The sequence below is a fragment of the Paenibacillus sp. GYB004 genome (assembly GCF_036577605.1).
Lineage (GTDB): Bacteria > Bacillota > Bacilli > Paenibacillales > NBRC-103111 > Paenibacillus_AB > Paenibacillus_AB oceani.
In genome coordinates, this window is record NZ_JARBDB010000047.1 from 115,343 (window position 1) to 173,013 (window position 57,671).

Sequence of the window (57,671 nt, forward strand, 5' to 3'; positions counted from 1 at the left end):
CTGGGCGTTATGTACTTTTTGCGCAGACCTTATGTGAAGGTAGGCAGAAACAAACTGTCTACACGCCGGCTCGGCATCGAGAAGTTTTTCGGAGCGGACGAGATCGAGGAGATCTCCGTTCAGCGCGGCAGCATCGCGATCCAGATGAAAGGAAAGAAAACGAGATGGGTGCTGTCCAAGTTCCAAAGTTTGTACGACATACCGGCGCTGTCGGCCCGGCTTAAAAAGTTTGCGGAGACTAACGGCATATCTTATAAAGAAGAAGCGGCTTAAGCGATATACAGGGGAGAGAGCACATGTGGGGATCAAAGCGGTATTGTTTGATTTGGACGACACATTATTGTGGGACGACCGGAGCGTCAAGGAAGCGTTCCAGGCGACGTGCGAAGCGGCGGCCAACGTACACCCGGTAGATCCGGCCCGTCTGGAGGAAGAGGTCCGGAAGTGCGCTCGCGCTTTATACGAATCGTACGAAACGTTTCCGTTCACGAAACGAATCGGGATCAACCCGTTTGAAGGGTTATGGGCCAACTTCACCGAAGGCGAACAAGAACAATTCCGCAAGCTGGAGCAGCTCGCTCCTTCATACCGGGCGGCCGCCTGGACAGGCGGTCTGAAGTCGCTCGGAATTGACGACCCGGAATTCGGCTGCAAGCTCGGGGACAAGTTCGCCGAGGAGAGAAGAGCGCGACCGATCGTATACGAAGAGACGTTCGCCTATCTCGATGAGCTGAAAGGCAAGTACAAGCTGCTGCTGCTCACGAACGGTTCTCCCGACCTGCAGAAGGAGAAGCTCGCCGGGGTGCCGGAGCTCGCAGGCTATTTCGATCATATCGTCATTTCCGGGGCGTTCGGCGAAGGCAAGCCGGCCGCTTCGATCTTCCATCATGCGATGGAACGGCTGGGGATTCGTCCGGAAGAAGGCATCATGGTCGGCGACAAGCTGACTACGGACATTTTGGGAGCGAACGGGGTCGGCATGAAGTCGGTCTGGATCAACCGCCATCATGTGGAGCGTAACGACGACATCATTCCTGCTTACGAGATCGACAGCCTGTACGGCATCCGCAACGTACTGGAGGAACTGCGCGGCTGATCCGTCGCCGGCATATGCATAAGCGCAATAGACAGGCCCGTTGCTTTCTCGCAAGAGAGCGGCGGGTTCCTTTGTGATAGGATGGGCCATAAAGAACGGCGGATTTCGTACATTTCGGATAAGCACTTTAATTCCGATAAGAAACCTATGGATATATCTCTTCCGAAAACGTGCGGCATCTGGTAGACTATCAGGTATGTACGGTACAGATAAGGAGTGGGCGTATGCACAAACAAGCTTTGGCGGAACGGCTCAAGCATAAAATATTAATACTGGACGGCGCGATGGGGACGATGCTGCAGCAGGAAAACTTGACCGCGGACGATTTCGGCGGGGAAGAGTTGGAAGGCTGCAACGAGATATTGTCGGTTACACGTCCGGATGTTATCTCCAAAATTCACGAAGCGTATCTGGAAGCGGGCGCGGACATTTTGGAAACGAACACGTTCGGCACGACGAGCGTCGTCCTGGCCGAGTACGACATTCCCGAGCGTTCGCGCGAGCTCAATCTCGCGGCTGCGAAGCTGGCGGTGGAAGCGGCCAATAAATATTCGACGCCGGAGTGGCCGCGGTATGTGGCAGGTGCGATGGGTCCGACGACGAAGACGTTGTCCGTTACCGGCGGCGTTACGTTCGAAGGTTTGATAGAAAGCTATTACGAGCAGGCGGTTGCGCTTATTGAAGCGGGTGTGGACGCCCTGCTGCTGGAGACGTCACAGGATACGCTGAACGTAAAGGCGGGCAGCATCGGGATTCGCCAAGCGTTCGAAACGACGGGCATTGAGCTGCCGATTATGATCTCCGGTACGATCGAGCCGATGGGAACGACGCTGGCCGGTCAAAATATCGAGTCGTTTTACATCTCGCTCGAGCACCTGAATCCGGTATCGGTTGGTCTGAACTGCGCCACGGGACCGGAATTTATGAAGGACCATATCCGGACGCTGTCGGGGATTGCGGGCACGGCGGTAAGCTGTTACCCGAACGCCGGCTTGCCGGACGAGAACGGGCATTACCATGAGTCGCCGGCTTCGCTGGCGAAGAAGCTTGGCGATTTTGCGGAGCAGGGCTGGATCAATATCGCCGGCGGCTGCTGCGGAACGACGCCGGACCATATCCGGGCGATCGCCGAGACGATGAGCGCCATCCAACCGCGCACCACGTACGGCAATCATCCGGCGGCTGTCTCCGGCATCGAGACGGTATACCTGGAAGACGAAAATCGGCCGATCATGGTCGGGGAGCGCACGAACATTTCCGGATCGCGGAAGTTCAAACGTTTAATAAAAGAAGGCAAGTTCGAGGAAGGCTCCGAAATCGCTCGCGCCCAGGTGAAAAACGGGGCGCACGTCATCGACATCAACTTGCAGGATACGGATATCGACGAAGCGTATGCGATGGAGAACTTCCTGCAGTTCGTCGTGAAGAAAGTTAAAGCTCCGCTTATGATCGATTCGACTTACGATCATATCATCGAGCTGGGTCTCAAGTATTCGCAAGGTAAGGCAATCATCAATTCGATTAACCTGGAGGATGGGGAGTCGAAGTTCCAAAGCATCGTTCCTCTCATTCATAAGTACGGGGCAGCCGTCGTTATGATCCTGATCGACGAGCGCGGTCAGGCCGTAACCCGGCAGGCCAAGCTGGAAGTGGCGGATCGCGCTTTCGATCTGTTGACGAACCGTTACGGGCTGAAGCCTCACGATATTATTTTCGACCCGAACATGTTTCCGGTCGGTTCCGGGGACCCGCAGTATATCGGTTCTGCCGTGGAGACGATTGAAGGCATCAAGCTGATTAAGGAGAAGTACCCCGAATGTAAGACGATTCTCGGATTGAGCAATATTTCGTTCGGTCTTCCGGATGCAGGACGCGAAGTGCTTAATGCCGTTTATTTGTACCATTGTACGAAAGCCGGTCTCGACTATGCGATCGTCAACACCGAGAAGCTCGAGAGATACGCTTCGATTCCCGAGGAAGAGCGGCGCCTGGCGGAAAATCTGATCTACAATACGACTGATGAGACGCTGGCGGAGTTTGTCGCGCATTTCCGGGAGAAAAAGGTGGAGAAAAGCGAAAAAATCTCCAACCTGTCGCTGGAAGAACGTCTCGGCTCTTACGTGGTGGAAGGAACGAAGGAAGGTCTGATCCCCGATCTGGAGGAAGCGCTGAAGAAGTATGCGCCGCTTGAGATCATTAACGGACCGCTGATGAAAGGGATGGAAGAGGTCGGCCGTTTGTTTAACAACAACGAGCTGATCGTCGCGGAAGTGCTGCAGAGCGCCGAGGTGATGAAAGCGTCCGTCGCTTACCTGGAACAATTCATGGAGCGTTCCGAGAGCGCGGTGAAAGGAAAGATTTTGCTCGCCACGGTCAAGGGCGACGTGCACGACATCGGCAAAAACCTCGTGGAGATTATCCTCTCGAACAACGGCTACCAGATCATTAACCTCGGGATCAAGGTACCGCCCGAGCAGTTGATCGAAGCGTACCGGAGAGAGAAGCCGGACGCGATCGGACTTTCGGGGCTGCTCGTCAAATCGGCGCAGCAGATGGTCATTACGGCTCAGGACCTTCGCGCGGCGGGCATCGAGGTGCCGATTCTGGTCGGAGGAGCGGCGCTGACCCGCAAGTTCACGAAGACGCGGATCGCACCGGAGTACGACGGCGTGGTGCTGTACGCGAAGGACGCGATGGACGGTCTCGATATCGCCAACAAGCTGAGCGATACCGAGCAGCGCCAGAAGCTGATTCAGGAGCTGCGGGACAGCATGGATTCGGTCGTGATGGAGTCGGGGAAAGCGGCGGAAGACGTCAAGCTGACTCGCGCTGCGAAATCGTCTGTGTCGCAGGATGTGCCGGTATACATTCCGCCGGATCTCGACCGGCACGTACTGCGGGATTATCCGATCGACTATATTTACCCGTATGTGAATATGCAGACACTGCTCGGCCACCATCTGGGACTCCGCGGCAAGGTGGAGAAGCTGCTGGAGGAGAAAAATCCGAAAGCGGTGCAGCTGAAGGCGACGGTTGACGAGCTGTTCGCGGAAGCGAAGGCGGACGGTCTCATTACGGCGAACGGAATGTACCGGTTTTTCCCGGCCCAATCCGAGGGCAACGATATTCTGATCTACGATCCGGCGGATACGAGCGTCGTACTGCACCGGTTCTCGTTCCCGCGCCAGGAGGTGGAGCCGTACTTGTGTCTGGCGGACTTCCTGAAGCCGGTCTCGAGCGGCACGATGGACTACGTCGGCTTCCTCGTCGTTACAGCGGGCCAAGGCATCCGGGCGAGAGCGGAAGAGATGAAGGAGAAAGGCGACTATTTGCGCTCGCATGCGCTGCAGTCGTTTGCGATCGAGCTGGCGGAAGGCTTCGCCGAGCGTCTTCATCATATGATGCGTGATATGTGGGGCTATCCGGATTCGCCGGAGCTGACGATGCAGCAGCGTTGGGGAGCGAGATACCAGGGAATCCGCGTCTCGTTCGGTTATCCGGCATGTCCGAATCTGGAAGATCAGGAGCCTCTGTTCCGTCTGATGAATCCGGCGGATATCGGCGTGGAATTAACCGAAGGCTGCATGATGGAGCCGGAAGCGTCCGTTTCCGCAATGGTGTTCGCCCATCCGGAGGCGCGTTACTTTAACGTAGATAAGGCTTAAGCCGCATCCGTCGGGAAGCGCTGCTTTCAGAAACAAATCCAAATAAAAAGCCCGGCGCTTTCTGGTAAGAAAGCGCCGGGCTTTTTTGGCGTGCCGGTACAAAAGCGGTTCGCCGGTTCGAAATGAACGGTGCAAGGCCGGAAGTTGTACGGCGTTAATTGTTAAGCGGATTAAGCTTTTTGGAAGGCAGGGTCTTCGAACGGATGCGCGATCCAGCCTTCGGTTTCGATAAAGAGGCGGACGGCGACGATTTTGCGGTTATCCATAAGCGTGAAGAAGTGGGGCTTGTTCTCCGGAACGGAGATGACGTCGCCGGCTTCCAACTCAACGTCGAAGTAACCGACATCGTCCGTGCCTTTAATGATAAAGATCCCTTTACCCGCCGTAATCGCGCGAACTTCGTCCTCTGTATGCGTATGCACCTGCTCGAACTTTTTCAGCAGCTCTTCGAGGTTCGGCGTAGCGTCGGACAGGGCGACGATATCCCAGGTCCGGTAACCGCGGCGCCCAGCCAGATCGCGAATTTCAGAGTCGAACGTGCTTAGGATTTGCTGCTTTTCTTCGTCGGAGAGGACGAATTTCTCCTGCAGCTCGGCAGGGAGCTTGCCTGGATTCCAGTGCTCGTAAAGCACCTCTTGCTTCTCCAGAAACGATTTCACATTTTGTTCGCCCTGGATGCGTTCATTCGTATTGCGGATGCGAATCTCTGCCATCGGTCTCCCTCTTTCCATCAGATGATTGCTTATTATTACAGTATTATATTCGAAATTGGGCGCCGTGTCGATGGACGGGGACAATTTAATTCTTAAATTCCGATAAGAAAACATGAGAATTAGTTCCCTTTCGAAAACAGGCCGTTTCTGGTAGACTAACAGATACGGATACACGACAACGCTTCGAATCCGGCGGAATGCTGCCCGCCGTGAAGTTACATAAAGATGCAGATAAAGCCGGAAACGCCCATCTCCAAGGGGGGAATTTTTGTCCACCCGGAGGAGTCGTCTTCGATGCAGACCAAGTGCAACCGGCGGAAGGAGAAGTATGGAGCTATATTTTTTAGGTACTGGGGCGGGCATGCCCTCCAAAGAACGCAACGTCACCTCCATCGCGTTAACGCTCTACGACGAGCGGGGGACGATGTGGCTGTTCGACTGCGGCGAAGGGACGCAGCACCAGATGCTGCGCTCTCCGCTCAAGGCGAGCCGGCTGGAGTTCATATTCATTACCCATCTTCACGGGGACCATATTTACGGTTTGCCGGGGCTGCTGACCAGCCGGTCGAATCAGGGCGGCACGACGCCGCTCGTCCTGTTCGGTCCGCCGGGACTGGAGTCGCTTCTTGAGCCGGTACTCCGGCTTAGTCAGGCCCGGTTGTCCTACGAACTTACCTATCGCGAGATTCACGAGGGAACGGTCTATGAAGACGACCGGTTCGAGATCGGCTGCGAGCTGCTGGATCACCGGATCGACAGCTACGGTTACCGGATTGTCGAGAAGGACAAGCAGGGCAAACTAGACGCTTCCAGACTGAAGGAGCTGGGCGTGCCGGCGGGACCGTTGTACGGTCGGATCAAGCGGGGAGAGACGGTGGAGCTGCCGGACGGGACGATAGTGGACGGAGCTGCGTGCATCGGGGCGCCGATTCCGGGCAAGAAAATCGCAATTCTCGGAGATACCCGGCGCTGCGAAGCTGCGGTTCGGCTCGCGGCCGGGGCCGACGTGCTGGTCCATGAAGCGACATTTGATGCGACGCTTGACGAATTGGCCCAGACGTATTATCATTCTACCGCCAAGGATGCGGCCTTAACGGCGGCGAGCGCCGGGGTGAAATCGCTGATTTTGACCCACATCAGCTCGCGCTACCAGGAAGACGAGGCGGTCCGGCTGCTGGAGGATGCCCGGGAGCATTTCGGCGAGACGTACATCGCCCGCGACCATTGGAGTTATACGATTGGGTAGAGCGCGGTCTACGGGGCAGCTCAAGGAGAAAAAAGCCCGATTCAGCCTGGCGCTGAAAAGGGCTTAACTCACTATTCATTCGTGCTTCGCCGAATATCAGGAGTTCATCTCGTCTTCCATTTCGGATTGGAATCCCGAGATGCTTGCGCGGCGGTTTTCGTTTTTTTGCTCGATGTCCTGTTTTTCAGTAGCGGATATTTCGTCAGCGTGCTCCGCCAAATAATTTTCGGCTTCTTCCAAGTTGCCGATCGTATTTTGCTTCATATTTTGCAGCTTTTCCACATTGTCGGAACGATCGTCCGGTTTGGCCATTCTCAGTCCCTCCTTTCCGGGTGGAATCCATACCCGGATAAGATGCCACTTTTATCAAAAAATATACGTGCGTTCAGCCGGACTGCTATAAGACGGAGAAGTTCCGGGAATGCTTACCAATACGGAGCTGTTATCCCCGTCCCGTCCATAGGCGGGAGCACAGTTTCCATTTCGTCTCATATAATGGGAAGTACGTCAGGTCGAGTTAGGCTCCAGCATAATGTGGGGAGGTATCCTTCATGGAAAAAGTTCATTTCATAGGAATAAAGGGTGCCGGGATGAGCGCGCTCGCGCAAGTTCTGCATGATACCGGATATCCGGTTCAGGGATCCGACGTGGATACCGAATTGTTTACCCAGAAGCCGCTTGAAACCAGGGGCATTCCGATGTACCGGTTTGGTGAAAGCGAATTCGGACAGGGACAGATTCGCGTCATCGCTTCGAATGCGTTTAAGGACGATCATCCGGAAATCGCCAAATGCGGCGAAGCCGGCATACCGGTAGAGCGGTATCATCATTTTCTCGGCGGATGGATTCGCCAGTTTACGAGTGTTGCCGTTACGGGGGCACATGGCAAAACGACTACGACCGGGATGCTCGCCCATACGTTCGGGGGGTTGCAACCGACCTCTTACCTGATCGGAGACGGAACGGGCGCCGGCGTTGCGGACAGCACCTATTTCGTATTCGAGAGCTGCGAATACCGCAGACATTTTCTCGCCTACGAGCCCGACTATGCGATTATTACGAACATCGACTTTGATCATCCGGATTATTTTAGCGGCATGGACGATGTCATTTCGGCCTTTCAGGAGATGGCGGATCGTGTCAAGAAACATTTGGTCGCCTGCGGGGACGACCCGCAAGTGCGCAGAATGGCTAAGCCGAAAGTGCCGGTGCTTTACTACGGATTCGGCGAACATAACGAGCTGCGTGCGGAGCAAGTGCGTGCAGGGGCGGACGGGATGACGTTCGAGGTGTTTATGCACAACAATCCTTTAGGCACCTTTACCGTTTCGGCTTACGGACGGCACAGCGTTCTTAATGCGCTTGCGGTCATCGGCGTCGCTCTCCTCGAGGATTTGAACATCGACCAGGTCAAGACCCGGCTTGCCACATTCGGCGGGGTTAAACGGCGGTTCACCGAGAAGCAGGTCAGGGGCAATGTCGTGATCGACGATTACGCGCATCATCCGACCGAGATTACCGCTACGCTGGATGCGGTAAGAGCCAAGTATCCCGGCAAAAAAGTGGTGTCCGTCTTCCAACCCCATACGTATTCGCGACTGGAAACGTTTATCGACGATTTTGCGAACTCGTTGTCCGGGTCCGACGAAGTATACTTATGCAACATTTTCGGTTCTGCGCGTGAAAACGACGGCGGAGTATCGATCGAGCATCTGATGGAAAAAATCCCGACCTCCCGTCACATTACCGAAACCAATATCGGACAACTGGACGGATACAGCGATTGTGTCCTGCTGTTCATGGGTGCGGGGGATATTCAGAAGTATCAGTCGTGGTATGAAGCCAGATAAGGCAGAAGTATGAATTATTGCACCAAATGCCGCCCTCTATCCCGGATAGAGGGTTTTTGTTATGCCCAAAACCCGGGACTTTCGTGCTATAATGGGTTTTGTTGGGAATGTATTTTGTCGAAAGGGGTTTGGCTTTGAACGACAAAGTTGATTTGCTGGATCAGATGCTGCATATAACGACAGATTTATTTTTTGAGACGGAGTGCAGCCTTCTGCTCGACGATTTGCCGGAGGCGCCTGCAACTATCCTGGATATCGGATGCGGCAACGGTGCTTATTTAGCGAAAATGAAGGAACGTTATCCATCCGCGGATTGTACCGGAGTTGAGCTGGACCGGCCGATGTACATGAAAGCCGCGCTTCGAAACGATCGGGGGATGAATCTGATCCACGGCAGCTATGAGCGGCTGGACGAGCAGAACGCATGGGATCTGATCATGGCCAGACTTGTCATCTTGCATATTGAGGACGTCGGAGGATTTGTGAAATGGGTTTGCAACCGTCTTCATCCTCTTTCGAGAGTTATAATCATCGATTTCGACGACGCCCGGTTTCAAGGAAACGATGGTTTGCCGCTATTCCTCTCGCTGTATAGACAGGCACGGCAGTCTTTACGGGGCCGCAGAACGTTTCTTGAATTGCCGGACGCTCTAAAATTGGAGTTTCAATACGGGGGGCTCGCTGTTACCGGGACGAAACGATATGCGGTCCGGGCGGATTCGTCATCCAAGAAAGCGGCGTTGTACAGCTATATGAAGGTATCGACGGAATATTTGCTTGGCGAGCCCCTATCGGCAGAACGTGCGGACGAGCTGGACGAATGGTTACACGATCCGGATGCGGACATAGAGATTCCGATGTTCGGGATGAGCTTTGCCCGGTCTCCTGTCGAAGGTTCGGGAGCGAAGGAGGTGATTTCATCATGAACTGGTTCACGGATTATGAAGCTGAGTTAAGAGACGTATTCAGGGACGCGGAACAGATGATCGGGGGATTCCCGGCGCCGCTTCATGATCGCGGACTTGCCTATTTATACAAATTTCATCCGTACAAAGAGGGCAGCACCAAAAACTACATCTGTTATTTACTGCCGTTTTGGCTGAAGGAACTGGATCGGGTAAACGAGCGGACGTGCCGCGATATGGCTCTGGCCGGTGTGTTTGTGATGCTGCACTTTTTCGTAGAGGACGATCTGATGGATACGGCTCCTGCCGAATGGAAGGAGCAGCTTGCGTTAGCCCACATGTTCCAGCTTGAGTTTGTGACGATCTACAATCGATCCTTCGCAGCGGATTCTCCGTTCTGGCCGTACTATCGACAATATATGACGGAATGGGCGTCCGGCGTAGCCGTTGAGAGCGGGGCGGACGATTATTTTCTGAATCCCGTCCGGATCGCCCATAAAGCGAGTCCTGTGAAGCTTGCTTCGGCCGGGGTGTTGGTGCAAGCGGGGATGGAGAAGATCGTTCCGCACGTATCGGATGCGGTGGACCGTGTGTTGATTACGCTGCAGATGACTGACGACCGCGCCGACTGGGAGGAAGATTTGCTTCAAGGGGGCGCGAATGGCCTTTTGGCTTACATACGCAGGGAAAAAGGGCTCGGGGAAGACGTAATGCTCGACCGGGAAACGATTTTGTCCTTTCTTCATATTCAGGGCGGACTGACCGGGTATGCGAGGATGGCGGAAGAAAGGCATGGCCGTTTGTTCGATGACGGAGAGACAACAATCCGTCATTTGTCCGACTTTCATCTGTTTTTGGTTTCGGGATTGCAGCGGGAAGCGGCGGAAATGGAGCAAATGAAAAACCGTCTCCTCCAAGGCGGATTTTATTATTGGATGTCGAAGGAATTGACAAAATAGTAGATTTCATAGGACTTTTGTGCTAAATTAGGAAAGTAATACTTACCAAATTTGGGGGGTGATGGTTGATTGTGGTGGCTGATACTATTTTAAGTAAGCAAAATATTCAAAAGGCATGGGAGGAACCGTCGTTCGTGCAACAGCTGCTGAGCGATCCGAAGACGGCGATCCGGGAAGGCCGATGACAATAATCTCTTCTGCCGGGGGATTTTGTCGATATGAGGCAGCGTGTACCTAGTCCAGCTGCCATTCGAGGGTACATATTGGACGTTGGAACGATCGTTAGGTCCATATGATTAAGAGGAATCCGAAGCGCTGGTCTCTTGCGCGTATTTGCAAGGCAGGATATAACAACAAAATCATAAATAAAGGATGGGTTCATATGACGTCTGAAGAACTGTTGAGAAAGCAAATTATCGAGAAAGCATGGGCGGACGATGCCTTCAAACAAAAGCTGTTGGCCAATCCAAAAGCGGCTATTCAAGAAGCGTTCGGAGTGAACGTTCCGGATCAGATCGAGTTGAAAGCGTTTGAGGAATCGTCTACTGAATTTTATCTCGTAATCCCTGCGAACCCGTCCAAAACGGATGATGGCGGCGCCGGATCTAACGCCGCCTGGTAATTTATACGGGATCGGAGGCAGAAGGGAAACGGACGATCGCTTCGGTGCCTGCTCCTTTCTTACTCTGGAACTCGATTTTTCCTTGCATCACTTCAATAATGCGGAAGGTAACCATAAGTCCTAGGCCGGTTCCTTTCGTTTTGCTCGAGAAGTAGGGCTCTCCCAGCCGGGTGAGCTCTTCGTCTTCCATCCCCTGACCATTGTCCCGGACATGAACGATAATCGTCTCGCGTTCCGTACGGGCTTGGATTTCGATTAACCCTTCCCGCTCAAGAGCTTCTATACTATTCTTAATGATATTAACGAACGCTTGCTTAAACTTTGCGGAATTTCCCCGGATGTACAGATGTTCCGGTATATGCAGCCGGATTTCTCCACCTTGAAGATGCGCCATCGGTGCTAAAATCCCCACGATATGCTTGAATTCCTCTGATAAGTTCAACACCTTGATATCATCGAGCTGAGGTTTGGCAAACGTTAAAAAGTCGGTAATGATATCGGAAGCGCGGTCCAACTCGGCCAAAGCCAAATTCATATACGTCTTCTCCGAATTCTCTGCTCTCTTGCTAAGAAGCTGTAGGAAACCGCGGGTGACTTGAAGCGGATTGCGTACTTCGTGAGCGACAGATGCGGCCAGCTCGCTAATGATCTCCATCTTTTCATGCTTTTGCAGCCGGTTGTTGTAAAGCTCGAGTTCCTTCGTATAATTCACGACTCTCTCATGATCCTTGGCAAATTGCCGCGCCAATATAATAATAAAAGCAATGACGAAGCAGACGACGCCCCATTTCCAAAGGAACAACTCGTAGTTTTTGGCGTTTGCATAAAACCAAATCAGCTCGCCGATTCCCGTTGCAGCGAATACGGCAAATCCGGTGGACATAATAACCGCGTCCTTATTTCCTTTGAACGCCCGTATGACGGTGGTGCTGATTAGAATCGTAAACTGAATAAGCATCACGTATCCAAGCAATGTCCCCGTGAAGAAGTAATAGAAGTTAATGTACTGGGCATTCGTTACTTCGTTAATCACCATAAACAGAAGGCAGCAAACGGAGAAAACGGTTAATAACTTGCGGCACCAGGTAAGGAGCGAACGTTTCGGGCTCTCCAGTGCTTTTTCGATAAAAAGAGTGAGCGTAGGCAAGAAAACATACAAAGCCAAATCAAACAAAGCGAGGCTGAGCTGTCCGTATTTCCCTAAAAACGTATAAACAAACGGTGAATACGTCACGATCAGGGCGCCAATTGTCAGGATGACGATCGACAGCGAGAGCCATTTGGACAAAAGCGACTTTTTCAAAATAAGGGAGCATATCAGCATAATGACCGAGAAGAAAACAAGCGACCCGCCCAGCATCATATCAAACAGATCGTTCTTGAAAAATCCCGGGAGCGTCCGTTCATAGTCCGCCAGCTTGATCGTCTGGTGAAGCCCGATCCGGTCGCTGAGCGTTTCCACCAGCACATATACGGTTTCGCCCAGATCGTCCCGGTCAAGCGGCAGCGCCAGCTTGTAAACGTCGTAGGAGTAAGGACGGGAAGACTCGAACAACACCCGGTCTCCGGCATAGATGACGATATGGTGCCCGTACAATTTGTCGATAAAAAGCCCGGGCTGCTTCCAGGCCGCTTGATCCGGCTTGGGGAGGTCGAACTTAATCCAGGCGGCAGAAAATTTGTGCGGGATGTCCGGCACGGGGGTGTCTTTATCGGCGGAAACCCATTGATCCGTTATGCCCGTGGGATCGATGCCGGGGCCGAAGGAAGGGGTAGGTTCCCATCGAAACTGCCACTCCCGAATGTCATGGCTTTCCGTTATCTCTGCTCGAGCTTCGGGAGCTGCTGACAGCAGGGGGAGAATCAGCAAGGCAAGTCCCGTTACAACCAGTTTCCATACGACCTTCATTGATAGCACCTCAAGCCTACATCCATAGTAAAAAACACGTTGTGACTTAATTCGACTTGCTAGAATGGAACACCTTCTAAAATATGACATATTTCGAGAAGAATCAACATATTTTGACCCGCGTGATTTATTCGGACGGTTTTCAGGTGTGTAGGATACAGGGATGAAGGAGGTCTAAGAGGCTTGGGGATACGCAGAGTGTTCATCCGGCATAAAAAGGCACCCCAACAAAGGATGGGGCGCGATGTGTAGGAAGATGATCTTTGTCGGGCATAAAGTCAATCGGAACGGATGTTCATCCGTTCGATTATTGAACCCGGACAGCCGTGCCGCTGACCGCTACCATGAGCATGCCTTCGCGAACCACTTCATAGTCGATATCGATGCTCACAATCGCATTGGCACCGTATCGGGAAGCCATCGAGCGCATTTCCTCAAAAGCCATGTCCCGCGCTTCCTTCAGCTTGCTTTCGTATGCTCCGGAACGTCCGCCGACGATATCGGTAATGCTGGCGAAAATATCGCGCACGATGTTGGCGCCCATAATCGCTTCTCCGGTTACAACCGAAATGTACTCGACGATTGATTTTCCCTCGATGGAAGGTGTAGTTGTCATAATCATGTGTAAATCCTCCTCGTGTGCGATAGCCTATTCTTATTTATGATATACTTTTCCATGAACTTTAAAAAGGGAAATTTTACGAGGGGCGGATATCGATGAGAGGGCTTGCGATCCTGCTCTCCTTTCATTTTGCCGGTTTTTTGCTGAAGGAACTGCTTCACCTGCCCTTGCCGGCGAATGTAACTGGTCTGATCTTGTTTGTGGCGGCTTTGTTTACCGGTTCTGTGAAGCTGGAGTGGGTGGAGGATACGGCCCAATTTTTGCTTCGTCATATGATGCTGTTTTTCGCTCCTTTTATAGTAGGGACGGTCGTATTCATTAGAGTGATCGGGGAAAATGCGCTGGGAATGGCGCTTAGTCTCGTGATGGGAACGCTGCTCGTTCTGCTCATAACAGGCGCGGTTACGACCTGGCTCTCGGGAAAGGAGGAGCGCGGGTGAGCGGGGACGATTGGTGGAGTAATCCTTTATTTGGAGTCACGGTCACGGTAGTCGCCTACGCGGCCGCCCTTCGGCTGCACGCAGTGAAACGATGGCTGCATCCGTTGTTCGTCTGCTCGGCTGCCTTGATCGTATTGCTTCTGGTAAGCGGCATTCCGTACGAATCTTACCGGGTCGGCGGGGATTTGCTCGTATTTTGTCTCGGTCCGGCGACGGTGGCGCTCGGTGTCCCGATGTACAAACACGCAGCCCTCCTAAAGCGTCAATTTCGCGCAATCGCCGCAGGCGTGATCGCTGGAAGCTTGTGCGGGATGACGAGTAGCGCGTTTTTCATATGGCTGGCCGGAGGGAGCAAGGAGCTGTTACTTACGGCGCTGCCCAAATCGGTCAGTTCGCCGATATCGATTGAAATCGTCAGACTGCTGGGGGGAGTTCCCGAACTGGGTGCGGTGCTGACCGTCTTAACCGGTCTGGTCGGGAGCATGATCGGCCCCGGTTTTCTGAGAGCCGTAGGTATCCGCGGCGATGTGGCTATGGGTACGGCAATCGGCACCGGGTCGCATGGGATCGGGACGGCGAGAATTATTCGGGAATCGGAGCTGCAGGGGAGCGCGGGCGGTTTTGCGATGGGGCTGGCGGGAATCGTAACGTCTTTGCTGGCCATTCCGCTTTACTCGTTCTTGCAGTAATCAGCAAAGCTTGATCCGGTTTTAACGGAAAGCATAAAAACGGGTGACCCGATCCAATCTGTTGGATCAAAAGTCACCCGTTTTTAGTAACGGACGAGAGTCCGCTATTAATGCGTATGCTGTTTCATCGCTTTGTCCAGCCCGTTCCAGCCGAGCAGCGAACAATTATGGCGGGCTCTCAGCTTATGAATGCCCGATAGGGACAAGGCGTCGCCCAGCTCGTCTTCGTCTTCGGGGATCTCGCCGTTTTTGATCATAGCGGTAAACGCTTCGATCAGATGCTGCGCTTCCGCAAACGTTTTGCCCTTTACGAGATCGGTCATCATCGAGCAAGACGCCATGCTGATCGAACAGCCTTCCCCTTCGAATTTAACTTCCTTAATTTTCTGGTTGTCGTCCACCGTCATATACAGCACCATAACATCGCCGCAAGTAGGGTTTTTATATGGGAACTGGATCAAGCCCTCCCCCTCGAGCTTGCCTTTGTTGCGGGGATTTTTATAATGATCCATGACGATTTGTTTGTATAAATTTTCCAGCAAAAGAATTCACCTCACGTTTGGAAAATCGGGATAAGTACAACTCATTCCTTTTATTGTACACCAATTTCGGTTCGTTGAAAACAAGGACGGCGCAAGAGTGACGACTGCCAGCTTCAAAGCCCTCCCGCCCCGGAGGAATCCAAACCTTGGAGCGGCAGCTCCGATACGCATTTGCGCGGATATTCGTCCTGCAGACGAACTCCGGTTTCCTCAAGCTATTTGTATGCTTCATTATCGGATTCATTCGGACTGCCGTGTTAACCGGATTCGAACGGGACTTAGGCTAATGAAGTTTAACCAAAATCGGATGTTTTTGCCCGAAGGGGACAAACTAGGAGATGGGTTACGGATTGCAGCCAGGGGGGGAACCGCTATGCAGCTCAAAAACAGGGACTACGCCGTCATCAGGCAAGCGCTGAAAGTGGCGATGGAGCATGATGACAACCAGCAGGCGTCTTACAGCTACCGGGAAGTGTTGGCGAAGCTTGCGAACGGAAGCGCGGCCGAATATCCGGATGAAGGATACAAAGGCGAATCCGACGAGTTCCGTTTCGATTACGACGATGCCTCGGAGTACTGACTGCTGGCGCAAGAAGCCGGGGAAATGGACGTCCCGGATGAGGAAATAAAAATAATATTTTCCGGGAAAGCGCAGGAAATGACAAGAGCCGATACGATTCTTTTTGCAATAGTCTGAAAATTTAGTCTGGAATGACAAATCGCCGCCGAACAGGCGGTTTTTTGTCGTTCGCTCCCGTTTTTAGCCGGTTAGATGAACGGCGGTCATCCTTCGTGAATCATCGAATCACAGTTGTCATACGAACGTATATTCTGTACAATTAATAATAAAACGTTAAGTGAGGAAATCGTATGAACCGGCTTACCGGTAAAGAGTCCTCTACCGAAGAGAAGATCGACAAAATCAAAAATACGACCGGGCTGATGAGCCAGGTTACGTATGGTATACGATCGAGCTTATATTGGATTACATTTAATGATACAGCAAGCGACAATTAAGAGGTGTACCCTTATGTTAAAAAAGAAGCAGCTTACGCAGCTGATCCAGGATTTAAGGGCAGATGATAATATAGTGAACTGGCACGAAGTCGAGCCCGTAGAAGCAAAGTCAAAACCAATCCCTGACAGCGTAGACCCGAGAATAAAAGCTGCGCTAACCAGGCGGGGGATAGACCAGCTGTATACGCATCAGTATACGGCCTACGAAACCGTACGTAAAAGCGAAAATATTGTAGCCGTAACCCCGACAGCTTCGGGAAAAACGCTCTGTTATAACCTTCCCGTCCTACAAGCGATAGCTGAAGACGACGGCAGCCGCGCCCTTTACTTATTCCCGACGAAAGCCCTGGCGCAAGACCAAAAAAGCGAACTAAACGAAATCATTACCGAAATGGGGATCGACATTAAGAGTTTTACCTACGACGGCGATACTTCCCCAGCAATTAGGCAGCTTGTTAGGACAGTAGGGCATATCGTAATTACTAACCCCGATATGCTGCATGCTGCCATACTTCCGCACCATACGAAGTGGGTAAGCTTGTTTAGTAATCTAAAATATATAGTCATTGACGAATTGCATACGTACAGGGGGGTATTCGGCAGCCATGTAGCAAATGTGATACGAAGGCTCAACAGAATCTGCGAATTTTACGGCAGCAATCCCCTGTTTATTTGTACTTCCGCAACAATTGCGAATCCGAAGGAGCTAGCGGAGCAGTTAACTGGGAAGCCGATGCGGTTAATTGACGACAATGGCGCGCCGAGAGGACGGAAGCACTTTGTTTTTTACAATCCGCCAGTAGTCAATAAAGCGCTAAATATCCGCAAAAGTGCTGTAGTAGCGGTAAATAATCTAGCGAAGGAATTTTTGGCGAATAAAGTACAAACGATCGTTTTTGCCCGAAGCCGGGTAAGAGTCGAGATCATACTAAGTCATTTACAGGAGCTAATTAAAAATGACATTGGATCGAAATCCATAAGGGGTTATCGTGGGGGCTATTTGCCGCAGCAACGGCGCGAAATCGAGAAAGGCTTGAGGAGCGGCGACATTCTTGGAGTCGTAAGTACGAATGCTTTAGAACTCGGCGTAGACATAGGACAGCTGCAAGTCTGCATCATGACAGGTTATCCAGGAAGCGTCGCTAGTACTTGGCAGCAAGCAGGCCGGGCTGGTAGACGGCATGGCGAAGCCCTGGTACTGATGGTAGCCAGCAATACGCCAATAGACCAGTATGTCGTCCAGAATCCCGAATACTTCTTCGACAGATCGCCGGAATCCGCCAGGATCAACCCGGAAAATCTCATCATTCTGGTGGACCATTTACGTTGCGCAGCTTATGAACTTCCGATGAAAAGAGGGGAAGAATTTGGGCCGCTGGAAGTTGCGGATCTTTTAGAATACCTGGTAGAACAAAAGGTGCTGCACCAGGCCGGGGATACGTTTTACTGGGCGAATCAATCGTTCCCGGCTAGCGAAGTAAGCCTGCGTTCGGCAGCGCAGGAAAACGTAGTTATCGTAGACCAGTCAGACGTAGCAAACGTTAAAATTATCGGCGAGATGGACCGCTTTAGCGCTATGACCTTGCTGCATGACGAAGCCATATATTTGCATGAAGGGGTACAATATCAAGTCGAGAAGCTGGACTGGGACCATAAAAAAGCCTATGTACGCGAAGTAGACGTAGAATATTACACCGACGCAAACCTGGCAGTCAAGCTTAAAGTCTTAGATATTGACAGGACGGAAAACAGGCGAGTGGGTTCCATTAACCATGGCGAAGTCCAGGTAAATGCTATGCCGACGATTTTTAAGAAAATTCGGCTGACCACTTTCGAAAATATCGGGTACGGTCCTATCAACTTGCCCGAAGAAGAATTGCATACCAGCGCAACTTGGATCGAATTAAAAGAGGTAGACCCGGCCCTGGGGACGAAAACGCTGGAACAACTGCTGGTGGGAATATCCAACGTATTCAGGCATATCGTCCCGATTCATGTCATGTGTGACCGCAGCGATATTCACGTAGTTTCACAAATTAGGGCCGAACATACGCAACTGCCTACGATTTTCATTTATGACCATTATCCGGGCGGTATCGGATTGGCCGAAGACGTCTACAAGCGGTTCGATGAAATAAAGGCGTCTGCGCGAAATCTGATTCGAAAATGTCCCTGCGAAGATGGCTGCCCGTCGTGTATCGGTACGGAAATAGAAGGCTTTCATGCGAAGCAAAAAAGCATAGAATTGTTGGGGGTAATATGAATAGTCATGGTTGGATGACCCCATTGATAAAAATCCGTTTACGGACTATCTATGACCGATATCAGGAGGTTGGGCTGACGGGCAAGTCGCTGGCCTTGAAGCTGCTCGCCGCGATAAGGGGAGGGAGCTGAATCCGATGAGCTCACTGAAAGACAAGCTTTCCCGGCTAACGAAAAGCAATGAGGCATCCAAGAAGCCGGCCGTTCCGGAGGCGGATGAGCTTGCCGGTGATTCGTCAGTCCGAGTGGGCGCAGGCGTTTTGGCCGAAGCGGGTGCATCCGGTGCCGGAAGCATGGTCAGCACCGATACTGCAGGCGAAGCCGGCCAGCTTGGAAGGTCTTGGGACCGGTTGGGGGCGAAGGCCCATCATAATGAGCGGGGACATTTCGTCATCCGCAGAATCGTATATCCTTTCGATTATCGTCACGGAACCTATTGTCTCGGCGATCTGATCGGCGAGGCGGAGCCGCTCGCTGCGCTGGGAGCTTCCGCATCCAAAACCAAAGGAGGCCGAAGCGGAGTCTCGCGGCGAAGTTCCTCCGTTTCTGCTGATCCGGCACCGGCTGTGTGCGCGAGGCATGACAGACTGTTGTTTCTGGATACGGAAACGACGGGCCTCGGCGTCGGGGCGGGCAACGTCCCGTTTATGGTCGGGATCGGCTATTACGAGCCGGATGGTTTTGTCGTGGAGCAGATGTTCATCCGCAACCCCGCCGAGGAAGCGGCGATGCTGCATCATCTTCGGGAAAAGCTGGCGGAGCGCGACCTGCTCGTCTCGTACAACGGCAAATGCTTCGACTGGCCGATTATTAAAAACCGGTACATCCTGAACCGGCAAAAGGACGGAGCGGTTGACCCGGTTCATTACGACTTTCTGTATCCGTCGAGAAGCCTGTGGCGTAATACGCTGCCCTCGTGCCGTCTCAGTTCGGTGGAGCGCGAACGGCTCGGTCTCAGCCGCATTGATGACGTACCCGGTTCGCTGGCTCCGGCGCTTTACTTTCAATATTTGGCCGAAGGGGACGCGGCGCTGGTCGAAGGCGTATTTGAGCACAACGAGAAGGACGTGCTGACGTTAGCCTGTTTGGCCGTTCATTTTACCCGGCTGCTCGGCGGACAGATTCCGCTGTCACGGATGGAACCGGAGGAGCTGTACCGGCTGGCGCTGTGGCTCGATAAGCTGGGGCGTCCCGGGGAAGCCGAGGAGACGCTGCGGGAGCTGCTCGATCGGGAGTCGGACAACGCCGCCGACTACTGGCTTTCTGCGGCAAGTTTTTATAAGCGGCAGGGAAGATTTGGAGCGGCGGTCTCGCTCTGGGAGCGTTATATCGAGCGCAAGCGCCGTGCGCGGGTTGTAACCCCGGAGCCTTATATCGAGCTGGCGATGTATTTCGAGCATCGGGAGAAAGATTTGGATAAGGCGCTGCATTATGCCGAGCTGGCGCTGGAGCGGTCCCTTGGACGGATGGCGGCCGTCCGCAAGGAAGGGGCTTCGGCGGAGGAAGCGGCAACGATCCGCAAGCGCATCGACCGGCTGAGATTGAAACGGGAAACCGCCGCGCAGCCGGCAAGAACGGCAAAGGCTCCCGCCACCCGGAAAAGCAGGCGTACGGCGGTCCGGACGGTTGAGGTGTGGCAGCAGACTTTGCTGTAAGATGAAAAAGAGGAAGTATGGGAAGGAAATTAAAGGGACCGGAATACAATAAGGGAATGGCAGGAAGGAGCTGATTCTGCGATGAGCCATCGCGAGAATAGCCACGCTTTTTTAATCGATCTGGACGGGACGATGTATGCGGGAGATTCGAGGATCGAGCATGCGGAACCTTTTATCGGGAGACTCCGGGAGCTGAAGCTCCCGTTTCTGTTTGTGACGAACAATTCTTCAAGGACGCCGGAACAAGTGGCCGCGCATTTAATCCGGATGGGGATAGCGGCAAAGCCGGAGGAGATCGTCACTTCCTCACAGGCGACTGCGCATTATATTGCTGTACGTAAACCGGGAGCAAAGGTGTTCGTGATCGGTGAAGCAGGTCTTAAGAGCGCGCTTGAGGGAGCGGGTCTGGAGCTTGTGGAAGATCGGCCCGATTATGTCGTACAGGGGATCGATAGGCAGTTCACTTATGACAAGCTGGCGAGAGCCGTACAGTGTATAATGGATGGAGCCGAATACGTGCTCACGAATCCGGACCGGCTGCTTCCTTCGGATGGCCGGCTCGTTCCCGGAGCGGGCTCGATCGCGGCTTCGATCCAAGGCGCGCTGCAGATCGAACCTGTCGTCATCGGCAAGCCGTATGAGCCGATCATGCGGTTCGCTTTGGAACGGCTGGCCTTTGCAGAGCAAGTATGGGCGGTAGGCGATAACCCGGCGACCGATATTTTGGCCGGTCAAGCGACCGGTCTGCGGACTGCGCTCGTACAGACGGGCATTGCGGCGGCAGACAACGTCGAAGAGCTGCTGGAGCGTTCGGGAGCGGCGCCGGACCTGATCTGCCGCAACCTGGAATCGCTGCTGGAACGGTTGAACTTGCACCCGGAAGGGCAGGCTAGCAAGTAAAACAACCAAAAGAAGGAAATCCAATGCCAGAACTTCCCGAAATGGAAACGTACCGCATGTTGTTAAGCCAGCGAATACTGCATCAGCTGATCGTACAGGTCGAGGTCGAACGCGAGAAATCGATCAACGTCCCGGTCGAGACGTTCCGTCAACGGGTTGAAGCCCGTTCCGTCACCGGCATATCCCGGAGAGCCAAACATCTGTTGTTTCACCTCGACAGCGGCGATATATTGCTGCTCCATCTTATGCTTGGCGGCTGGATGTTTTACGGCACCGAAGAGGAGAAGCCGGACCGGACGACGCAGGTCGTGCTCTCGCTCGGACAGCGCAATTTGTATTTTATCGGATTGAGACTCGGTTTTTTGCATCTGCTCAGCCGGGAGGAAGCGGACAGCCGTCTGGCGGAGCTGGGGCCGGAGCCGCTTGAACCCGGATTTTCCGAAGCCGATCTGCAGCGCAGGCTGATGAGGAAACGGACGATGCTGAAGCCGGCGCTTGCCGACCAGAAGACGATTGCAGGGATCGGAAACTGCTACTCCGACGAAATCTGCTTTGATGCGGGCTTGCTGCCTACACGAAAAACCTACTCCTTGTCTCCGTCCGACTTCGGAGCTCTTTACCGTTCGATGAACCGGGTGCTGCGCGAAGCCATTCGGTTCGGCGGCTATATGGAGGACCCGCTATTTCCCGGGGATGCGCTTACGGGCGGGGTGAACAGCCGCTGCACCGTGTACGACAGAGGCGGGGAGCCGTGTATCCGCTGCGGAAGTCCGATTGTGCAGGAAGAGCTTGCTTCTCGCAAGGTGTTCTACTGCACGAACTGCCAGCATTAACGAACGAGGAGGAACCGATCCGTGTATTTCGGCGCTCATGTAAGCATTCGCCACGGTTTTCTGGAAGCCGCGAAGCAGACTCATCGCATGGGAGGACGCGCGTTTCAGTTTTTTCCGAAAAATCCGCGGAGCCTGTCGCTCAAAACGATGGACCGTCGCGACGCGGAAGCGTGTGCCGCTTTTTGCCGGGAACATGACATTCGTTCGATCGCCCATACGCCTTATCCGACGAATCTGGCCGCAGATGCAGGAGAGCGCAGACAGATCGTCGTCCGCTCGCTGCTGAACGATCTGGAGATTGCCGACGCTTGCGGAGCGGTAGGCGTTGTCGTTCATTTCGGCATATACAAAGGTGCGGAACGGCTCGACGGGTACAAAAATATTGTAGCCACGTTAAACGAAGTGGTTGAACAGTGGGAAGGAACGACGCTGCTGCTGATCGAAAACCAGTCAGGCGAGCACGCCCGGATGGGGATGACGTTCGAGGAGCTGACCGGAATCCGCAATTTGTGTGTCCATCCGCACAAGGTCGGCTTTTGCCTGGATACGTGCCATGCGTTCGCCAGCGGATTATGGAACGGCTCGAACTGGGGCGAGGTCGAAGCCAAAGGCGTTTCGCTCGGATATTTCGACGAGCTGAAGGCCGTTCATCTGAACGATTCCGTCTATCCTCACCAATCGTACAAAGACCGTCACGCCAATATCGGCAAAGGGGAAATCGGAGAGCTGCCGTTGCGGAGATTTCTGGAGTCTCCCTATGTTCGCAATGTCCCGATCGTACTGGAGACGCCGACGCCGGCGGCCGGAACGCACAGGGAAGAAATCGCAAGACTGAAAACCTTAAGCGGAGAGGGAAACGGATGATCGATTTGTATTTGGACGACATGCGCAAGTGTCCGAAAGGGTTCGTGCTGGCCAAAAACGCGGAGGAATGCGTCGAGCTGCTGCGGGAATGCGAAGTGCGGGTGCTGTCTTTGGATTTCGATCTGGGCTGGGGCGCCCCGAACGGGATGGAAGTCGTTCGCTTTCTCGTTGCGGAGCAAAAGTATCCGGCTTATATTTATTTGCATTCGTCGAGCGCCGCAGGACGTTCCGCGATGTATCATATGCTCTATACGAACAAACCGGATCATGTCCGGTTATTCAACCATCCGATGCCCGAAGAACTGCTGCGCCTGATCGCAAGCGGCAAATTCGAGGTGGAAAACGGGTCCGCACATAAGCTACAATAGGATAGGTCTTTCTTACAGTGAGAGTCCAAAAAGTCCGGTTTTCAGCACCGGGAAGATGGGATGAAGCCAGGAAATGGGGAGCGGAGCGTAGTGGGAACTATTGTGAGCACCGGAAGTTCCGGCTATATTCCATTTTCGATGTCGAATAGACTTCCTGATCGGCTTCGTGATCAAAAGCGGACTTTTTGAACAACCTCTTACAGGAGCTTGAGTATATCTGAAGGCGGTGTGCGAATTTTGATCCAGCTGGACAATATTCATTTTATACGCGGGGAACGTACGATTTTAAACGATGTTAATATGCATATGCGTCAGGGAGAGAACTGGGTCATTCTCGGCAAAAACGGTTCGGGGAAAACGACGGTTCTGGAGCTGATTACCGGCTACCAGTTCCCGAGCTCGGGCAAAGTACGCGTACTGGGCCAGCCTTACGGGGAAATCGATCTGCGGATGGTGCGCAATAAGATCGGCTACATCAGCCAGTCGCTGATGGAGAAGCTGACGATGCGCGACCCGGTATGGGAAGTAGTCGCTACCGGCGAATATGGATTTTTGCGGTTTTATCAGGATATTCCGGATGAAGTGAAGCGCAAGGCGATCGAGAAGCTGGAGCAAGTCCGTCTGCCGCACGTGGCGGAACAGCCGCTGGGGTCGCTGTCGCAAGGGGAACGCAAAAAAATTATGCTCGCGCGCGCCTTGATGACCGATCCGTCGGTGCTTATCCTGGACGAGCCTTGCTCGGGCCTCGATCTGTTCGAAAGAGAGCAACTGCTTGAAGATATTCAGGAGCTGGGCAAAACGGGAATACTCATGGTATATGTCACTCACCATATCGAAGAGATTGTTCCGGTTTTTACCCATATCGCATTGATGGATCAGGGCAAAATCGTGGCACAGGGCGAGAAGAAGCAAGTATTGACCGCCCAGCTGCTGCGCGACGCTTATCAAGTGCCGGTAGAGATCGACTGGATCAAGGACCGGCCCTGGATTCACGTTGTTTAATGACATCCATTATTCATACAGTGAAATGATAGAAACGTAGAGGTGCATCGATGAACGAGCAAGCCGACATCGCCGCCGCCTCGCAATTTGTCGTTACGTCCAACCATGGATTTGCGGCATATGCTCAAGACGAGCTGCGGGCGCTGGCACCGGGAACGAAGTTTGAACCCTTAATCCCAGATGAAACGTACCTGATGCGGATTCCGCTCGATCGTGAGGCGGCGATCCGCCGTATTACGTCGCAAGAGCCTATTTTCCTGAGACATATGCATCCGATTGACAGAACGGTCGGAACTTCCGGAACGGCGGAAGATGTCAGCCTGTTGGCCGCTTCGGCGGGTCAGCTGTTTTTGGACGGGGTCGAACGGGGGATCGGCAAAGTCACCGTGCAGATTCGCAAGGCGGAGCGTTATGAGAGCGACTATTCTCCGGCCGAGCTTCGGGAAGCGATATCCGGCATATTGCTTGAACGTTGCGGGGTCGAATCTGTAGTGAAAGAGGCGGACAGGATCGTATCGGTATTTTTGTCATCCGGCGCCGCATACATAGGCATATCGACGTCTGCCGACAATTTGTCCGATTGGCCGGGCGGAGCGGTGCGTTACCGGAAGGAAGAGGGACAGGTGTCCCGGGCGAAGTTCAAGCTGCTGGAGGCGGAATACGCGTTCGGGCTGGAGCTGTCCCGGTTTCGCAAAGCGCTCGATATCGGGGCTGCCCCCGGAGGCTGGACCTCGCTGCTGCTGGAGCGGGGGGCGGAAGTGACAGCCGTCGATCCTGCGGATCTGCATCCCGATCTGCTCGGACATCCCCAATTGACCTATCTGAAGCGAAATGCCGGAGAAGTCGCTTTCCGCAGCGGTTCTTACGATCTGCTCGTATGCGATATGAGCTGGAGTCCGAAGCAGATGATCAAGCTGATCCTGCCGCTGCTTGACGCCTTGCGTCCCGGAGGGGCCGCTGTTATTACGCTGAAGCTGATGCACGGCAAGCCGTTCCAGACGGTGAAAGATTCGGTTCGGATGATGCAGCCGGTCATGCAGCTGCGCAAGGCGAAGCAGTTGTTTCATAACCGGGACGAGCTTACCGTTTATTTGCAAAAAATCAATTGATCTCGATCCGGCGCTGTGATACACTTAGCGTCAAATTGATCAGTGAATAAATCGATGAAGAGGAAGAGTAGACGCTTCCCCTGTTCCCAGAGAGTCGGCGGTATGGTGCGAGCCGATGTGCAGCCAGCGTCGAAAATCACCTCGGAGACGGGACCCGAACGCAAGTAGGGAACACGGATTTTCCACCGTTACCAGGAACGGCATATGTTGGTATGCCGACAAGAAGCGCCGGAGCTTCGTCTTGTTGCCGTATGTTTACGGTAACGACGATTTGCCGGAATTAGGGTGGTACCGCGAGAACGCTCTCGTCCCTTTTGGGATGAGGGCTTTTTTTGTTTTCTCGACCAAATAACAAATGAGGTGGTTTAGATGGGGATTACCAAGTCGGGTATCGGGACATCGTGCAAGCCAAGTTTAAGCTGAATGGAAGAATTCATCGCACGCCGCTTGTCCATTCGCAGACGTTCAGCCGGATGGCCGGCTGCGAGCTTTATTTGAAGCAGGAAAATATGCAGAAGACGGGTGCGTTTAAAGTGAGGGGCGCGATCAACAAAATCGCCAATCTGAGCGAAGCCGAGCTGGCGTGCGGCGTCGTTACGGCGTCGGCGGGCAATCACGCCCAGGGAGTGGCGCTTGCCGCCGCTCAGGTCGGCATTCCGTCAACCGTCGTAATGCCGGTAAGCGCCCCCGAAGCGAAGGTGCTCGCCACGCAAGGCTACGGCTCCAAAGTGATCCTGCACGGGATGAACTACGATGAGTCGTACGAGCGCGCCAACCAGATTGCTGTGACGGAGGGGGCGACACTCGTCCATGCATTCGACGATCGTTACGTCATTGCAGGTCAAGGCACGGTCGGGATGGAAATTCTGGATGATCTGCCCGATGTGGATGCGATACTGGTGCCGGTCGGCGGCGGCGGTCTGATCTCAGGAATCGCGCTGGCTGTCAAATCGGTCCGGCCCGAAGTCCGGGTGATCGGGGTTCAGCCGGTCGCGGCCAGCTCGGGATACGATTCGTGGCGCAGCGGCTCGGTTTGCCGGGTGGAGCGTCCGGCGTCGGCGGCGGACGGCTTGCTCGTAAAGCGTCCGGGTGAATTGCCTTTGCAGCTGATGCTGCGGTATGTCGACGATTTCGTACTCGTATCGGAAGAAGAAATCGCCGAAGCAATGAGAATGCTGCTGGAAAGGGCGAAAGTACTGACGGAAGGTGCGGGTGCCGTAGGTTTGGCTGCCGTAATGAACCGGACGCTCGGCTTGCAAAGCAAACGGGTTGCGCTTGTCCTCAGCGGGGGCAATGTGGACTTGATCCGGTGGGCCGGTACGATCGCTCCGGCTGCGATCCATCAGGTGTAGGGAAAGAATGAAGCACAACTTGGAGGCATAAACTCCCGGGATAACGGAATACGTATGAGCATTAACGACGGATGCCGGGCAGCGGAGGAATCGGTGACGGGAGTTCCGAAGCGGGATATTGCTTGCTTACTTACTTCCAGAGGAGGAGTGGAATGTGACAACGCAAGAGCCGTTAGGAGCGAATCTGGTTGATTTGGACGATCCGGCGAAAGCGGCTGAAAAGCGGCTTGTGGTCAATTCGGCAGTCGCCACTTTGTGGAGCGGGCCGAATCGGGCCAGGGAGAAGGATATGCCTTCTCTGCTCTCGGCTGCAGACATGCGCGCTTGGACCGGCAGCATGGATGTGGAGGAGAAGCTGTGGCTCGTGGGGAAGCTGGAGACGCAGGTGCTGTACGGGAAGCCGGTGAAGCCTGTTGCTGTCGATGGCGATTGGGCGCAAGTTATCGTACCTGGTCAGCCGACTTCCCGGAGCGATCAAGGTTATCCCGGTTGGATGCCGTTGCGGCAGTTGGCGGAATGCGGCGGCTCTGCCTCGCTTGCCGCCTGTCCGGAAGCTGTCGTAAGCTCGCCGACTGCATTTTTGTACGATGATACGGAGGGTACCGTTCCGTTTATAGAAGTCAGCTTTAATACCCGGCTCCCGGTCGTCCGCGAGGAAAGGGACATGTATGTCGTTCAGACGCCGGCAAACGGGGAGAAGTCGGTCCGAAAATCGGAAGCCGTTGTCAGAAACGTTTCCGGCAGGCTTTCTACGCCTTCCGGAGAGCAACTGGTATCCGCGGGAAAATCGTTTCTCGGACTGCCTTATTTATGGGCCGGGATGTCCGGCTTCGGATTCGATTGCTCCGGCTTCACGCATACGCTTTACGATTTCTTCGGCATTCTGATCCCGCGAGACGCTTCGGACCAGGCGAAGTCAGGTTTGCGCGTAGACCGGGCGGAGCTGCGGCCGGGCGATTTGCTCTTTTTTGCTTCGAATCGCGGCGAGGGAAAGGTTCATCATGTCGGTATGTATGCGGGCGGCGGCCGGATGCTCCATTCGCCCAGCTCCGATCGTTCGATCGAGATCATTTCGCTTGATACGCCTTCCTACTCGCAGGAATTTGCAGGCGCCCGAAGATATATCCCCGAATAACGGATTGACAGGCCGCCGCTGCTTGCTTCAGGCGATTCGCCGGCGGCTGTCAACGTCTGTCGTCATTCGCCCTATCTCTTAAAGCGAGATCGATGTGGAAAAAGATGGTGGAACGGTTCGTCCGATTTCGCTATAATGAGTGGTAAACCGCATAGAATGGGGGGAATCGATGAACCGTTCGACACCACCGGCCGGCGCTCTGCCGGCAGGAACCGTATACGGGGGGCGCTACAAAATTATACGGCCGCTCGGCGAAGGCGGGATGAGCGCCGTATACTTGGCCGACGATCTGCGGCTTCCCGGCAAGTTATGGGCGGTTAAGCGGACACAGTTGACAGGCATTTCCGGACTGACGGCCGCCCATGAAGCCGCTATTCTCATGAAGCTCGACCATCCTTATTTGCCGCATGTTGTCGATTATTTTCCTCCGGACGAGTTGGGGTTCAGCCATCTGGTCATGGAATATGTCGAGGGAATTACGCTGCAGCAGCAATTCGAACGGAACGGCGGCCATATCCCGGCGGCTTCGCTGATCCGCTACGGCATCCAGCTGTGCGAGCTGCTGCAGTATATGCACGAGCTGGAATCGGGACCGGTTATCTTTCGCGACATTAAACCGTCGAACATTATGATCGACACTGCCGATCACGTACGGCTGATCGATTTCGGCATCGCCCGCAAACACTCGCCGGACCGGCCGGCCGACACGGTGCCGCTCGGCACGATCGGCTTCGCCGCGCCGGAGCTCATCGAGTCCGGCCGGACCGATTACAGATCCGATCTGTACTCCCTTGGAGCGACATTTTACTATTTGCTCAGCGGAGGACGGATGTACCATACGGCCCGCAAGCCTTTAGCGCTTGCAGGCGGCGAGCGGGAACGGCTGCTGACGGAGCTGGTCGACCGGCTGTTGGACGATTCGCCGGTACTGCGGCCGGCGTCGGCTTCCGAAGTGAAATCGCTTCTCCAACGATGCTCCGATCCGGACGCTTACCGGTCGGATGCGATTGACGGCCGCGCAGCCGGCGGCTTGTTTCCGGTAAAAAGAGTGAGAGTCGCTGTCGGCGGGTTGTATTCCGGAGCCGGAGCGACGTTCGTTGCCTTAGCGCTCGCATCCTTGCTTAGCGAGAGAGGAGTCACCAATGCGGTGGTCGAGCATCCCGGAGTTCGTCCTGAGCTTTACGGGCTGCTGGATGGCGAGCGGAACGCGCCGGCTGACTATTTGGGCCATGCGGGGAGAGCTTCGGCTGGCCGCGAACGATGGACGACCGGTTTAACGGAGTGGGTGCCGCTTGCGCCGGCCGGCCATGCGGCGCTGCCTGAGGAAGGCACTATCGTGCAGAGGATCTACAAAATCGACGCCCAGGTCACGCTGATTGATATCGGAGACCGGTGGCTTGACCACGATGTCGTCAAACTGCTGGATGAAGCGGATGCGATCGTCGCGGTTGCGGACCCGAGTCCGTCCCGGTGGACAAGCCCGTCCGCCCGGACCATCGCCGATTCGTTAATGAGGCGGCATGCGGCGGGCCGAAGCGTTCATTTTATGGCGAACAAGGCGGTCCCGTTCGGAGGAGCCAAAGAATGGTTGTCGTCTTTTCCGCTGCGCCCTTCAGCCGTCATTCCGTACGTGCCGTTCGAAGAGATCGTCAAGTCGTCCTGGAAAGGCAAGCTGCCGCAAGAAAACCCGAACGTGATGCCACTCCTGCACAAGGCGTTGTCCGCATGGTTGTCCAAGTCTCTAAAAGTGGACCGGCAGAGCGATAGCGGCAAAGGATGGCTCGGCAAACTATTTTCGGGTTCGCTCTTGCACTAATTGGCAATTATGGTATAATCGGTTACAACAAATCGTTATAAGCGGAAGCACCGCAAACGACGGCTACAACACCGTCGTTTGTGGTGCTTTTTTGTCGTTCAGGAGAGCGTGTTTCCGGACGGTTAAGGGTTGTGCCGGAGAGGAGGAATGGATCATGACCCGCAAGCAGTCGATAGGGCTTGCGGTCGGAGCTGCCGCCGCTGGAATCGCGATGGTGGCGTCCGGACTGTGGACCTGGTTTGGAGTTTGAACGAGGCGAGGGGGGAGATGTATGACGGCCAAGCTGGAGGTCGTGATTGCCGACCGGGATGCGGATTATTTGGGTCTGTTAATGGATTATGTACGGGAATCGGATTGGAGCGAGCTGCTGTCGGTCCGGCAGTTGACCAGGCCGGACATGCTTCGGGAGCACCGGCAGAGCCGGGAGGCCGACATCTATTTGATCCATCCGGATTTCTGCATCGAGGATGGGATGGACGGCCTTGTCATCTTGCTCCAGGAGACACCGGGGGAAGCGGGCGGGGGCCCAGCCGATGCCGGGGAGTTAGCCGGCATTTATAAGTACCGGCCTTTGCACCAGTTGTTCGGGCAGATGCTGGAGCTGTACCGCAGCCGCTCCAATCCGGGAGAGCCGCGTCCTGTATCCGGTGCCGCGTCGGTATTGTCGCTGTATTCGGCTTCGGGGGGATCAGGGAAGACAACGGTAGCGGTTCATCTGCTTCGCTGTCTGGCGGAGAAGGGACAGCGCTGTCTGTACTGGAACATGGAGCTGTTTCCGGGTGCGGCGTTCCCCCAGGAGGCGGATGTCGAGCTTGCAGCCCGTTTCGTATACGGGCTGCGCACGAATGCTGATTGGACGGACGAGGCGCTGCCCAAGCTGCTGGCCCGTGCCGAGCCGTATGGCTTCGATTATTTTCCGGGATTTCGCAAAGTAAAGGAATCGCTAGACCTTACGCGAGACGACGTCGCCAGCCTGATCCTCCGGGTAAGAGCTGCCGGCCGATACGATGTTGTCGTCATCGACCTGGAATCGACGTTGCATGAACGGGTGCTCGGCGCTTTTGCCACAAGCGATGTCGTATTGTGGCTTGTTACGGAGGATAAAGAGTCGGCAGTCAAGACATCGAGGCTGTTGAGCGAAATGAAGGAGGGTCTGGGAGGAGCGAAGGACTATCTCGAGAAATGCCGGTTCGTATTGAACAAACATACCGGCGTTTTGTCCGACACGCTTCACCGGGGAATAACGGGTGTTGAAGGGAAGGCGGTACCTATGACAGCCAGACTGCCGTATGTGTCCAAGTGGAAACAACTGCACGGGGCCGAGAGATCATCGTCCGATCCGCTGTTCGCGGAACGAATCGCGGAGATGGCCGAGCTGATCCGTCCCGTCTCCGGAGGTGATCCTATTGTCCGTACAATCGATAGCCCGCGCGCTTCGCGACCAAATTCGCGACACGATTGATCTGGCCGGCGACCATTCGGACGAGAGCTTCTATCGATCCATCGAGGAGACGGTGTTCCGTTATGCGGGCGAGTCGTATATGACGGCGAACGAACGGCGGGAAGTGGTCAAGGCGATTTTCAATTCGTTCCGGGGCTTGGACGTGCTGCAGCCGCTAATCGACGATCCGGCGATCACAGAAGTGATGATCAACGCATACGACGAGATTTATATTGAGCGGGAGGGCCGCGTCCTGCCGTTTGAAGGGCGATTCGAGTCGGCGGGCAAACTGGAGGATGTGATTCAGTCGATCGTGGCCAAAGTGAACCGGGTCGTGAACGAGTCCTCGCCGATCGTTGACGCCAGACTGCCGGACGGATCGCGGGTTAATGTCGTTTTGCCGCCGATTGCCCTCAAAGGACCGGCCATGACGATCCGTAAATTTCCGTCCAGTCCGTTAATGATGGAGCAATTGATAAGCCGCGGAGCGATTCACGATGAGGCGGCGGCGTTTTTGGCCAAGCTGGTTCGCGGCAAATACAACGTGTTTATCGGCGGCGGCACCGGGTCGGGCAAAACGACTTTTCTGAACGCGCTGTGCGCATATGTGCCCGAGGACGAGCGGATCGTTACGATCGAAGATTCGGCAGAGCTGCAAATTCGCGGCGTGCCGAACTGGGTGCGGCTGGAGACCCGCAATGCGAACACGGAAGGGAAAGGCGCGATTACGATCCGTGATCTGATCCGGGCGTCGCTGCGTATGCGGCCCAACCGGATTATCGTCGGGGAAGTTCGCGGCGCCGAAGCGTTCGACATGCTGATGGCGATGAACACGGGGCATGACGGTAGCTTATCGACCGGCCATGCCAATTCGGTCCGCGACATGCTCAGCAGGCTGGAAACGATGGTGCTTAGCGGCGCGGCGCTGCCGGTCGATGTCGTTCGCAAACAGATCGAATCGGCCCTCGACATTATGGTGCATTTATCCCGATTTCGCGACCGAAGCAGACGGGTAACCGAGATTACCGAGATTGCGGGAATGGAGGACGGGGAGATCCGGCTGAATCCGCTGTACACGTTCGTAGAGGAGGGAGAGGACGAAGCGGGTATGGTGCTTGGCCGGCTGCAGCGTACCGGCAATCCGCTACTCGGGATGCAGAAGCTCGAGCAGGCGGGAATAAGCCTGCTTCCGTAGATCTTAATACCGGGTCTGCGTGAAGAATCAGGAAACCTCATGATGAAAGGAGGTGATTGCGGGTTGTGGATAATGGCGGTTGCTATTGCCGCCGGGCTGGCTGCTTATGCGGCATTCCTTTTATGGGGGCGGTTGGGCTTAAGCCGAAAAAACACGGCACATGAATCAGGCGGGAGAACGGAACACAAATCCGGCAGCGCATCTGTCCCGCCGGACATTGGCGATTATGAGGATTATGCGATGAGCCGGGCGGATCAGTGGATTTCGGGATGCGCCGCCGGAGCGGTATTGTTCGTGCTCGGATTTTTATTTTACAAAAACATCCTGATCTGCCTGGTGATTTCGATGATTGCGGTTCTGTATCCGAAAGTAAGGAAGCGGCAGCTGATCCGGAGACGGAAGGAGGAGCTGCGCCGGCAATTCAAGCATGCGTTGTACTCGCTGTCCTCGGCGCTTTCGGCTGGTAAGTCAGTGGAGAATGCGTTTCGTGAGACGGGAAGCGATCTGGTCTTGTTGTATCCAGACCCTCGTACCGATATGATTCGCGAGTTGAACCGGATTAACCGGAGGACCGAGAACGGAGAACCGATTGAGCGATCGCTGCTCGATCTTGGGCGCCGGAGCGGCATTGAGGACGTGAAGCAGTTCGCGGAATCGTTCGCCGCTTGCAAACGGACGGGAGGCGATCTGGTCGAGGTGATGCGCCGGACGTCGAACCTGATCGGAGAGAAGATGGACATTGAGCAGGACTTGTCGGTACTGATCGCACAGAAACGGTTCGAGGCGAAGGCGCTCGGGTTTATACCATTTGTGATCGTTGCGTTTTTGTCGTTCAGCTCTCCGGATTATATGCAGCCTCTATACGAAGGGGCGGGTCATCTGATCATGACTGCGGCGCTGCTTATTCTTGCGGTGAGCCAGTGGCTGGCCCGGACCATTATGAATATCGGGATGTGAGTTATGGAACGTATGCTCCGCTTGCTGGCTCCTCTGTCGGGCCGAATCGCCGAAAGGTGGAGGCTGACGGAGAAGCTGTCGAAGGGCAATTGGAATCTGGTTCACAAAATGATTGCGCTCCATGGCGAAGATCCGGATATGCGACATGCCAAAACGTTTTCGGCTGATCTAATATCCGCAATAGGGCTGACCGTTGCGTCAGCCGTTTTGCTCGGCCTTCTTACAGGCGGCGATCTGTATGTAACGGGAGCTTGCATCGCTTGCGCCTGTCTGGTTCCGTTCGTGATGTTTCGCCGCCTGGATAACAAGATCCAGCATAAGCGAAGAAAACTGGTTATGGAGCTGCCCGAATTTCTGAACAAGCTGACGCTGCTTGTCAATGCCGGAGATACGGTGCAGGGCGCCATCGTCCGATGCGCCGAAGCTTATTCCTCCTCGGGAACGGGAGGACCTCTGGCCGCAGAGCTGGTGATGCTGGCGAACCGGCTGCGCAACAACGAGTCGTTTCCGATCGCGATGGAGAAGCTGAGCAAGCGTTGCTCCTCCGCTGAAATATCGGTATTTACAACGACCGTACTGATGAATTACCGAAGGGGCGGCGAATTATTCGTCCTGTCTCTGCGGTCCCTGAACCGCGAGCTGTGGGAGAAACGGAAGGCGATGACGCGCATACTCGGGGAGGAGGCGTCAGCGAAGCTTATTTTTCCGATGCTTCTTATATTGCTCGCCGTGATGACGATAGTGGCCGCGCCGGCCATATTGCTTATGGACTAGCCGGACCATTAAAAGGAGGAACAATGTGGTGGATCAAGGGAAACGGTTGATGAAGCAACTATGGGAGGAAGAGGACGGAATCGGGACGCTGGAGCTGCTGCTAATTGTAGCTGTTCTCGTGATCGTTGCGATTGCGTTCCGCAAATGGATTTTATCCTTTATTAAAAAACTGTTCGGGGAGGCCAACAGCGAGTTGAGCAATACGGGAGCCAAAGATTGCTTGAGCGCGCCCGATTCGTGCCAGGCTCCATCTTCTCCATGACCGTTACAGCGAAACGTCTCCGGCCAAGCGGCCGGAGAGGGAATCCCAGTTTGGCGCTTCGGGTAGCGAACCGGTTCATCCGGTCGGATTCGGGCAGCTTTACGCTAGAAACGTCGCTCGTGTATCCGACTGTGATGCTGATTGTTTGCTCGATCGTTTTTTTTAGCCTGTTTTTGTACCAAAAGGTATCGTTGTATCATACGGCGGCTGCAGTTGCCGAACGTTCGGCGTACTCTTGGGACAACAGCGGAAAAGACTGGGAGACGGGAAACGTGGCGCCGCAGCGTAACGACGGTTTATACTGGCGTACCGGTAGCGACGGAATAAGCGGGATGTTCGCATTTGGCGCGAGCGGCGGGGTGCGGAAGATCGAGCTTCCCGCTCGCTCCGCAGACGAAGCAGGAGCCGGCTTGCCGGAACGCAAGCTGTACAAAGCGGCTGAGGAACTGCCGCAGCAACTGAAGGGTACGATCACTTACCGGCATGGAATCGTAGACCGGGAGGTGACGGCCCGCCTAGGTCAAAACGGGATGCTTCCGTTTCTGGCGAGCAAGTGGACCCGATCCTGGATGGAAACCGAAGTAAGCTCGGTCGTAACGGAACCGGTGGAGCTGATCCGCAATGTCGATTTCGTCCGAACGTTCGTAGTCCGGGTTAAGGATATGATATCCAAACCGAAAGCCGAGCAAACGGTTCCCGTCCCGACCGAAAACGTCACGAAGAAGCTGGCGTTCGGGCGTGCCGAAGAAGCGGCCGAATACATCCGCTCGATCACCGGGGGAGTAAAAATAACGGTAAGCCCGCCTTCCGGACGGAGGCAGCTGGACGCTCTCGACGCGGACGGTCTCGTTCACGAGGTGAAGCTCGGGTATACGTCCAAAAGTAAGGACATCGAATCGCAGATCATTAAAGATTTGGAACTAATGCGCAGCGGCTCGCAGGTGAAAGGAGTCGTGTGGCACTTTTTCCGCAAGGAGAAAGACGGGAAGATCGGTCCTTCGAAGCCGCTGAGGCAAGAGCTGGAGAAGCGTGGCATCCTTGTCGTTATCCATCAGTAACGGCAGGCGGTGCACGGAAAGGAGGCTTCGCGCTTGTGTGGAAGTCGAGAGCGGGTACGGTATCTATATCGCTCGTATTGCTGATCGCTCCGTTGTTTGCATTTCATTCGGTATTAATTGACTCGGCAAGGGTGAAAATGGCGGAGCGGCAAACGGAAATAGCGTCCAAGGCGGCGCTGCGGTCCGTACTGTCCGCTTACGACCCGGTATTGCAAACATACGGATTGTATGGCTTAGGTATAAGTCCGGAGCAGAGTTCCGAGCTTTTTGCGCAAGTATTGGGACAAAATTTATCGCCGGGCGGCGGGGGAACGTTCCGGCTGGTCGAAGCGTCCCCGGTATCCGAGACGCTCAAGCCGCTGTATACGCTGGCGAATTCGGCCGTCTTCGAGCGGCAAGTGCTGGAGGAGATGAAGTATCGCGCCCCGGTCGAGTTTACGCTGAATGTAACGGACAAGCTGCTGAACGGCTCGAAAGCGACGTCCATGCTGTCCGGTCTATCGAAGTTTACGGAGCAGGCCGGGAAGATCGAGGAACTGATTGTCGAACGGGAGAAGGAATTGGACGGGGCTTGGGCAAAAGCGCAGGAAATTGCCGAGAAAGCTTCGATCTACCGGAACTACTATGCTGTGAAGCTGGGGAGACTGGATGAGCTGAGCCGTTTGATCGGACTTCGCCAGGCGGAGGAAGTGAGAGGGCAGATCCAGACGATCCGTTCACAGGCCGAAGCGCTGAACCGTACGATTACCGAACGGAAAGCCAGCATGGCCGAGCTGATCCGCGCCGGCGTACAGGCAGCGGAGGTGCTGGCCGCCATGTCGCAATCCATAAGCGAGCTTGAACGCAGCGCAGCGCAATTGTACGCCCAAATCGACGAGCTGGAACGGATTCTTTTGTATATCGCCGAATATACGCTTTTGCTGCCCGCAACGAAAATGGAAGCGAAGCGAGATCAAGCCATTCTGACCGAGCAGACGCAAGCTGTATTCCAGACGCTGGACCGGGCTAAAGCGCTGGACGACCGGATCAGGGAAGAAATGGGCGGATTGCCGGCGGATTCGGGCATAGCTCCGGAGACGTTGCATGCGGCAACGATGCCCGATGCTTATTATATAGCGTACAAGACCAGTCTCGGCGGGATCAGCGCCATGTTTAGCGGATTCGAATCTGCGCTGGACGCAACGACTTTATTTGCCGGAGACACCCGGTTCGATTCGGTGCGGATGGAGATTTTATCGGAATCCAACGAAGCGTACGCGGGCAAAGCGATGCAATTTCTTAACGAGCAACGCGTGGAGGAGGAACGCCGAACAGCCCAAACCGGGCGGATCGCCCAATTAAAACGCCAGGAACAGGAACGTTACGCCCAAATATGGGACCAGGTGCGCAAAATATGGGCGGACTGCGGAGGTGGCACGGAGGAAGCCTACAAAGCATTAACGGACGACTCCGATTCGGCAAACCCGTCCTTTTATCGAAAGTATATGGACTACAACCGGGTTTCTTCATCGGAAACGTCCGGCGTAGAAGAGCTGGGCAGCGCGGAGGAGGCGAAGGAACGAACCAAAGGCACGATCGACAAGCTGTTAGGAGGCTTGGCTAACGCAGCCGGCCAGTTCCGGGACGAGATGTACATCAATGAGTATGCGCTGACGAAATTCAACTATAGGACGTACGGAAAGGAGACGGGCAAAGACGGCGTGTTAAAACCGGATTATGAAAGATCCGGGCGCGCTTCGCACGAGCTGCCTAATCAGGAAGCGGAATATTTGCTCTACGGGCTTAATTCGTGTCTGAAAAATCAATCTGCGGCTTATACGGAGATGTTCACGCTGCGACTGGCTGTCCGAACGGCGGAGGCGCTCATGTCGCCGGAAGCGAAAATCGTCGCCGCCGGTTCTCCGTTGCTAACGATCCTCTGGGCGATTGCCGAAGGCGGGGTTATGGCGTATAACGACATGACGAAACTCGTAAACGGGGAGGAAGTCCCGGTGTCGGACAAACTTCCGGATACCGTAACGATGAATTACAAAGATTATTTGCGCTTGTTTCTGCTCCTGCATACCAAAAGAGAACCGATGACCGCCCGGATGCAAAGCTTAATCGAGTTAAATACCGGGACGGATCTAAGGGAGACGCCGGTCTATATGCAAGCGAGGACGGAAACGAAGGTGCGGCTCTGGTTTATGCCGTATTCCATGTCTTTGTTCGGCTATCCGGTTGAAGGCAGGCAGGCGGCTATCACGAAAACCGCTGCTTTATCGTATTGAAGCGTCACTGTCCGCCAGGATGTAAAGTAAGGCTGCTGAATCCAAAGGGGGGAACCTATGTATAAGGCGGATCGCCGGAGGGGCGGCTTGAAGCTGATAACGGACGAGCATGGCGGCGTGACGCTTGAGGCGACGTTGGCGATGCCGTTTTTTCTCGCGTTCGTGCTTGCGCTTATATGCATGATCAAACTTACTGTAGCCGATATGGCGCTGCAGAACGCAGCCACGGAAACCGTCAAGCAGATGGCCGCCAGTGCCTATCCGGTTCAGCTGCTTGCGGATGAAGCGCTCCGGTTGTACGGACAGAGCCAGGCGGGCGGATTCGTCGAGCAATGGCTGGGCAATATCCGCTCCGCGCGGGATAAGCTGACGCTAGGGGAGCAATGGGTCGAAGATTACAAAGCGTTTATCCCGGATCTGTTCGTCGATTGGGTCGATTGGGAACGCCAAAAGCGGGAGCAGCTCGAGAAGCTGGGAACGGACGAATACGACCGTTACGTGGAAACTCATATCGATCCGGCGGTTCGCGCCGCCTTCAAGCTGGCCGTTCTGCGTTATGCGGACCGGAATGTGCTGAAGGAAGACAAGCTGACTGTCTCCAAAGCTGTCGTTCCCAGTTTCACGGACCCGGACCGCCGGTTCGTAGGGATCGAAGCGGAGTACGAAGTGAGATTGCCGATCCCATTTGTAAATAAAACCGTGAAGCTTCGAAAAAAAGCGTACGAGCGTATATGGACGGGAGCGTAAACGGGACGATGCAGTGAATAAACAGAGCGCTGTACGTTCACTTTCCAGGGTGTTGATTGTGCAGGATGGAGTTGCATTCGGGAATGGGGGAAATAAAGGATGGTGGTCGTTGCGGGACTGGCCGCTTTAATTCTGGTGTCGTTTTACCATGATGTCAAGCAAAGTAAAATTCCTAACCGGTATACGGTAGCCGGAATTGCGGCCGGTGTAGGGTATAACGCAGCAACCGGCGGCTGGGACGGATTAGCCGGATCGCTGCTTGGTTTTGCCGCAGGTTTCGGCATCATGCTGGCGCTGTATCTATTCGGCGCGGTCGGTGCCGGAGACGTCAAGCTGTTTGGCGCCATCGGTGCTATGGCGGGCGGCGAATTCGTCATAAACGGCGCGCTGAACTCGATACTGTTCGCGGCGGTGATCGGGCTCGTGCTTATCGCTGTACGCAAGCAGTTTGTGCCGCGGCTTCGGAGTACGGGAGCGCTGCTGTTCAATTTGCTGCTGTTTCGCGATATGAAGGGGATTGTCAGTTACAAGAAGTCGGCGGCCACATTTCCGTTTATGTATGCCGTGCTGCCGGCGATGATATTCACTGCTACTTATTGCAACCCGTCGTTATAAAGAGGAGATTGTGATGGAACGAACATGGTACGGCTTCAATTTTGATTTCGTCCGGCACAGAGGAATCTGTCTCGTCTTATCGGGCGTGCAGCCGATCCGCTATGACGATCTGGAACGAATCGGGCGGCGTATGCTGGAGTCCAACGATATCCCCGGGCTGCTTCCGCTGGAGATTGAAGAAATCGATCTGCAGATCCGGTTTCGTTACGATATTACCGGTTTTAAAATGTTGTCCCAGTGGATGAAGTCGGAGAAGCTGACGCTTCAGACTTATTACAGGCTGCTGCTCCAGTGCGCGAAAATCATCGATGACAGCAAGATTTATATGCTGCGCGAAGAGGGTTATTGGCTTCATGAGGATTTCCTGTTCGTCTGCCCGGAATCGCCCGATGAGCTGAAAATCGTCTATGTGCCGGTAGCCGCAGCTGATGCGGGGCTCCCAGGTGCCAAGCCGCCGGTACGGGAACAATTTAAGGAACTGGCGCTGCGACTGTCGGGATGTATCGACAGGATTGAAGGGAGCGAGTTTTCCGCGCTGATGTCCGTGCTGCGCCATGAACGGTTCGAATTTCATGAGCTCAAAAAACAGCTCAGCTCGTATCTCGATCCGGTGCAGACGGCTCCGGGCGCCAAACCGCAACTTTCCCCCCTCGATCCCGAGCCTGGTCTCACTGCAACACCCGCTCATACGGATCGGAGAGCAGCCGCCATGGGAGGGGGTCCGCCGAATGCCGGAAGATCGGAAGCGAGAGCGAGTGGTCCGCCGAATGCCGGAAGATCCGACGGGTTATCGGAACCCGACGCGGAACCGCTGAACATTCCGTCCTGGATAGGAGTCAGAGCCGATTCCGCGGCTACCGATCGCGGCGGATCATCTCATCCCTTTCCAATATGGAGCGGATTAGAGGGGATCGAAGAGGAGATGGCGAAGTCCGATCCCGCGATCCGGTCTGCAGAGGCAGCGGTGGAAGGCAGGCCGCTGGCCCCGCGTCAAAGGCTGTTGGCGGGAGCCGGTGCGGGAGCGGTGCTGCTGCTCTTATGGAGCTTTTATCCGGCGGAAGCTCCGGAAGGAGCGCTCATCGTATGGGCAGGGTTAACCGTATTGCTGCTAGATGCGGTATTCGTGTTTGTTTTGCTGCGCCCGGGCTGGCCCGGAAAAGGCAAGCTTCATGCGATCGCCCAGTCGTATCAAGCGATGGAGGAGCGGGAGATGACCGGATTAACCGGATATATGCCTCCAAGGAAAAAAGAGGAGCGTTTGCCGCCGCGCAGCAGCACTTCCGCTGTTCCAGCGTCAGCTGGCTCCTCTTCCGGACATCCGAATCCGGAGCAAAATGAACCTTTTTCCGGCTTATACGGGCGGCAGGAAGCAGCCGCAGCCGCCGAACCTACTACGCTGCTTCGCGCTCCGGATGCGACTGTATTGCTTCGTCCGGAAGGGAACGGACTTCATGTGGAGGTCGAGCCGGACCAGTCGCAATATGACGAATTGGAGGTGCACAAAGCCGGTCTTATTACGCCAAAGACCTGGGTTCCAAAAACGGTACGTTATGGAACAACGAGCCGATGGTTCCTTACAAATGGTATCCGCTGGCGGAAGGGGATTCTTTGCAAATCGTACACACCCGATTCGTATTTGTCGGCAAGTCTGTGGGAACATAAAGATGAAGAAGATCAGAAGGAAAGCGGCGAACGGTTAAAGGCAGGGGAGCGCGGTTGCGCTGTTTGACGGCGGCTGGTCGGACGACGGATTCCATATGGCCGCAGGAAGCCATTGATGCACCATGCCAACGTATATGTACGTATGCAGGTTCCAAGTTCCTTTTCCCGCAGAACCCATCGGCGACGAAGCCTTAGTCCGGTGTTAGGCCGTACTAAGGCTGTCATCGCGCCGATATGGAATTTCGTTGTCGCTAAAGCTTGTCGTGCCCTCTGTTCGGCTGGCCTTGATTCGGCGTTTCCGGAACGCCCTCCTCTTCCATGACCCGGCTTGACGCGTAAGCCTGCTTATCCTCAACGGCTTGAATCGCAATTTTAGCTTCCGCGTATTGTTGCAGTTTTGCAATTTGTTGGCCTTTGTTCAACAGGATCGCCTCCGTTTCATCCATAAGGTTCCCCGTTCGGTGACGGATCATGCAATTTCGTAGTGATGGGCCGAATTTCCGTATGAACTTCTTTTCTGTTCCGTTATCCGCCCTGTAAAGTTTTACTCAGCAGGAAAGCATAGGATTCGGCGCCCTCCCGCTTTAGATGAACGCCGTCGTCCGCGAAGTACGTTTGTTTGTTTTTGCTGGCGGAATACCAGTCCATGATTTCGGTATTGGCATATTCGTTGGCGACTTCCTCCAGGGTGGAGTTGACCGTATCTTGCCACTTTCTAGGTACGCGCGTATTGATCAACACGATTTTCCGGGCATCCTGAAGCGAAGACAGCAGCTCGCGCAGCTGTTTGCTGGAGAAAGCGCCATTCGTTCCGAGCTCAATGACAATCCGATCTCCCAGCTTTCCTTCCGCCTTCAACTGGTCGACGACATCCAAGGCCTGATACATCTGTCTGCCGACTTTGCCGTCAATCATGATGCCGGGAAGGAGCTTCTCTAGATGCGGCGCAGCGTCTAGCAGGACGGAATCGCCGATTGCGGTAATTCCGGCATTAGTCGCGGGCTTCGAGCTTTCCTCACTTTTGGGTTGCGGTTCCATTGGTATCGGAGCCTCAGGTATGACGACGGCCGGTATCCCGGGATCTGTAACAGGTAAGGTTGTACCTTCTTGTCCGTTTGAACTAGTATCGATTATTGCGGGCGATGGATCAGCAGGTCTGTCGGCGTTCAGGCTGCTATAACCGGAGATAAGGAACAGCATGAGGGCTAGCGCCGATACGGCGCGTTTATTCCGGTACTGGAAAGGCGACCAGCCTTGTATTTTTTCCCGGAAAGGCGACCGGAAACCGCGGCGGATCGGTTCCTCGATGCAGGTCCAGGATAATGCGGCCAGCAGCAAGCTCAGCGCTATCTGAACCAACGCCCGGCCTGCATGGACATCATCTGCGATGCCTGACGGATTCATAAGGATTATAACCGGAAAGTGCCATAAATAAAGGCTGTAGGAACGTACGCCGATCCAGCGGAGCGGCCTGCATCCCATCGCCTTGGCGACCCGGCTGGCGGGATGAGCGAGCACAGCCGTAACAACCGCCGTTAAAACTGAAAAAAGCGCCAATCCTCCGTTATACAACAAGGAATCGTACTCATTGGTTTTCCAGATCAGCCAGACGATCGCAAGCAAGCCGGCTCCGCCTAGTATGTCAAAAACCAAACGGGATTTATCCGAAATGGCTGCGGATAAGCTTCTGCTCGGCCAGGCAACCGCGAGCGCTGCGCCAATCAACAAAGCGAACGCCCGGGTATCCGTCCCGTAGTAGACCCGGCTCGGATCGCTTCCAGGCACGTAGATCATAGCCATAGCTACCGTCGAAGCGGCCGCTCCCAGCAAAATGAACATCATCAGCTTGCCGCGCTGTTTCGTAAAACGCAGTAAAACCGTCAACAAAATCGGCCAAATCAAGTAAAATTGCTCTTCAATCGCGATTGACCAAAGATGCCCGAGCGGCGACGGAGGACCGAAGCTTTCAAAGTAAGAGACTTGGTGAAAGATCAGCCACCAATTGTTGAAATACAAGGAGACGGAAACGAAGTCTCCCTGGAGCGAGGCCAGACGTTCGGGGTCAAACAGCAGCAGCCAAGCCCCGACGACCGCCAGCATAACAAACATTGCCGGCATCAGCCTGCGGATACGCCGCATCCAAAAGCCGGCGAAATCGATTCGTTTCGCGGTTTGCCATTGTGCGACTAATTGATCGGTAATCAAATAACCGGACAACGTGAAAAAAACGGCTACGCCCAGCAATCCCCCGGGAGCCCAGGATACATTCATATGGTAGGCAATAACGGCCAGGACGGATATGGCCCGCAGTCCGTCAAGACCGGGCATGTAGCGGCTTTTGCCTTCTCCTTGTTCTTTGATCATCGTATGTATCCTCCTGCTGCTCAGCTGCATCTCACACCGTGTAATAACATGACAAGAGAAAAGACGGGGCAGACTGGGGAAAGGTTTGATGAAAAAATGAAAAAACGGCCTCCACGATAAAGAAAATTTTTGTGACTTTTCCCGCATCAAATTGGACGACAAAAAGCAGGCCTCCCGATGTTGAAGAAGCCTGCTAATAGAATGCATCATCTTACGATACGATGCATGCTGTTATGTTGGTTGTTGCCGGCAAAGGGGACTCCACGATTCGACTCGTACAGGACGAGGCCAATCATCCGATTTGCCGGTATCCTGTGTGTTGGAATACGATCCTTATCCAGGACCCGCTTCGTCCGATATGCCGGATTACCGGTATTCTCGCGGAATTCGTCTCGCAACGCCTGTCCGGATCGCCGCTTCAACCACTTTGTCGCGAATCAGCTTGGCGACCTTTTGGTTGAACACGCTCGGAATAATGTACAGCTTGTTCCGCTCCTCATCCGAGATGACAGAGGCGATCGCTTCGGCGGCGGCCAGCTTCATCTCTTCGTTGATCGTCTGGGCCCGGCAATCCAGGGCGCCCCGGAACATCCCGGGGAAGCAGAGGACGTTATTGATCTGGTTCGGGTAATCGGAACGCCCGGTCGCTACAACGGCGGCGATATCTTCGATTTCCTCGGGATTAATTTCGGGGTTCGGGTTAGCCATCGCGAACACGATCGGATTTGCGGCCATGCTCCGGACGTCTTCGCGTTTCAATAAACCGGCGGCGGATACGCCGATAAATACATCGGCTCCGGCGAGCACGCTGCTCAAGCTGCCGGTTACACGGTTCGGATTCGTATGCTCCGCATACCAGTTCCACATCGGATTGCCGTACGTATGGCCAGCTGCCAAAGCGCCTTCCCGGTCGACCCCGATCAATTCCTTGACGCCTGCGGCGAGCAATATTTTACTGCAGGCGATTCCTGCCGCGCCTATACCGCACACGACAACTTTAACCGAATCGATCGATTTCCCGACCAGCTTCAGAGCGCTGATCAGGCTGGCGTACAACACGACGGCGGTTCCGTGCTGATCGTCGTGAAAGACCGGGATATCGAGCGCCTGCTTCAATCGCTCTTCGATCTCGAAGCACCGCGGAGACGAGATGTCTTCCAGATTAATGCCGCCGAACGCCGGAGCGATGGCAATAATGGTCCGGATCATCTCTTCCGTATCCTGCGTATCCAGACAGATCGGGAACGCATCGACGTCGGCAAGCTGTTTAAACAGCATCGCTTTGCCTTCCATTACCGGCATGGCGGCGTGCGGACCGATATTGCCGAGCCCGAGGACGGCGCTTCCGTCGGAGATGACCGCTACCGTGTTCCGTTTGATCGTCAGCGTGTAGGCTTTGCGGGGCTCCTCATGAATCGCCATGCAGACGCGGGCTACATCGGGCGTGTATACGCGGGACAAATCGTCGCGATTTTGGATCGGCGTTTTCAGCTTGGTCTCGATTTTGCCTCCGAGATGGAGCAGGAAGGTCCGGTCCGATACGTTAACCAGCTTTACACCGCCAAGCTGTTTCACTTTATCGACGATTTTGGACGTGTACAACGTATCTGCCACATTAACGGTCAAGTCCCGGATCGACAGCTCCTGCTTCGTCTGAATGACGTCGATCGCGACCAAATCTCCACCTTCATCGGTTATCGCGGTGACAATATCGCTGAAACGAATCCGGTTCGTATCGATTTCCAGTCGAAGGATGATGCTTTTGCCGGTAATCAGCTGTTTATTTCCTTCGTAGCTCATGAACTGCTACTCCCTCCAATCCTTAGAAGCTGTATCTGGTTTCGCTCCTTCCTACAGGATTTCACCAAATCGCAGGTAGTAACCAAAACCAGCCGCATTTCATTTCTGTTCGGTTTGAAAGCATGCCAAAAACGCACATCATCCCTATGCGCTCTATGAATCCCCATCGTTCGTAGAAGAGCATGCTGCCTCTGTTTGTAAGAGAACGATCCGCTTTTGGGGCGATTGTGTCCCTGCTTCGCAGCTTTCCCCTCCCAAGTTCATTTTTCCGGCTTCGAACGCGGCAAGGAAGCGACGAAATGCTTTGAAGCTGAGGCAAATTATGCTATAGTAAGAAGTTGACGGCCAGAATAGTATGGAAGGGAAGGTTGTTGTTTTTATGATCAGCACTAGTAACGTAACTCTCCGTTACGGAAAACGCGCCTTATTCGAAGACGTTAACATAAAGTTCACCCCCGGTAATTGCTACGGATTGATCGGGGCGAACGGCGCAGGCAAATCGACATTTCTTAAAATCTTGTCCGGTGAAATCGAGCCTAACAGCGGTGAAGTGTTCATAACGCCGGGCGAGAGACTCGCTGTACTGAAGCAGAACCATTTCGAATTTGACGAAATTCAAGTTTTGAAAACGGTTATTATGGGTCATCGCGAGCTGTTCGCCATTATGGAAGAGAAGGACTCCCTGTATGCCAAGCCGGACTTCTCCGAAGAGGACGGCATGCGGGCCGCCGAGCTTGAAGGCGAGTTCCAGGAACTGAACGGCTGGGAAGCCGAAGCCGATGCCGCTTCGCTTCTGCTCGGTCTTGGAATCGGTACGGATCTGCATGAGAAGCAAATGAAAGAGCTCGACGGCAATGAGAAAGTACGCGTGCTGCTGGCGCAAGCGTTGTTCGGCAATCCGCAAAACTTGCTGCTCGACGAGCCTACGAACCATTTGGACATCGAGTCGATCAATTGGCTTGTTAATTTCCTGGGTCGCTTTGAGGGCACCGTTATCGTGGTATCCCATGACCGGCACTTCCTGAACGAAGTGTGTACGCATATCGCCGATATCGACTTTGGCAAAATTCAGCTTTACGTCGGCAACTATGATTTCTGGTACGAATCGAGCCAGCTGGCGCTTAAGCTGATCAGAGATGCGAACAAAAAGACAGATGAGAAGCGCAAGGAGCTGGAGACGTTTATCGCCCGGTTTAGCGCCAACGCCTCCAAGTCCAAGCAGGCGACCTCCCGGAAGAAGCAGCTCGAGAAGCTTACGCTGGAAGATATCAGGCCGTCGAACCGCAAATATCCGTTTATCAACTTTAAGCCGGAGCGGGAAGCGGGCAAAAACATTTTGTCGGTTGATCGCCTGAGCAAAACGGTCGATGGCGAGAAGCTGCTTGACAATATCAGCTTCGTTGTCAACAAAGGCGACAAGATTGCTTTGATCGGCCCGAATGGGGCGGCCAAGACGGTATTGTTCCAAATCCTTGCCGGTGAAGTGGAAGCGGATCAAGGCGAATTCGCATGGGGCGTTACGACCACTCAAGCGTATTTTCCAAAAGATAACGCGCCATACTTCGAAGGGGTGGAATTAAATCTCGTCGAATGGCTGCGCCAATATTCCAAAGATCCGGATGAAACGTTCATTCGCGGCTTCCTGGGACGCATGCTGTTCTCGGGCGAAGAATCGCAGAAGAAAGCGTCCGTTCTCTCCGGGGGAGAAAAAGTGCGCTGCATGCTGTCCAAAGCGATGCTGAGCGGCGCCAACGTGCTGATGCTCGACGAGCCTACGAACCACTTGGACTTGGAGTCCATCACGGCGCTTAACAACGGTCTGATCGATTTCGACGGAAGCATGCTGTTCGTCTCCCACGACTGGCAGTTCATCCAGACGATCGCGAACCGGATTATCGAGATTACTCCAAAAGGGCTCATCGACCGGCAAATGACGTACGAAGAATATTTGAACAACGAGGATATCAAAAGGCTGCGCGAATCTTTATATGCCTGACATACAGGACGGGGGACGGCATCACGCCGGTCTCCCGTCTTTCATGTCCAGCCGGAAATTTATGCGGAGCAAAAGGGTTGTACCTGCGCCGTGTCGTATTATATCCGTTACAAGGAACCGCGCCGGCCGCGTCCGCCGCACATCAACCGTCAGGAGGGAGCGCATGTTTGATCCGACGATATACGAAAATTTAAAGGTTGTCATCGAAGGGGCGGTGTACGATCTCGATTTGGAAGGGCAAATCGTCGTTACGCATCGTTCCGACCTGATCGATCTCGCGGTGATGTCAAGATGTTATATCATCCGCTACCGATTGAAGGACAGCAGGAGTACGGCCGAGATTCGCTTGTCCGCAGGACTCGTCGACCTGGCCGGAGAGAAGATGGAATGGAAAAACGCCTTGCCCGGCTGCAAGCTGGACGTCGTCTTCTCGCTTCCTTTGCGCAACCCGGAGAGCGCATGCCGCAACATTCAAGACATTTTGCAGCAGCTGTGGGAAACGAATCCGACCATCGTCCAGACGTTATCCTACCGGTACGGGGACGACGGTTCCCGCTGCCTGAACGAGATCGGCGTTCATTTCGACCGGAAAATCGGGGAAGGACAAATTGAAGACATTCCCGACCTGCTGGAGCACACCCTGCGAACGCTGCGGCAGCTGGAACCTTACAACCTGGAGGAATAACGGATGATCGAGCGGTCGGAATCGGAGCTGAGAGGACGGCTAAACGCTGGAGAGGCGTTCGCCGTTTTTTTATATACGCCTTTATGCGGCACATGCAAGGTAGGGAGCCGGATGCTCGACGTGGTCGGGACGATGCGGCCGGATTACCCGATCGAGCAAGCGAACGTGAATACGATACCGCAGCTGATTCAAGAATGGCGGGTGGAAAGCGTACCTTGCCTGATCCATCTGGATAACGGCGCAGTCGTACGCAAGCTGTATGCGTTTGAGTCTGTCGAGAACGTATATCGTTTCTTGCAGCCGTTATTCCCGGAGCCCCAATAAGAGAGGATGAAAAGCGATGAACGAATCCGTTGAACGTTATGTAACTGTAGAGCACCGGTCGGGCGCATATATTGCCAAGCAGTTGGAATCGTCGCCGCCCCGCGTGCTGGTCGAGATCATAGCCGTGCTGCAGCATCCGCTGCAAGGCGATCTGCATAACCGGTATAAAGCCGACGTTACTTTGTTCCACGAACGGAAGGCGGCGGCCCAGCGGGAGAAAGTGTGGGTTCCGGCCGCGTCGGTGCAGCCGTATGAAGGCGACGTTCCGTCTTACGACGAATCGCTCCGCAGCGCGTGGGAAGAGTTGATGGCTTCCATGCATAGCGTCGCGGACGGTTCGTACGACCGTGCCCGCTATCCGGCTCGTCCGGAGCTGCAGGCTTGGGCGGTCAAGTCGATTGAGCAGCTGCGGTCGCTGGAGAAAGACTATTGGGGCTCGAGCTCGTCTTAACGGGCGGCCGGCAAGCGGGGAGGAACGGCATTGACCTGGGATGTGCTAAGCTTGATGGGGATCGTTGCCTTTGCCGCGAGCGGGGCGATTATCGCGATGGAGGAGGAATACGACATCTTCGGGGTTGCCGTGCTCGGGATGGCGGCTGCATTTGGCGGCGGGGTCGTCCGCAACCTGTTTATCGGGATACCGATTACCTCCTTATGGTCGCAGGGGCTGTTACTGAACACGGCGCTTGCGACGATTTTCCTGCTGTATTTGTTCCCGGCTGTGTGGATTCGCAGATGGCAGCCGATCGCCACGTTTTTCGATGCGGTCGGGCTGGCCGCTTTTTCCATACAAGGCGCATTATTCGCAGCACGAATGGAGCTGCCCGTAGGCGTAGTCATCTTCGCATCGGTAGTGACCGGAATCGGGGGAGGCGTGATCCGCGACGTGCTTGCGGGCAGAAAACCGCTTGTGTTCCGGGATGAGATCTATGCGTTATGGGCGATGCTAGCGGGAATCTCGCTCGGATTCGGGTGGATGGACGGGCAGATCCGTACAGCTGTATTATTTGCGGTTATATTGACGATGCGGATGTTATCGGTATATTACGGCTGGAAGCTGCCCCGCAGGAAGCTGGATTTTCATCAATCGGCCGATCAACGGAGACTTGCAGCCGGAGGAAAGGAGGAGGAGCGGGCTTTATGAGCGAATCATGGAACGGGCGGAAACAGATCCCCCAGGACGAGCTGCAGGATAGGCTGCAGACGATCAAGGAGCTCGGCGGAGGCGCCGAGGGGACGGAGTTATACGAGATCGTGAAAGATACGGCGACGGGCGAGCATTATTTGCACTATGCCTACCTGCATCTTACGGTCGCGGACGGGACGAAGGAGTCGTTCCATCAGCTGCTTCCGCTGGAGAGCGACGACGTGCTTGGCCTGATGTTCGGAGAACAGCCGCATGCGTACCCGGATCATTGGCGGCGGTCTTTTCTCCGCAACGGCCCGGACGGAACGTATGTCTGGTTCGATCCTTCCGAGACGATCGAAGGTGCTGGAGCGGATGCGGAACAGCTGGCGGACGATGCGGCGAACATTTTCGGAGCCTGGAAACGGGAAGGGGCGCGCGACCCGGAATCGGTGAAGCGTATGCTGGACGAGATCAACCGGAAGCTGAGCAAACTCGATGATTAAGCGGACATACAAAACGGACCTCGGGAGGTCCGTTTTGTGTTTGTAAGAGTAAGCGATTTTCTTGCGGATAACGGGAGCTTGATCTGCTTGATCCGTAACGGACGCCGGTTTAGATTCCGAATCGCTGCAGCGGCATGCATACGGTAAACGTCGTTCCTTGCCCGATATCGCTTTCCACCGTAATCGTCCCTTTATACGATCCGACCCTTTCTTTGGTGACGGCAAGTCCGATCCCCGAATGGTCGCCGCTGTTTTTGGTCGAGTAGCCGGGCATAAAAATTTTGCGTCGTTCTTCCTCGTCCAACACGCGTCCCGGATTGCGCACGGAGATGAATAGATTGCCGGCGTTGTACCAGCCGCGCAGCTCGACCCACCTCTCGTGCACCGGAAGCCGGGTCACTTCGTCGAACGCGTTGTCGACCAGATTGCCGATAATTTTGACGATATCGACCGATTTGACGCCCAGATTAAGGCTGCCGAACGGAGCGAATTCGTGCCTGAAATCGATTTTTTTGTCCATCGCCGTTACGAGCTTGGACTGCACGATCGCTGCGATCGCGGGATGGCCGATCTGAATAATATCGTTCGTCTGCCGGATGTCCCCGATCAGTTCTCCCGTGTACCGGTGCAAATCGTCATACTTTTTGAGCTGAAGAAACGTATGAATCGTCTGCACATGATTCAGGAAGTCGTGCCGCTGGCCGCGGATCGTCGTGAACATGTCGTTCACTTCGTCGATGTAAGCCTCCTGCGTGACGCGGACCGCCTCGTCCTTGTTGCGGCCGATCATCCGGAAGACGAAATACAACAGCACGAGGCTTAGTATGGTCAGAAATCCAATTCTCGCCGCCATCGTTGTAATCTGCTCTTCCAGCACGTCCCGGATCATATGGTAATCGAATACCACTCCGATAACATAAGGATAGTCCAGCTGTTGATTGTCGGCGTCCGACGGCACCGGGATATAGCTTTTAATTACTTTTTTTCCTAGAACGACCGTCGTGTACGTAACCGGCTCATTCCGTTCAAGCGCCTGTCTGACGTTGTCGATGTCCCGCTCGCGGTCTTCGTACATATACGTCCCGAACGGAATAGGACGGTCGTACAGCGATACGAAATATTGTCCGCTTTGTGATTTCGATACTTTTAGCGGTTTGCCAAAATGGTTGTAATTAAAACCGGTCATCTCCAAAATGCCGGGATTGTCCTCGATCATCTTTTTCATGATAAGATCCGGACCGGCCAGCCTGTCATACTGCTTGATCTGGATATCTTCCACGTACGGATTGATGATGTAGTCGGTTTCCCCGTCGTAATAGTAGCCCCATTTGTCGATTTTGCTCGGATCGGTATCGGCATGTTCGATCGGTCCCGACCAGTAATGGGGCAGCTTCTGCCCTTCCGGAATCGTAACGTTCCCGGACTCCAGCAATTGCAGGAAAGCGGTATACCAGTATCCCCACTTCTTCGTACTCATGCCGATTTCTTTGGAATCGGACGAACGGACGCCGATAATATCGTCTCCTTGCTCCTGAAGCAGCGTGATGTGCGACACCCCAAGTTCCTTGCTGATCTGCTCCAGCTCGTCGTTCGTCACATGCTCGGCCCGGGGGGAAAGCCGCTCCTTGGCGGCAATCGCGGCCAACCGCAGCTGCTGGCCGACCATGTCCTCGACATATTTCACGCTAGTCTTGTACTGGTCGATCGAATTTCTTAAGTTGCTGGCGGCATGAACCGACTGCTCTTCTACATTCCCGACAAGCGTCTCCTTGGTCGTCACATAGAACAAAATATTGTTAAAAAATAATATAAAAATAACGTATCCGATAACGAGGTAGAAAATCCGTGATTTCAGGTGCAAGCCATCACCCCAGGTGCAGAACATTATGTATCCTCATTATAGCCTAAAAGATACACCAATGTTATTGCATTTTCGACTTTTTTCGATATAATCCTGCATATTTTGTCGTAAAAAGTAATGTGATCCGGATTACAGGCATAAAAGTTGAAACCGGTTATGCTAGAAGCATAGATCAGGAGCGGGAGGAATGCAGCGATGAGCCGACTCATAACGGACAGGAACACCCAGCATACGATGGTGCTTTGCGACCCCAGCGTCCGGTTCCGCGATGCGGTTAACCGGTTGGAAGAGGAGCAGGGCGAGATGAAAGCTCAAATTTTGTCGATTCGGCAATTGGTGGAAGAGAGCCGGAAGGGAGAACCCGGCCCGGTCTGCGCCCGGATCGCCGAGATGAAGCCGTACGTGTGCGAGCTGCTGGCGCGTCTGCAAAGCCATGAGGAATGGGAGAAGCGTTATGTATTTCCGCTCCTTGCGGAACTGACCGGCAAAAGGATGGGGCCGATGTCGGTGATGGATCTGGAGCGGGAGTGGGCGATGCAATATTTAAAGTCGTATATCGAGGAATCCGGCAGTATCGGAATGTTTAGCCCGGAACCGAAAACGAGGGAGCTTCTGCGGCAAATCGAACAGGCGCTTTTTATACTGGAAGAGCATTTGCGCAAAAACGAAGAGATCGTATTCCCGCTGGCCGACCAGATCGCCGCAGATATGGACCGGTATTACCGGTAAACCGGGGACAATGTATGAAATATGGTTGAAGCTTTTCCGTCATCTTGAACAGGCGTTGGCCCATATCATGTACTAACCGCGCGGTTTAGCGCCGCGTTCAGGAAGGTGGATGATGCATGGACCGGCGACCGTGGCATGACTATTACCCCCAAGAAGTGCCGACTACGCTCGATTATCCGTCCGTTCCCATTACGACGCTGTTGCAAACGACGGCGGAGCAATATCCGGACCGTCCGGCCGTTACGTTTTTCGGCAAGCGGACGAAGTACAAGGATCTGCTGCAGCAATCGTACCGGTTCGCTAACGGCTTGCACAGCCTCGGAGTCGTTCCGGGCGACCGGGTCGCTTTGCTTTTGCCGAATATGCCCCAGTATGTGATCTGTTACTATGGAGCTTTGTTCGCTGGCGCGACCGTCGTGCAGTTGAATCCGCTGCATGTCGAACGGGAGCTGCTTCGGCACATCACCGATTCGCAGGCGGATACGATCGTTTGCCTGGACCTCTTGCTGCCGCGAATCCGCAATATCCGCGAGAAGGCCGGTCTGAAGCGGATCATCGTAACGGGAATCCGCGATGAGCTGCCGCTGGTGAAGAAAGCGCTGTATCCGCTCGTACAGAAACGGAAAGGACCTTTGCCTAAGTACGACGCCGAACAGGAGCAGCTGTTCATCCTCCACCGGCTGCTCCGCTTCGCAAAGCCGGAGCCCGTCTCCCACCCCGTCGACCCGGAGCGAGATGTGGCCGTTCTGCAGTATACGGGAGGAACGACCGGGGCACCGAAGGGCGTTATGCTGACGCACGCCAATTTGGCCGCCAATACGCGCCAATGCGCAAGCTGGATGTATAAGGTCGATGCCGGACAAGAAATCATGCTGGCGGCTGTACCGTTATTTCACGTGTACGGGATGACCGTATGTATGAATTTCGGCTTGTCCATCGGCGCCAATGTGGTGCTGGTTCCTAAGTTTGAAGTCGAAAATTTGCTAAAAACGATCCACCGCGAGAAACCGACGATATTTCCCGGAGCGCCGACCATGTATATCGCGATTAATCATCACCCGGACTCGGCAGTCAAATACAAGCTGTCCTCGATTCGCTGCTGCATTAGCGGTTCCGCGCCGTTGCCGCTGGAAGTTCAGCAGCAATTCGAAAGGCTGACGGGCGGGCGGCTGGTCGAAGGTTACGGATTGTCGGAATGCTCGCCGGTAACGCATGCGAATCCGATCTGGGAGCGTCGCAAATCCGGTTCGATCGGACTGCCGTGGCCGGATACCGATTGCAAAATCGTCGATATGGACACCGGCGAGACGTTGCCCCCCAATCAGATCGGCGAACTGCTTCTGAAAGGCCCGCAGGTAATGAAAGGGTATTGGAACAAGCCGGAGGAGACGGCTGTTACGGTCGGGGACGGGTGGCTGCGTACTGGCGATATGGCTTATATGGACGAAGAAGGTTATTTTTATATTGTCGATCGCAAGAAAGATCTGATTATTGCCGGAGGGTTCAATATTTTCCCGAGGGAGGTCGAGGAAGTGCTCTTCGAGCATCCGGACGTGCTGGAAGCGGCCGTTATCGGCGTGCCCGACGAATACCGGGGGGAAACGGTGAAAGCGTTTATCGTATGCAAACCGGGCGTTCAGGTGTCCGAATCGGAGCTGGACAGCTACTGCCGCCTCAAGCTGGCTGCGTACAAGGTGCCGCGAGTCTACGAATTTCGCGATTCGCTGCCCAAGTCGATGATCGGGAAGGTGCTCCGGAGAGAACTTAGAGAGGAGCAACTTGCGGACGGTCCCAAAGGGTAAGGGTTAACCGCATATGACGAAACAGGAGGGAGGTCATGACGGCTACCCTCCTTCCTGCTGTTTCTGCTGCCGTTTGGTCCCAAGCTGTTTCAAGTTGGCTAGCTCCTTCTTGACCAGCGTTCTTTCGCCGTGCGATACTGTCGAATATTTGCTGCCCGGGGTAACGGGCTCCTCAAAAAAAACGACCGACCGTTCTTCGTCGAAACATTGAATTTTGCGCAGGTGGACAAGGTTCGTCCGGTCCAGCCTGCGGAAGCCAAAATCGTCCAGATGTTTCTCCAGCGTCGATATTTTGGGCAAGATAGGATAGTACTCTCCATCCAGCGTATGGAAGATGACCGAACGTTCCCAGGTTTGGATGCTTATGACCTGGCTGATATCAAGCCATACAATCTCGTTATTGTTTTTGGGATCACGCGTGACCGGAAAATGCATATGTACACACACCCGCTTCAAGGATGGCCGGGCCGCCTCAAGTCCGAACTCGGGCAGCCCGTGCTCAAACGGTATTAGTTCAATACTACCGGAGCTTCAGGACGATGGCCTGCGAAGAGCGAAGCCGTTTGGAAGAAACGATTCTGCTAAGCCCGCTCCACTGTCGAAAAGGATAAGGAACTGTCTGAACTCTCATACGACGCTCCTGTGCAGCTGTAATGGATATTTTTAGTCATACAATATATTACAACTATAGGTATATACTGTTATTATAATGGATAATAGTGGAATATTAAAGTGCTATTAATAGAATTTATGTAAATAGTTACTAATTTAAAAATATGACTATTCGTTTTTTTGGATCGGACTTTTATGTCGCCAAACAAAAAGAGATGCTCCGGATTCTTTTACTTCGGCAGCATCTCTTTAAGAGGCTTATACAACGATAACGTGCTGATGGTAAGGCAGCGTACTTACTTTGCCGAGGTGTGAACCGTCTCTTAAGTCCGGCCGCGTCCGCATACATGGCAGCAGCCGGTACCGGCTGGAAGCGGCATGCAAGGAACGGGATGAAGAATACGAATCACATACGGATGATAAATGTCGCGATAGATGACAACGGGACGGGCGTAGATCGTATAGGCGGGCGCCGGCGTATAGGGAAAGGGGACAGGCCTCATGATGGTTCCAGCTCCTTTGCGGCAAACGATACTACACTATATGTCTCCGGGGCGGAAGCGGAGAGGGCGGCTGCCCAGCGGCAATCGGACACACGGAACTATCGGTCCTTTCCCCTGTAATAGGTGGGAGCGACCCCTTCCGCTTTGCGGAAAGCCCGGCTGAATGCATGAATGCCCGGGAAGCCGAGCCGCTGCGCGATTTCGGTGACGGGTAGCGTCGTGAATTGGATAAGCTCCTTGGCTTTTTCGATTCGTTTGATCTGGTAATATTTCATCGGAGGAACGCCGAACGCTCCTTTAAAGGAACGGATGAAATAATATTTGCTCATATTAGATGCGGCAGCCAGCTCGTCGACGGATAGGCGTCGATCCAAATTTCGGGCTATGTGCAGCTTGGCCGCTTGCAGCGCCTCCATATTGGTCAGCACATGCTCGTGCTCCTGCCAGTACAATTCGCGCAGCAGCAGCGTCCACAGCTGAATGAACATCCCTTTCACATTCGTTTCATAAAACGGCAGCTTCCGTTCGTATTCGTCCACGATGCCAAGCAGCATCGATTCAAACAGAGCGCTGCTCCGCAAGCGGACCCGGCTGGGGATCTGCATCGGCGGCGAGGACAACACGTCGTCGCGAAACCAGCGCAGCTCCTGTTCGTTCATCTGGTCCATCGGCTTAAAGCTGATCTTCACTTCGGGACTGTCCGGCCGTTCGATCAGGTCAAAATGAATGTGAGGCTGGCGCAGCGCGGGACATCCCGGAGCAAGCCGGATCGAGTGGCGCTCCCGGGGCCGGAATAGAAAGATGTCGCCGGGCACGCCCTCGTAGGTAGTATCGCCGACCGTCACGATAATGTGCCCTTCCTTGACGTAAAGCAGCTCGTAGTCGAACAGGACGCGCTCGTGCAGCACCCAGCCGGCCGGAGCCGTGTGATCGAGAGCTGTTCTAATGTAGGGAGATAACAGCGATACATCCATAGCGGTAAGCCTCTCTTTTCCCGATAGTACAATTAAGTATAGAGGGCGGAGCGAGCCAAAACAATCGCTGATAAGCAGGGGCAAGATAGCGGGAAAATAACAATGGGGTGACAATCGCCAATAAAACACACTAATTTAATTGGAATAGAAGGTTAAATTGTCGAAAAATGATTGACGCCGGCATTGGACGGTGCTATTATACTATCTATCAATTCCGATCTGGCGGATTGGGATTGATGGAAACAGACCGATCTGTACGTCATTCCAGAAATCGGTCCACAGATACGGAGTACCGGAGAGGGGTAACAGGCCATGAGAAACAGAAAGTCTTACATCGCCGTCGTGCTGGCCGTCGTGCTGGCTATGGTGCTGGCAGCGTGCTCGACCAAGCAGGAGCCTGCAGGATCGGCGACGAATGCGGGGGGCGGCGGAGAGCAGCCATCGCTTAACGGCAAGAAAATTGCACTAATTATGGAATTTAACCAAGGAACGTTCTCCGCTCAGTACATAGCGGGCGTAACCGAGCAGGTCGAGAAGCTGGGCGGCAAAGTGACCGTATTCAGCGCCGAAACCGATATGAACAAAATGATCGCGAACCTGGATGCGGCGGTCAACCAGAAGTTCGACGGCATCCTGATCGACCACGGCAAGCCGGAAGCGCTCGAAGCCGGAGTGAAAAAGGCGCTGGAGCGAAAAATTCCGGTCGTCGCTTTTGATACCGATCTGAAAGTGCCTGGCGTTACCGTATTGTCCCAAGGCGACCAGCAGATGGCGAAGGTCACGCTGGAGAAGATGGCTCAAGATATCGGCGGCAAAGGCAGCATCGTCAAAATCTGGGTAGCCGGATTCGCTCCGATGGAACGCCGTCAACTGGCGTACAAAGAGTTTATGGACAAAAACAAAGATATTAAAGAAATCGCGGCATTCGGAGCGGCTACGAATAATACGGCGCTCGATACGCAGGCGCAGATGGAAGCGATTCTGAAGAAATACCCGAACAAAGGCGATATCACCGCAGTATGGGCGGCATGGGACGAGTTTGCCAAAGGCGCATCCCGCGCGATCCAGCAGGCGGGACGTACGGAGATTAAAGTATACGGTATCGATCTGAGCGATGAGGATCTGCAAATGATCCAAGACAAAAACGGACCGTGGATCGCCTCGGCCGCCGTCGATCCGAAAGATATCGGCCGCGTGCAAGCCCGTTACCTGTACCAGAAGTTTCTGGGCGAGTCGGCGCCGGACAGCGTCGTGCTGGAACCGGTATTCGTCTCCCGCGATCAGCTCCCGACGGACAAAGCGGTATCGACGACCCAGCTCGGCGATTATGTCAAAGGCTGGAGCGGCAGCCAGCAAGGCTTATCGGACAAGGTGAAGGAACTGGAGAAACAGAATCAGAAATAAAGGTTAGATAGACAAGCTCCCATCGGCGGCAAGCCGGTGGGATTTCGCATGTATCGGCGGAATGCAGGAAGGGGCTGGTAAATCGATGAGCGGAATGCTGAAAATGAAGCAAATCGGCAAGTTTTTCCCTGGTGTCCGTGCGCTTTCGGGCGTCGATTTTGAAGTGCGTTCCGGCGAAGTTCACGCGCTGCTCGGTGCGAATGGGGCGGGAAAAAGCACGCTGATGAAAGTATTGTCCGGCGCCTACACCGCGGACGAAGGGACGATCACGATCGACGGACAGGCCGTGTCGATCCGGACGCCGATCGACGCGAAGCGTGCGGGCGTCCAGTGCGTCTACCAGGAGGTCGATACCGCTCTGGCTCCCGGATTAAGCGTGGCGGAGAATATCATGCTGGACCGGCTGTCCTACGGCTCGGGCGGCGCTTTCGTA

At 54.4% G+C, this 57,671-nt stretch carries 54 protein-coding genes and 1 other annotated feature (2 of these 55 running past the window's edge); of the genes, 42 read left to right on the forward strand and 12 right to left on the reverse strand.

What is annotated here, in order from left to right; genetic code table 11:
• From PV433_RS19070 to metH, 3 genes are all read left to right on the forward strand, one after another.
• Positions 1 to 273, forward strand: partial view of a hypothetical protein gene (locus PV433_RS19070; RefSeq protein WP_332073649.1) — the 3' portion only. Its footprint begins 243 nt before the window's first position; the window shows 273 of its 516 coding nt (coding positions 244–516); the start codon falls outside the window, past its left edge; the stop codon is at positions 271 to 273.
• Positions 274 to 298: 25 nt separating this feature from the next.
• A complete protein-coding gene (locus PV433_RS19075; RefSeq protein WP_332073650.1) occupies positions 299 to 1,096 on the forward strand; it encodes an HAD family hydrolase in 798 nt (265 codons plus the stop codon).
• A 224-nt stretch (positions 1,097 to 1,320) separates the two neighbouring features.
• Positions 1,321 to 4,761, forward strand: a complete 3,441-nt coding sequence (gene metH, locus PV433_RS19080; protein ID WP_332073651.1) for a methionine synthase — start codon at positions 1,321 to 1,323, stop codon at positions 4,759 to 4,761.
• A 170-nt stretch (positions 4,762 to 4,931) separates the two neighbouring features.
• On the opposite strand, the gene PV433_RS19085 is transcribed toward metH, so the two are convergent.
• On the reverse strand, positions 4,932 to 5,474 hold the full coding sequence (locus PV433_RS19085) for a 1,2-dihydroxy-3-keto-5-methylthiopentene dioxygenase (protein WP_190924808.1): 543 nt from the start codon (positions 5,472 to 5,474) through the stop codon (positions 4,932 to 4,934).
• Between the two features lie 328 nt (positions 5,475 to 5,802).
• Between PV433_RS19085 and rnz the strand changes: the two genes are divergently transcribed.
• On the forward strand, positions 5,803 to 6,720 hold the full coding sequence (gene rnz, locus PV433_RS19090) for a ribonuclease Z (RefSeq protein ID WP_332073652.1): 918 nt from the start codon (positions 5,803 to 5,805) through the stop codon (positions 6,718 to 6,720).
• Between the two features lie 96 nt (positions 6,721 to 6,816).
• Here the strand turns inward: rnz and tlp are convergent, their stop codons facing one another.
• The gene (tlp, locus tag PV433_RS19095) at positions 6,817 to 7,032 is read right to left on the reverse strand and encodes a small acid-soluble spore protein Tlp (protein WP_332073653.1); all 216 of its coding nucleotides are present in this window, start codon (positions 7,030 to 7,032) and stop codon (positions 6,817 to 6,819) included.
• Positions 7,033 to 7,271: 239 nt separating this feature from the next.
• On the opposite strand from tlp, the gene murC reads away from it, so the two are divergent.
• From murC to PV433_RS19115, 4 genes are all read left to right on the forward strand, one after another.
• Positions 7,272 to 8,570 (forward strand): UDP-N-acetylmuramate--L-alanine ligase, encoded by a 1,299-nt coding sequence (murC, locus tag PV433_RS19100; RefSeq protein WP_332073654.1) that lies wholly within the window; start codon positions 7,272 to 7,274, stop codon positions 8,568 to 8,570.
• Positions 8,571 to 8,704: 134 nt separating this feature from the next.
• On the forward strand, positions 8,705 to 9,496 hold the full coding sequence (locus tag PV433_RS19105) for a class I SAM-dependent methyltransferase (protein ID WP_332073655.1): 792 nt from the start codon (positions 8,705 to 8,707) through the stop codon (positions 9,494 to 9,496).
• Entirely contained in the window at positions 9,493 to 10,434 is a 942-nt protein-coding gene (locus PV433_RS19110) for a hypothetical protein (protein ID WP_332073656.1), read from the forward strand. Before PV433_RS19105 ends, PV433_RS19110 begins: the two co-directional genes overlap by 4 nt.
• A 382-nt stretch (positions 10,435 to 10,816) precedes the next feature.
• Positions 10,817 to 11,056, forward strand: a complete 240-nt coding sequence (locus PV433_RS19115; protein ID WP_332073657.1) for an NHLP leader peptide family RiPP precursor — start codon at positions 10,817 to 10,819, stop codon at positions 11,054 to 11,056.
• A 1-nt stretch (position 11,057) separates the two neighbouring features.
• On the opposite strand, the gene PV433_RS19120 is transcribed toward PV433_RS19115, so the two are convergent.
• On the reverse strand, positions 11,058 to 12,965 hold the full coding sequence (locus PV433_RS19120) for a HAMP domain-containing sensor histidine kinase (RefSeq protein ID WP_332073658.1): 1,908 nt from the start codon (positions 12,963 to 12,965) through the stop codon (positions 11,058 to 11,060).
• 307 nt (positions 12,966 to 13,272) lie between these two features.
• Positions 13,273 to 13,587 carry a heavy metal-binding domain-containing protein gene (locus PV433_RS19125; RefSeq protein ID WP_332073659.1) on the reverse strand — a complete coding sequence of 105 codons (315 nt, stop codon included), beginning with the start codon at positions 13,585 to 13,587 and terminating at the stop codon, positions 13,273 to 13,275.
• A gap of 95 nt (positions 13,588 to 13,682) precedes the next feature.
• On the opposite strand from PV433_RS19125, the gene PV433_RS19130 reads away from it, so the two are divergent.
• On the forward strand, positions 13,683 to 14,027 hold the full coding sequence (locus PV433_RS19130; protein WP_332073660.1) for a CidA/LrgA family protein: 345 nt from the start codon (positions 13,683 to 13,685) through the stop codon (positions 14,025 to 14,027).
• On the forward strand, positions 14,024 to 14,716 hold the full coding sequence (locus PV433_RS19135; RefSeq protein WP_332073661.1) for an LrgB family protein: 693 nt from the start codon (positions 14,024 to 14,026) through the stop codon (positions 14,714 to 14,716). Before PV433_RS19130 ends, PV433_RS19135 begins: the two co-directional genes overlap by 4 nt.
• A gap of 107 nt (positions 14,717 to 14,823) precedes the next feature.
• Here PV433_RS19135 and sufU read toward each other — a convergent pair whose 3' ends face one another.
• The gene (sufU, locus tag PV433_RS19140; protein WP_332073662.1) at positions 14,824 to 15,258 is read right to left on the reverse strand and encodes a Fe-S cluster assembly sulfur transfer protein SufU; all 435 of its coding nucleotides are present in this window, start codon (positions 15,256 to 15,258) and stop codon (positions 14,824 to 14,826) included.
• 373 nt (positions 15,259 to 15,631) lie between these two features.
• Between sufU and PV433_RS19145 the strand changes: the two genes are divergently transcribed.
• The 22 genes from PV433_RS19145 to PV433_RS34175 all read left to right on the forward strand — a co-directional run bounded on the left by PV433_RS19145 (position 15,632) and on the right by PV433_RS34175 (position 40,619).
• On the forward strand, positions 15,632 to 15,838 hold the full coding sequence (locus PV433_RS19145) for a hypothetical protein (protein ID WP_332073663.1): 207 nt from the start codon (positions 15,632 to 15,634) through the stop codon (positions 15,836 to 15,838).
• A 450-nt stretch (positions 15,839 to 16,288) separates the two neighbouring features.
• The gene (locus PV433_RS19150; RefSeq protein ID WP_332073664.1) at positions 16,289 to 18,538 is read left to right on the forward strand and encodes a DEAD/DEAH box helicase; all 2,250 of its coding nucleotides are present in this window, start codon (positions 16,289 to 16,291) and stop codon (positions 18,536 to 18,538) included.
• A 136-nt stretch (positions 18,539 to 18,674) separates the two neighbouring features.
• Positions 18,675 to 20,192, forward strand: coding sequence for a ribonuclease H-like domain-containing protein (locus PV433_RS19155; protein ID WP_332073665.1), 1,518 nt, complete (start codon positions 18,675 to 18,677; stop codon positions 20,190 to 20,192).
• Positions 20,193 to 20,273: 81 nt separating this feature from the next.
• Positions 20,274 to 21,092, forward strand: a complete 819-nt coding sequence (locus tag PV433_RS19160; RefSeq protein ID WP_332073666.1) for an HAD-IIA family hydrolase — start codon at positions 20,274 to 20,276, stop codon at positions 21,090 to 21,092.
• Between the two features lie 23 nt (positions 21,093 to 21,115).
• Positions 21,116 to 21,925, forward strand: a complete 810-nt coding sequence (locus PV433_RS19165) for an Fpg/Nei family DNA glycosylase (RefSeq protein WP_332073667.1) — start codon at positions 21,116 to 21,118, stop codon at positions 21,923 to 21,925.
• A 21-nt stretch (positions 21,926 to 21,946) separates the two neighbouring features.
• Positions 21,947 to 22,789 carry a deoxyribonuclease IV gene (locus PV433_RS19170; RefSeq protein ID WP_332073668.1) on the forward strand — a complete coding sequence of 281 codons (843 nt, stop codon included), beginning with the start codon at positions 21,947 to 21,949 and terminating at the stop codon, positions 22,787 to 22,789.
• On the forward strand, positions 22,786 to 23,157 hold the full coding sequence (locus tag PV433_RS19175; protein WP_332073669.1) for a cyclic-phosphate processing receiver domain-containing protein: 372 nt from the start codon (positions 22,786 to 22,788) through the stop codon (positions 23,155 to 23,157). Before PV433_RS19170 ends, PV433_RS19175 begins: the two co-directional genes overlap by 4 nt.
• A gap of 237 nt (positions 23,158 to 23,394) precedes the next feature.
• A complete protein-coding gene (locus tag PV433_RS19180) occupies positions 23,395 to 24,159 on the forward strand; it encodes an ABC transporter ATP-binding protein (RefSeq protein ID WP_332073670.1) in 765 nt (254 codons plus the stop codon).
• A 50-nt stretch (positions 24,160 to 24,209) separates the two neighbouring features.
• On the forward strand, positions 24,210 to 25,268 hold the full coding sequence (locus PV433_RS19185; protein WP_332073672.1) for an SAM-dependent methyltransferase: 1,059 nt from the start codon (positions 24,210 to 24,212) through the stop codon (positions 25,266 to 25,268).
• Positions 25,269 to 25,313: 45 nt separating this feature from the next.
• Positions 25,314 to 25,584 (forward strand) — a binding site (T-box leader).
• A gap of 85 nt (positions 25,585 to 25,669) precedes the next feature.
• Positions 25,670 to 26,620 carry a threonine ammonia-lyase gene (gene ilvA, locus PV433_RS19190; protein ID WP_332073673.1) on the forward strand — a complete coding sequence of 317 codons (951 nt, stop codon included), beginning with the start codon at positions 25,670 to 25,672 and terminating at the stop codon, positions 26,618 to 26,620.
• A 154-nt stretch (positions 26,621 to 26,774) separates the two neighbouring features.
• Complete coding sequence (locus PV433_RS19195) at positions 26,775 to 27,755, forward strand: C40 family peptidase (RefSeq protein WP_332073674.1); 981 nt, start codon at positions 26,775 to 26,777, stop codon at positions 27,753 to 27,755.
• Positions 27,756 to 27,924: 169 nt separating this feature from the next.
• Positions 27,925 to 29,571, forward strand: coding sequence for a serine/threonine protein kinase (locus tag PV433_RS19200; RefSeq protein WP_332073675.1), 1,647 nt, complete (start codon positions 27,925 to 27,927; stop codon positions 29,569 to 29,571).
• Between the two features lie 271 nt (positions 29,572 to 29,842).
• Positions 29,843 to 31,033 (forward strand): nucleotide-binding protein, encoded by a 1,191-nt coding sequence (locus PV433_RS19205; RefSeq protein WP_332073676.1) that lies wholly within the window; start codon positions 29,843 to 29,845, stop codon positions 31,031 to 31,033.
• On the forward strand, positions 30,978 to 32,207 hold the full coding sequence (locus tag PV433_RS19210; protein ID WP_332073677.1) for a CpaF family protein: 1,230 nt from the start codon (positions 30,978 to 30,980) through the stop codon (positions 32,205 to 32,207). Before PV433_RS19205 ends, PV433_RS19210 begins: the two co-directional genes overlap by 56 nt.
• 72 nt (positions 32,208 to 32,279) lie before the next feature.
• Positions 32,280 to 33,164, forward strand: coding sequence for a type II secretion system F family protein (locus tag PV433_RS19215; protein WP_332074010.1), 885 nt, complete (start codon positions 32,280 to 32,282; stop codon positions 33,162 to 33,164).
• Between the two features lie 3 nt (positions 33,165 to 33,167).
• A complete protein-coding gene (locus PV433_RS19220; RefSeq protein WP_332073678.1) occupies positions 33,168 to 33,938 on the forward strand; it encodes a type II secretion system F family protein in 771 nt (256 codons plus the stop codon).
• A gap of 28 nt (positions 33,939 to 33,966) precedes the next feature.
• Entirely contained in the window at positions 33,967 to 34,200 is a 234-nt protein-coding gene (locus PV433_RS19225) for a Flp1 family type IVb pilin (RefSeq protein WP_317891278.1), read from the forward strand.
• Positions 34,201 to 34,250: 50 nt separating this feature from the next.
• Positions 34,251 to 35,258: a TadE/TadG family type IV pilus assembly protein gene (locus tag PV433_RS19230; RefSeq protein ID WP_332073679.1), complete on the forward strand. Its 1,008-nt coding sequence runs from the start codon at positions 34,251 to 34,253 to the stop codon at positions 35,256 to 35,258.
• A gap of 35 nt (positions 35,259 to 35,293) precedes the next feature.
• Positions 35,294 to 37,528 carry a hypothetical protein gene (locus PV433_RS19235; RefSeq protein ID WP_332073680.1) on the forward strand — a complete coding sequence of 745 codons (2,235 nt, stop codon included), beginning with the start codon at positions 35,294 to 35,296 and terminating at the stop codon, positions 37,526 to 37,528.
• 57 nt (positions 37,529 to 37,585) lie between these two features.
• A complete protein-coding gene (locus tag PV433_RS19240; RefSeq protein WP_332073681.1) occupies positions 37,586 to 38,275 on the forward strand; it encodes a TadE/TadG family type IV pilus assembly protein in 690 nt (229 codons plus the stop codon).
• A 99-nt stretch (positions 38,276 to 38,374) separates the two neighbouring features.
• Positions 38,375 to 38,890 (forward strand): A24 family peptidase, encoded by a 516-nt coding sequence (locus tag PV433_RS19245; protein ID WP_332073682.1) that lies wholly within the window; start codon positions 38,375 to 38,377, stop codon positions 38,888 to 38,890.
• Between the two features lie 13 nt (positions 38,891 to 38,903).
• Entirely contained in the window at positions 38,904 to 40,619 is a 1,716-nt protein-coding gene (locus PV433_RS34175; RefSeq protein ID WP_442951550.1) for a DUF6382 domain-containing protein, read from the forward strand.
• A gap of 184 nt (positions 40,620 to 40,803) precedes the next feature.
• Here PV433_RS34175 and PV433_RS19260 read toward each other — a convergent pair whose 3' ends face one another.
• The 3 genes from PV433_RS19260 to PV433_RS19270 all read right to left on the reverse strand — a co-directional run bounded on the left by PV433_RS19260 (position 40,804) and on the right by PV433_RS19270 (position 44,716).
• Positions 40,804 to 40,998 (reverse strand): hypothetical protein, encoded by a 195-nt coding sequence (locus tag PV433_RS19260; RefSeq protein WP_332073683.1) that lies wholly within the window; start codon positions 40,996 to 40,998, stop codon positions 40,804 to 40,806.
• A 79-nt stretch (positions 40,999 to 41,077) separates the two neighbouring features.
• Complete coding sequence (locus PV433_RS19265) at positions 41,078 to 42,916, reverse strand: acyltransferase family protein (protein ID WP_332073684.1); 1,839 nt, start codon at positions 42,914 to 42,916, stop codon at positions 41,078 to 41,080.
• Between the two features lie 366 nt (positions 42,917 to 43,282).
• A complete protein-coding gene (locus PV433_RS19270; RefSeq protein ID WP_332073685.1) occupies positions 43,283 to 44,716 on the reverse strand; it encodes an NAD-dependent malic enzyme in 1,434 nt (477 codons plus the stop codon).
• A 379-nt stretch (positions 44,717 to 45,095) separates the two neighbouring features.
• Between PV433_RS19270 and PV433_RS19275 the strand changes: the two genes are divergently transcribed.
• The 6 genes from PV433_RS19275 to PV433_RS19300 all read left to right on the forward strand — a co-directional run bounded on the left by PV433_RS19275 (position 45,096) and on the right by PV433_RS19300 (position 49,353).
• The gene (locus PV433_RS19275) at positions 45,096 to 46,712 is read left to right on the forward strand and encodes an ABC-F family ATP-binding cassette domain-containing protein (RefSeq protein WP_332073686.1); all 1,617 of its coding nucleotides are present in this window, start codon (positions 45,096 to 45,098) and stop codon (positions 46,710 to 46,712) included.
• A 163-nt stretch (positions 46,713 to 46,875) separates the two neighbouring features.
• On the forward strand, positions 46,876 to 47,397 hold the full coding sequence (locus PV433_RS19280) for a hypothetical protein (protein WP_190930771.1): 522 nt from the start codon (positions 46,876 to 46,878) through the stop codon (positions 47,395 to 47,397).
• 3 nt (positions 47,398 to 47,400) lie between these two features.
• On the forward strand, positions 47,401 to 47,721 hold the full coding sequence (locus PV433_RS19285; protein ID WP_332073687.1) for a thioredoxin family protein: 321 nt from the start codon (positions 47,401 to 47,403) through the stop codon (positions 47,719 to 47,721).
• Positions 47,722 to 47,737: 16 nt separating this feature from the next.
• Positions 47,738 to 48,172, forward strand: a complete 435-nt coding sequence (gene kapB / locus PV433_RS19290) for a sporulation phosphorelay system protein KapB (protein ID WP_332073688.1) — start codon at positions 47,738 to 47,740, stop codon at positions 48,170 to 48,172.
• Positions 48,173 to 48,202: 30 nt separating this feature from the next.
• A complete protein-coding gene (locus tag PV433_RS19295) occupies positions 48,203 to 48,865 on the forward strand; it encodes a trimeric intracellular cation channel family protein (protein WP_332073689.1) in 663 nt (220 codons plus the stop codon).
• Positions 48,862 to 49,353 (forward strand): hypothetical protein, encoded by a 492-nt coding sequence (locus PV433_RS19300; protein ID WP_332073690.1) that lies wholly within the window; start codon positions 48,862 to 48,864, stop codon positions 49,351 to 49,353. The genes PV433_RS19295 and PV433_RS19300 overlap by 4 nt, the downstream gene beginning before the upstream one ends.
• 109 nt (positions 49,354 to 49,462) lie before the next feature.
• On the opposite strand, the gene PV433_RS19305 is transcribed toward PV433_RS19300, so the two are convergent.
• Positions 49,463 to 51,214, reverse strand: coding sequence for a sensor histidine kinase (locus tag PV433_RS19305; RefSeq protein WP_332073691.1), 1,752 nt, complete (start codon positions 51,212 to 51,214; stop codon positions 49,463 to 49,465).
• A 195-nt stretch (positions 51,215 to 51,409) separates the two neighbouring features.
• Here PV433_RS19305 and PV433_RS19310 point away from each other — a divergent pair, with 195 nt between their 5' ends.
• Together PV433_RS19310 and PV433_RS19315 are read left to right on the forward strand one after the other, a co-directional pair.
• The gene (locus PV433_RS19310) at positions 51,410 to 51,943 is read left to right on the forward strand and encodes a hemerythrin domain-containing protein (RefSeq protein WP_332073692.1); all 534 of its coding nucleotides are present in this window, start codon (positions 51,410 to 51,412) and stop codon (positions 51,941 to 51,943) included.
• A 116-nt stretch (positions 51,944 to 52,059) separates the two neighbouring features.
• On the forward strand, positions 52,060 to 53,745 hold the full coding sequence (locus PV433_RS19315) for a long-chain-fatty-acid--CoA ligase (RefSeq protein ID WP_332073693.1): 1,686 nt from the start codon (positions 52,060 to 52,062) through the stop codon (positions 53,743 to 53,745).
• A 42-nt stretch (positions 53,746 to 53,787) separates the two neighbouring features.
• Here PV433_RS19315 and PV433_RS19320 read toward each other — a convergent pair whose 3' ends face one another.
• The 3 genes from PV433_RS19320 to PV433_RS19330 form a co-directional block, all read right to left on the reverse strand.
• On the reverse strand, positions 53,788 to 54,180 hold the full coding sequence (locus PV433_RS19320) for a LytTR family transcriptional regulator DNA-binding domain-containing protein (RefSeq protein ID WP_332073694.1): 393 nt from the start codon (positions 54,178 to 54,180) through the stop codon (positions 53,788 to 53,790).
• A gap of 500 nt (positions 54,181 to 54,680) precedes the next feature.
• The gene (locus tag PV433_RS19325) at positions 54,681 to 54,860 is read right to left on the reverse strand and encodes a hypothetical protein (RefSeq protein WP_332073695.1); all 180 of its coding nucleotides are present in this window, start codon (positions 54,858 to 54,860) and stop codon (positions 54,681 to 54,683) included.
• Positions 54,861 to 54,958: 98 nt separating this feature from the next.
• Entirely contained in the window at positions 54,959 to 55,834 is an 876-nt protein-coding gene (locus PV433_RS19330) for an AraC family transcriptional regulator (RefSeq protein WP_332073696.1), read from the reverse strand.
• A 312-nt stretch (positions 55,835 to 56,146) separates the two neighbouring features.
• On the opposite strand from PV433_RS19330, the gene PV433_RS19335 reads away from it, so the two are divergent.
• Both PV433_RS19335 and PV433_RS19340 read left to right on the forward strand, forming a co-directional pair.
• Positions 56,147 to 57,238: a sugar ABC transporter substrate-binding protein gene (locus PV433_RS19335; protein ID WP_332073697.1), complete on the forward strand. Its 1,092-nt coding sequence runs from the start codon at positions 56,147 to 56,149 to the stop codon at positions 57,236 to 57,238.
• A gap of 85 nt (positions 57,239 to 57,323) precedes the next feature.
• Positions 57,324 to 57,671: the beginning of a sugar ABC transporter ATP-binding protein gene (locus PV433_RS19340; RefSeq protein WP_332073698.1), read on the forward strand. Its footprint extends 1,170 nt past the window's final position; only the first 348 of its 1,518 coding nucleotides appear in the window; the start codon lies at positions 57,324 to 57,326; its stop codon lies beyond the right edge, outside the window.

What these genes read in the sequence shown, in the direction of transcription:
- metH (WP_332073651.1), top strand. Translation starts at nt 1,321, where the DNA reads ATGCACAAACAAGCTTTGGCGGAACGGCTCAAGCATAAAATATTAATA.
- PV433_RS19085 (WP_190924808.1), bottom strand. Translation starts at nt 5,474, where the DNA reads ATGGCAGAGATTCGCATCCGCAATACGAATGAACGCATCCAGGGCGAA.
- rnz (WP_332073652.1), top strand. Translation starts at nt 5,803, where the DNA reads ATGGAGCTATATTTTTTAGGTACTGGGGCGGGCATGCCCTCCAAAGAA.
- tlp (WP_332073653.1), bottom strand. Translation starts at nt 7,032, where the DNA reads ATGGCCAAACCGGACGATCGTTCCGACAATGTGGAAAAGCTGCAAAAT.
- murC (WP_332073654.1), top strand. Translation starts at nt 7,272, where the DNA reads ATGGAAAAAGTTCATTTCATAGGAATAAAGGGTGCCGGGATGAGCGCG.
- PV433_RS19110 (WP_332073656.1), top strand. Translation starts at nt 9,493, where the DNA reads ATGAACTGGTTCACGGATTATGAAGCTGAGTTAAGAGACGTATTCAGG.
- PV433_RS19115 (WP_332073657.1), top strand. Translation starts at nt 10,817, where the DNA reads ATGACGTCTGAAGAACTGTTGAGAAAGCAAATTATCGAGAAAGCATGG.
- PV433_RS19120 (WP_332073658.1), bottom strand. Translation starts at nt 12,965, where the DNA reads ATGAAGGTCGTATGGAAACTGGTTGTAACGGGACTTGCCTTGCTGATT.
- PV433_RS19125 (WP_332073659.1), bottom strand. Translation starts at nt 13,587, where the DNA reads ATGATTATGACAACTACACCTTCCATCGAGGGAAAATCAATCGTCGAG.
- PV433_RS19130 (WP_332073660.1), top strand. Translation starts at nt 13,683, where the DNA reads ATGAGAGGGCTTGCGATCCTGCTCTCCTTTCATTTTGCCGGTTTTTTG.
- PV433_RS19145 (WP_332073663.1), top strand. Translation starts at nt 15,632, where the DNA reads ATGCAGCTCAAAAACAGGGACTACGCCGTCATCAGGCAAGCGCTGAAA.
- PV433_RS19150 (WP_332073664.1), top strand. Translation starts at nt 16,289, where the DNA reads ATGTTAAAAAAGAAGCAGCTTACGCAGCTGATCCAGGATTTAAGGGCA.
- PV433_RS19155 (WP_332073665.1), top strand. Translation starts at nt 18,675, where the DNA reads ATGAGCTCACTGAAAGACAAGCTTTCCCGGCTAACGAAAAGCAATGAG.
- PV433_RS19160 (WP_332073666.1), top strand. Translation starts at nt 20,274, where the DNA reads ATGAGCCATCGCGAGAATAGCCACGCTTTTTTAATCGATCTGGACGGG.
- PV433_RS19165 (WP_332073667.1), top strand. Translation starts at nt 21,116, where the DNA reads ATGCCAGAACTTCCCGAAATGGAAACGTACCGCATGTTGTTAAGCCAG.
- PV433_RS19175 (WP_332073669.1), top strand. Translation starts at nt 22,786, where the DNA reads ATGATCGATTTGTATTTGGACGACATGCGCAAGTGTCCGAAAGGGTTC.
- PV433_RS19185 (WP_332073672.1), top strand. Translation starts at nt 24,210, where the DNA reads ATGAACGAGCAAGCCGACATCGCCGCCGCCTCGCAATTTGTCGTTACG.
- PV433_RS19200 (WP_332073675.1), top strand. Translation starts at nt 27,925, where the DNA reads ATGAACCGTTCGACACCACCGGCCGGCGCTCTGCCGGCAGGAACCGTA.
- PV433_RS19205 (WP_332073676.1), top strand. Translation starts at nt 29,843, where the DNA reads ATGACGGCCAAGCTGGAGGTCGTGATTGCCGACCGGGATGCGGATTAT.
- PV433_RS19215 (WP_332074010.1), top strand. Translation starts at nt 32,280, where the DNA reads ATGGCGGTTGCTATTGCCGCCGGGCTGGCTGCTTATGCGGCATTCCTT.
- PV433_RS19220 (WP_332073678.1), top strand. Translation starts at nt 33,168, where the DNA reads ATGGAACGTATGCTCCGCTTGCTGGCTCCTCTGTCGGGCCGAATCGCC.
- PV433_RS19240 (WP_332073681.1), top strand. Translation starts at nt 37,586, where the DNA reads ATGTATAAGGCGGATCGCCGGAGGGGCGGCTTGAAGCTGATAACGGAC.
- PV433_RS19245 (WP_332073682.1), top strand. Translation starts at nt 38,375, where the DNA reads ATGGTGGTCGTTGCGGGACTGGCCGCTTTAATTCTGGTGTCGTTTTAC.
- PV433_RS34175 (WP_442951550.1), top strand. Translation starts at nt 38,904, where the DNA reads ATGGAACGAACATGGTACGGCTTCAATTTTGATTTCGTCCGGCACAGA.
- PV433_RS19260 (WP_332073683.1), bottom strand. Translation starts at nt 40,998, where the DNA reads ATGGATGAAACGGAGGCGATCCTGTTGAACAAAGGCCAACAAATTGCA.
- PV433_RS19265 (WP_332073684.1), bottom strand. Translation starts at nt 42,916, where the DNA reads ATGATCAAAGAACAAGGAGAAGGCAAAAGCCGCTACATGCCCGGTCTT.
- PV433_RS19270 (WP_332073685.1), bottom strand. Translation starts at nt 44,716, where the DNA reads ATGAGCTACGAAGGAAATAAACAGCTGATTACCGGCAAAAGCATCATC.
- PV433_RS19275 (WP_332073686.1), top strand. Translation starts at nt 45,096, where the DNA reads ATGATCAGCACTAGTAACGTAACTCTCCGTTACGGAAAACGCGCCTTA.
- PV433_RS19280 (WP_190930771.1), top strand. Translation starts at nt 46,876, where the DNA reads ATGTTTGATCCGACGATATACGAAAATTTAAAGGTTGTCATCGAAGGG.
- PV433_RS19285 (WP_332073687.1), top strand. Translation starts at nt 47,401, where the DNA reads ATGATCGAGCGGTCGGAATCGGAGCTGAGAGGACGGCTAAACGCTGGA.
- kapB (WP_332073688.1), top strand. Translation starts at nt 47,738, where the DNA reads ATGAACGAATCCGTTGAACGTTATGTAACTGTAGAGCACCGGTCGGGC.
- PV433_RS19300 (WP_332073690.1), top strand. Translation starts at nt 48,862, where the DNA reads ATGAGCGAATCATGGAACGGGCGGAAACAGATCCCCCAGGACGAGCTG.
- PV433_RS19310 (WP_332073692.1), top strand. Translation starts at nt 51,410, where the DNA reads ATGAGCCGACTCATAACGGACAGGAACACCCAGCATACGATGGTGCTT.
- PV433_RS19315 (WP_332073693.1), top strand. Translation starts at nt 52,060, where the DNA reads ATGGACCGGCGACCGTGGCATGACTATTACCCCCAAGAAGTGCCGACT.
- PV433_RS19320 (WP_332073694.1), bottom strand. Translation starts at nt 54,180, where the DNA reads ATGCATTTTCCGGTCACGCGTGATCCCAAAAACAATAACGAGATTGTA.
- PV433_RS19325 (WP_332073695.1), bottom strand. Translation starts at nt 54,860, where the DNA reads ATGAGGCCTGTCCCCTTTCCCTATACGCCGGCGCCCGCCTATACGATC.
- PV433_RS19330 (WP_332073696.1), bottom strand. Translation starts at nt 55,834, where the DNA reads ATGGATGTATCGCTGTTATCTCCCTACATTAGAACAGCTCTCGATCAC.
- PV433_RS19335 (WP_332073697.1), top strand. Translation starts at nt 56,147, where the DNA reads ATGAGAAACAGAAAGTCTTACATCGCCGTCGTGCTGGCCGTCGTGCTG.